Source organism: Streptomyces sp. NPDC002057, from assembly GCF_040296665.1.
Lineage (GTDB): Bacteria > Actinomycetota > Actinomycetes > Streptomycetales > Streptomycetaceae > Streptomyces.
Window position 1 is genome coordinate 1 of record NZ_JBEOXR010000043.1, and the last position, 56795, is coordinate 56795.

Genomic DNA, 56795 nt, shown 5'->3' on the forward strand with positions numbered 1-56795 from the left:
GCCCCCCCCCGGGGGCCCCGCCGCCCCCCCCCCCCCCCGGCCCCGGGGGGGGGGGGGGGGCCCCCCCCCCCCCCCCGCCCCCCCGGCCCGGCGTCGTCCGCGCGTACGGCACCGGGCCCGGCATCGCGGGCGGTCACCCTCTCCGCGTCCTGGCGGGCCGCTCGGGACGGGCTTCCCGGTTTTCCGCATGCTTGCGGGGAACGCGGGCAGGCGCGCTACATCCGACGGCTCGACCCCTGGACGGCGTCATGCGAAGCGTGGGCGTGGAAGAAGAACTGCTGCTGGTGGACGCGCGCAGCGGTGCCCCGCTCGCCGTCTCCGGAGCGGTCCTGGCGGCCGCGGACCGCCTGGCCTGGCGGCGACCCGGCAGCGGCGGTCCGGAGGAGCACGAGTTCGAGGAGGAACTGCAGAAGGAGCAACTGGAGTTCGCCACCAAGCCGGTGACGGAGATGGGCGAACTCCGGGAGGAGATCGTCCGCATCCGAGGAGAGGCCGCCCGCCACGCGGCCACCGCCGGCGCCGCGGTCGCGGCCATCGCGACCTCGCCGCTGCCCGTCCGGCCCTCACTGAGCGTGGGCCGCCGCTACGCGTGGCTGGGGAAGCAGTTCGGTCTGACCGCGCAGGAGCAGCTGACGTGCGGTTGCCACGTCCACGTCTCGGTCGCCTCGGACGAGGAGGGCGTCGAGGTGCTGGACCGCATCAGGCCCTGGCTGGCCGTCCTGCTGGCGATGAGCGCGAACTCGCCCTTCTGGCAGGGCGAGGACAGCGGGTACGGGAGCTACCGCAGCCGGGTCTGGAACCGGTGGCCGTCGGCCGGCCCGGTGGAGATCTTCGGCTCGGCCGACCGCTACCACGAGCAGGTCCGCGCGATGATCGACACCGGGGTGCTGCGCGACGAGGGAATGATGTACTTCGACGCCCGGCTCTCCGCCACGTACCCCACGGTCGAGGTCCGGGTGGCCGATGTCTGCCTCGACCCCTCGGACGCCGTTCTGATGGCCACGCTCGTGCGGGGCCTCGTCGAGACCGCCGCCCGCGAATGGCAGGAGGGCGTGCCACCGGCGAGGGTCGGCACGAGCCTGCTGCGGCTGGCCTCCTGGCGGGCGGGCCGGTCGGGCCTCGACGGCCCGCTCCTGCACCCCGGGACCCTGCGGGAGACGTCCGCGGAACACGCCGTCTCGGCCCTGTACGCGCACGTACGGGAGGCCCTGGCGGCCGCCGGCGAGGAGGACCGGGTCCGTGAGGGCATCGCCCACCTGCACGAACGCGGCACCGGCGCCCGCGTCCAACGGCAGCTGCTGGCCGGCGGGGGATCACTCGCCTCCGTCGTCGGCCGGTGCGCGGAGATGACGACGGCGACCTGAGGACCGGGTGCGGGAACGCTCCACCCCTGCCTGCGACGGTACGGCCCCCACTCCCACCGGCACCGACGCGGGCCGTCCCTCGGTCCAGCGCCCGGCCGCGTACCGGTACGGAGCCTGGTCCGGTCCCCGGCCATGCCCCGGTACGCGCTCAGCGCGGCCCGGCCGTGGGGCCGGCGGTCGCGTGCGTCCGGAGTTCCCGCTCCGCCACCGTGCGGAAGTCGTTCGGCGGGCGGCCGGTGAGGCGCCGGACGGTGTCGGTGGTGCGGTCCTCGGCCCCCCGGGCGATGGCCCGGTCCATGTCGGCCAGCAGGGTGGCGAACTCCGGCGGCATCACCGCGGCCAGCCGGTCGCGCAGCTCGTCGTGGGCGAGGCGGTGGTGGACCACGGGGCGGCCGGTGACCCGGGTGGCGATCGCGGCGACGGCGTCGTGGCTGAGCGCCTCGGGCCCGGTCAGGACCAGGTCGGTGTCGGGCGCGCGCTCGTCCGTCAGGGCGTGCGCGGCGACGGCGGCGATGTCGTCGGCGTCGACGAAGCCGACCCTGCCGTCGCCGGCCGCCGTCCGGATGGTCCCTTCCTCGCGGATGCTGTCGGCGTGCGCGTGCGCGCCGGTGAAGTTCTGCATGAACCAGGACGGCCGCAGCACCGCCCACTCGTCGAACAGGCCGGGCAGGGCACGGTGCACCGCCCCCACCGCGGGGCCGCCCTCGGGGATGGCCGAGGAGGAGAGCAGTACGGCACGGCGCACCCCGGCGGCGCGGGCCCGCCGCAGGAACGGCAGCATGACCGGGGCCGGTTCCGGGTCGCCCACCGGCGGGACGAGGTAGACGCGGTCGGCTCCGTCGAGGGCGCGGTCGAAGGTCTCCGGGTCGTACCAGTCGAAGCGGACCGGATCCGTGCCCGGCAGCGGTGTGGCCCGGCGCCCGGCGGCCCTGACGCGGTGGCCCGCGGCGGTCAGCCTGGCGGCCGTGCGGCGGCCGGTGGTCCCGGTGGCGCCGATGACCAGGATGGTTCCGGTGCGCCGGCGGTGCTCCGTCGGCGAGGCGGTCGCGGGCATGAGGGTCTCCGTCCCGTACGATACGGACCAGTGGTCCGCTTCTTCGGGGAACGATACGGACCGCCGGTCCGCATCGCAACCGGAGGACTCCATGACCGAGCGCAGCCCACGCAAGGACGCAGCCCGCAACCGGGCGGCCGTCTTCGCCGCCGCAGACGACCTCTTCTCCCGCTGCCGGAGCCCCGAGGACGTGACCATGGCCGACATCGCGGCCGAGGCCGGCGTCGGCAAGGGAACGCTCTTCCGCGCCTTCGGCGACCGAACCGGGCTGATCGGCGCCCTGTACGAGGCACGACTCGAACCCGTCAGGGCCGCCGTCGAAGAGGGCCCGCCGCCGCTGGGGCCCGCCGCCCCGCCCTCCCGGCGGGTGCCCGCCCTGCTGGACGCCGTGCTGTGCCTGAAGCTCGACAACCGCCACCTCGCGCTGGCCCTGGAGGGAACCGGCGCGGGCAGCAGCCCCTACGGCACCCCGCACTACGCGTGGTGGCACTCCCTGCTCCGTGACCTCCTCGGCCGGATCCCCGGTCAGTCCGACGCCGACTTCACCGCGCACGCCCTGCTCGCCGCCACCCGGGCCGACCTCGTCGCGTACCTGGCCGGCGACGAGGGCGTACCCCGTGAGGAACTGCGCGAGCGGCTGGCGGACTTCACCGCCCGGATCCTCGGCACCCCGTCCGGCTGAGGGCCGGGCGGCGCGGCGCGTCCGGGGCCGGGTCACCCTTCGGCGGGCACGGGGGAGAGGGGGCGCTCGAAGAAGGTCTCCAGGACCACCGTGGCCTGGGTCCCGCTCACCCCGTCGACGGCGTAGATCCGCCGCAGCACGTCCTGGAGCTGCTCGGTGGTCGCGGTCCTGACCTTCACCAGGACCGAGGCGCTGCCGGCGATGACGTGGGCCTCCAGGATCTCGGGGATCGCGGCGAAGTCCGCCGCGGAGTCGCCCATCCAGGACGTCGAGTCGACCATCACGTAGGCCAGGACGGCGCTGCCCACCGCCGCCGGGTCCACGTCGGCCATGGTCCGCCGGATGACCCCGCGCTCCCGCAGCTTCCGCACGCGCTCGTGCGCGGCGCCCGCCGACAGGCCGACGGCCTGGCCGAGGGCGGCGTAGGGCTGGGTGGCGTCCAGCTGGAGTTGAGCCAGCAGCAGCCGATCGATGTGATCCACAACTCTCCATTCGCCAAGACCTTGTATGGACCGTATCCCATTCTGCGATGATCGCCCCAGGCAGGATCGTGTTCGGCAGACGAGGGTTGCGGGAAGGGAAGCGCATGACGACCGACGAGGGCCCCGGGCTGTACGAGATGTTCGACGACCGGTTCCGTACCGGACGGTGCATGAACGGCGACGACGCGCTGGAGGTCCTGTACACCGGCTGCCGCTGGGCCGAGGGACCGATCTACCTCCCCGCCTGGCGGCAGCTGATCTGGAGCGACATCCCCAACGACCGGATGCTCCGCTGGGACGAGGAGACGGGCGCCGTCAGCGTCTTCCGCCGCTCCGCCGGTCACACCAACGGCAACACCCTCGACCGCCAGGGCCGGCTGATCACCTGTGAGCAGGGCAACCGACGGGTGACCCGCACCGAACACGACGGCACCGTCACCGTGCTGGCGGACCGGTGGAACGGCAGGCGGCTGAACAGCCCGAACGACGCGGCCGTGAAGTCCGACGGTTCGATCTGGTTCTCCGACCCGGACTTCGGCATCACCAGCGACTACGAGGGGTACCGCGCGGAGAGCGAGATCGGCTCGAACAACGTCTACCGCGTCGATCCCGTCACCGGCGAGGTGCGGCTGGTCGCCGACTGCTTCGCCGCGCCGAACGGGCTGGTCTTCTCCCAGGACGAGCGGCGGCTGTACGTCTCCGACACCAGGGCCGGTCACATCCGCGTCTTCGACGTGCGCGAGGACGGCACCCTGTCCGAGGGCAGGGTCTTCGCCGACGCGTCCGCCCGCGAGAAGGCCCGCTTCGACAACCTCCGCTTCGACGACGGCGGTCGGCTCTGGGCCGCCGCGATGAACGACGGGGTGCACTGTTACGACCCCGACGGCACCCTGATCGGACGGCTCCACGTCCCCGAGGCGGTGGCCAACATCTCCTGGGGCGGTGCCAAGCGCAACCGCCTCTTCATCACCGCGGAGACCAGCCTCTACTCGGTGGTGATGGGTGCCACCGGCACCCACCCGACGGGACCGGGCCACCGGCCCTGGCAGGCCGCGGCACCCCGCTGAACAGCGGTCTCAGGGCTTCCGGGCGCCGGAGGGTCAGCCCGTCGCGCGTGCGGCCGCCCTCGACGGCGGCGAGCCTTTTCAGGGTCATGGACAGCTCGCTTCCGTGGTGGTGACGGTGTTCCGGCGCGCTTCACGCGGGCCGGGCGGCCTTCCGCGTCCCCCCGCGCGCGCTCCACATCGCCACGGTGGTGGGGACGGCGAGGAGGGCTCCGGTCAGCAGCACGCCGCTCAGGGCGACGTGGTCGGCGACGATGCCGCCGAACAGGGCTCCGAGCGCGATCGCCAGGTTGAACACCGAGGTGTTCAGCGCGGTGGCCGCCTCGGCCGAGTCCGGCGCCGAGCGGAGGATCCAGGTCTGGACGCCGACCGGAACACCGCCGAAGGCCAGTCCCCACGCGATCAGCAGAACCGTCCCGCCGACCGGGGTGCCGCCGAGGAGCGGGAAGACCGCCAACACCGCCGCCAGCGCGACACCGAGGGCGACGAGGGTCGTGCGGGCATCGCGTGCGGCCGCCGCGCCGGCCAGGAAGTTGCCCGCGATGCCCGCGACGCCGAAGCCGAGCAGCAGCGGACCGACCATCGCCTCGCCGATCCCCGAGACGTCCCGGAGCACCGGGCTGACGAAGGTGAACGCGGCGAAGTGGCCGCTCACCAGCAGGAACGTGGCCAGGATGCCGGCCCGTACCGCCGGATTGCGGAACTGCCGCGACAGCGTCCGCAGGTGTACGGCCGCGCCGGCGGGCAGCGGCGGCAGCAGGACGGTCAGGGCCACCAGGACGACCAGGCCGAGCCCGGCGACCGCGAAGAACGCGATGCGCCAGTCGCCCAGTCCGCCGATCAGGGTCCCGGCCGGCACGCCGAGCACATTGGCCGCCGTGGCTCCGCCGAACACGATCGAGACCGCCCGGGGCACGTACCGCTCCGGGACCAGGCGTACCGCGAGGCCGGCCGCGAGGGCCCAGAACCTGCCGATGCTGATGCCGACGAGGAATCGCGAGGCGAGCAGCAGCGCGAAGGTGGGAGCCAGCGCCGACAGCACGTTCGCGGCCACCATGAGCACGATCAGGCCGAGCAGGACGATCCGCCGGTCCAGGCGACGTATCACCACCGGGAGCAGGGGCGCGGTGGCGGAGGCGACCAGGCCGGGAACGGTCACCATCAGCCCCGCCGTCCCCTCGGAGACGCCGAGCGTGCCGCCGATGAAGGGAAGCAGGCCGACGGGGAGGGACTCGACGGTGACGAGCACGAAGGTGCCGACCGCCATGGCCACGACGGCGAGCCATCTTCGGAGGGGTACCCGCTCGGCGTCGGGAGCGACGGACGCGGGTGTGTCGACGAGGGTCATGGGGGAGGCACTTCCGATCGGTAGGGGTCTCAACAGGCATGCAGGGCGGCGGAGTCAGGCGGAAGGACCGCCGGTACCTGGTGGTGAGGGCACCGGAGTCAGGCGGACGGCGATGCCGGCGAGGTGCGGTGTCATGCGGTGCCTTCCTGATGGTCGGGTGGACCTGCGGATGCGGTGACGAAGGGGACGGCGTCGTCATCGACTCGCCCGGCCCGGCCGGACGAGTGCGTCAGGACCCGGGGCACCCGGGACGGATGCCGTGTGCGGATCCGGGGGTCCGGTGCCAGGTCCTGGGGGTGGGGCGTGAGCGCTCGCGGACCACCCTGCTCCGCGCGGTCGGCACCGACAAGGTGCGATAGTGACCTGAGTGTTTAGCCGGATTCAACGACACGGGGTGGCGGGGGGCTTGCTCGAACGGGTGGAGCTGGAGGCGTTCCTGACGCTGGCCGAGGAACTGCACTTCGGCCGCACGGCCGAACGCATGCACCTCACGACGGGCCGCGTGAGCCAGACCATCCGGAAGCTGGAACGCCGCGTCGGTGCCCCGCTGTTCGAGCGCACCAGCCGCTACGTCCGTCTCACCGCGATCGGACGGCAGCTGCACGAGGACCTCCTGCCCGTCTACCGGGGACTGGAGGCCGGGCTGCAGAAGGCGATCAACGCCGCGCAGGGCGTCGAGAACGTGCTGAGGGTCGGATACGTCGGTCCCGCCGTGGCCCAACTCACGCTCCACGCCGCCCAGCTCTACGCCGAGCGCTTCCCCGGCAGCCGGATCCAGCCCCGCGAGGTGCAGATCGCCGACGGCTTCCCGCGGCTGCTCGGCGGCGACGTCGACGTGCTGATCGTGACCCTGCCGCACCAGGAGCCCGGCATGGTCAACGGGCCGGTCCTGTTCTCCGAGCACCGCATGCTCGCGGTGTCCTCACGCCATCCCCTGGCCCGCCGGGAGACGGTCTCCCTGGAGGACCTCGCGGCCGTCCGGCTCCTGCAGGTCTCCCGTACGCTCCCCGGCTACTGGCGGAGCGAGCGCACCCCCCTTCGGACGCCCTCGGGGGCTCCCATCGAGCGCGGGCAGGCCTTCGACACCCTGCAGGAGGCGCTGTCGCTGATCGGCGCCGACCACGGTGCCTTCGTGGTCGGCGCCCAGGTCACCCGCTACTTCGCCCGTCCCGACGTCGTCTACGTCCCCTTCTCGGACGCGCCGCCCCTCGAATGGGTCCCGACGTGGCTCTCCGCGACCCCGGAGAACGCCATCCGTCTCTTCAACAGGGCCGCCCTGGACGCCGCGGGTCTGCTCCAGCCGGCCACGATCAGCGCCGACTTCGGCGCCTGACGGAGATCCGCGCGCCCTGTGACCGGTCCCGGGGCCGGGACCGGTCACTCGTGGAGAGACGAAGGACTTTCGTTCCTCGCTCTTCCGATGTCGTTCGTCATCATGTCACCATGCAGTCGCGCGATTGACCTCCAAAGGGGCGTCAAGTGATGTCGCTTCGTCGTTCTGGCAGCGGCCCCCTCGCGAGATCGCGTGCTCCGACGATGCCGAGGAGACAAATGATCAAGCTTCGCAGGATGTCGACCTCCCTCTGTACGGGGGCGCTGCTGGTGGCCCCGCTCATCGGCCCGGGGGTCGCGCACGCCACCACCGAGGCGCTGCGGGTGGACTACGAGAGCGGAACCCCCGACTCGGGGGTGGCGGGCCTGACCACCACGCACGCGACGGCCGCGGACGCCTCCGGCGTCGTCCGGCCCGGGCACGGGGGCTCGTACGCCGTCCAGCACAAGGTGACGCTCGGCGACCCGGGGTACGAGTCGAACGGCGCCCCCCGCAGCGAGAGCGCGACGGACCTGCTCGCCTCCGGACGCTTCGACGTGGGTGACGAGCAGCGTTACGAGTTCAGCCTGCTGCTCAAGGACTGGCAGCCGTACGCGCCGGGGGACAGCACGTCGGGTGACATCGTCTTCCAGGGCAAGTACGCGGGCGGCAACGTGCCAGCGTTCTACCTCATGACGAAGCGCAACGAGATCGCCTTCCGCTCGCCCCACCTGAACCGCCAGTCGACGGTCGTGGCCGACCTCCGCCCGTACGTGAACAGGTGGATGGAGTTCCGCGTGGACGCGCGTTGGACCACCGACGGGACGGGCCACTTCCGGGTCTCCGTCCGGCTTCCCGGGCAGTCCACCCACCAGCCGGTCGTCTCGTACGAGAACGTGCGCACCTACCAGCCGGTGAACCCGGCGGACCACGGCTACCTCAAGTGGGGCCTCTACCGCCCCTCGCAGTCGCTCGGCAACGGCGACGTGCCCACGCGGATCGTCCAGCACGACGACATCCGCGTTCTCGACCTGACCTGACCTGACCTGACCTGACCTGGCGTCCGTCCGTCGGAGGGCGCGACCCACCCCACCCCTTCATGGAGCACAGATGACCGACTCCCCTTCCCCGAGCAGGCGCCGACTGCTCCAGGCCGGTGGCGCGCTCGGCCTCGCGACGGCCGCCGGAACTCTCCTCGCCCCGCGGGCGGGCGCGGCGCCCGGCGCGGCGCCCACGACGGTGGTCACCGACCTGGGCCCGGGCCTGGTCCAGTTCTCGCTGATGAGCGGGGTGCTCGTCGGCGACACCGTCTACATCGGGGCGCGCAACCTGAACCCGGCCCGGGTGATCGGGTTCCACCTCCCGAGCCGGAAGGTGGTCGCGTCCACCACCCTCGACGCGGGGCCCGAGCCCTCCGTCCAGGCGCTCGCGGCGGACCCCACCGGCCGCTACCTCTACATGGGCGTCCTGGTGAAGGCCGACCAGGGCCGCCCCAACCTCTACCGGTGGGACCTGCGGACGCCCGACCGGCCCGCCGTGGCCATCGGCAGGACGGGGGACCGCGACGTCCGTGATCTGTCGGTCGCCCCCGACGGCACGGTCTTCGCCGTGGGCGGCGTCCCGGGGAAGGCACCCGCCCTGTGGGAGTACGACCCGGCCACCGGCGCCGTCACCGACCGGGGCGTGCCCGACCCCGGGGCGACCCTCGCCCGGGCGGTCGCGGCCACGGACACCACCGTCTTCTTCGGGGCGGGCAGCGTCCTCGCCGGCGGGAGCGGCGCGAGCAGGGCGTCGCTGTTCGCCTTCGACCGGCGGACCCGCACGTTCACCTCGATCGTGCCCGAGGAGATGGAGAAGGACCCCAGCCTGCGGGAGCTCGCCGTCGTGGACGGGCACCTGGTCGTCGGCACCTCGGGCGGCGTCGAACCGGCGAAGCTCGCCGTGATGGACCTGGCGGACCTCTCCTCGTACACCGTGGTGCCCACCGGGGGCACGGTCGTCAAGACGTTCGCCGCCGACGAGGAGCGGATCTACTTCGCCTCCGAGTCGGGGGTGCACGCCTGCACGAAGGCGGACAGGACGATCTCCCCCGTGCGGTTCACCGGACCGGACCTCGGCGAGATCTGGGGCGTGGACCACGTCGACGGGAAGCTGGCGGTGGTCTCGGGGTACGGCTTCGTCGCCGAGATCGACGTGGCGGCCGGTACGTCGGTGATCACCGACCTGCACGACGCGGGTGCGGTCGCCGGCCCTCAGGCGGGCATGGGGATCGCCGCCGGCCGCGGATACGTCTACCTCGGCGGCAACGGTGCCATCTCCCGGCGCGACCTGAGGACCGGCGAGGTCGTCAACCTGCGGGCGCCCGGCGAGGCCAAGGACGCGGAGGTGATCGAGGGCGTCCTGTACACCGGCCAGTACAACGCGCAGGGCATCTGGCGGTACGACCCCTCCAGACGGCGGCAACCGCTGCAGGCGGCGCGCTTCCCCAGCGAGCAGAACCGGCCGCTGGACACCTCGTGGGACCCGGACAACGAGCTGCTCCTCGTCGGCGTGCAGTCGGACACCGAGGGCGGCGGCGCCCTGTGGACGTACTGCCCGAGGACGGGGAGGTCGGCCTCCTACGTCAATCCGATCGACGACGTCCAGCTCGTCCGGGCGGTGGCGAACCGGGACGGCCTCGCCTACCTGGGCGGCGACAACGCCTCCAGGACGGGACCGCGCGCGACCGTCGTCGCCGTCGACCCGGTCACCGGCGAGGAGCGGTGGCGCGTCGATCCGCAGCAGACGGCGGGCGTGGCGGCTCTGGCGGTGCAGGGCCGGAACCTCTACGGGCTCACGACGAAGGGCGGCCTGTTCGTCGTCGACCGCCGGACCCGGAAGGTGGTCCACACCGCCGACGTCAGCGCGGTCAGCAAGGGATTCGCCGCCCTGGTGACCAACCGGGGCGCGGTCTACGGCGTCTCGGACACCACGCTCTTCCGTTTCCACCCGAAGACGTTCGCCGTCAGCACGGTCGTCGCCGGGATCGACGGTGCCTGGTACAGCGGCCCGCACGTCAACGCCCACCGGGGCCTGCTCTACACGCTCCGGGGCCACAACCTCGTCGCGGTCGACGACAGGCCGTCGCACTGACCCGGTGACGTCCCGAGGCGGCCCCGAGATCCGCTGTTCCCGGCCGATGTTGACCTTTGATTGATATCTTTCGGTTGTCGAGTGAAAGATGACGGTTCACTCGTTACCGAGAGGGGACTGAAGGTGTTGGCTGACGAGCGGCGGGAAGCGATCCTGCGTGCCGTGGAGCGCCAGGGTTCGATCACCGTGAAGGCGCTGGCGGAGGAGATGGGCGTCTCCGCCGTCACCCTGCGCCAGGACGTGCGGGAGCTGGCCGGCCGGGGACTGCTGACCCGGGTGCACGGCGGAGCGAGGGCGCTGACCTCGGTCGATCCCGTTCTCGCCGCGGCCCCGGCCCCGGCCGCCGCCTCCGTCGAGGCCCCTGCCCCCGTCCCGTCGTCCGCGGGGGAGAGGTTCGCCGTCGGCCTGGTCGTGCCGCCGGGCGGCTACTACTACGCGGAGGTCATCCGCGGCGTCCAGAACGCGGCCCGCTCGCAGGGCGTCCGGGTCGTGCTCGCCGTCTCCGGCGAGTCGCTCGCGGAGAACCGCGAACAGGTCCGCCAGCTGGTCGCCGGCGGGATCGACGCCCTGTTGCTGATGCCGCACCCGGGTCTGCGTCCGCCGGAGGAGGCGGAGCGCTGGCTGGGCACCCTGGAGGTGCCGGCCGTGCTGGTGGAGCGCCGGGCCGGGATGAGGGCGGGACGGCTGGAGCAGGTGGCCTCCGACCACGCCTACGGCGCCGCCCTCGCGGTACGGCACCTCGCCGGGCTCGGGCACGACCGGGTGGCCCTGGTCGCGAGGGTCGAGAGTCCCAACACGGCGCTTCTCAGCGCCGGTTACGCCGAGGCCGTGGAGGCCATGGGGCTGCGGCCGGGGCCGGAGTACCGCATCGTCACCACCGGCGACGCGGCTCCGGCCGACACGCGTTTCGACGAGGTGGTCCGGGCCGTGGAGGCCGGTGAGGTCCGCGCGGCGCTCGTGCACAACGACATCGACGCCATCGCCCTCGTGGGCATCCTGCGCGCCCGGGGGCTGCGGGTGCCGGAGGACCTGGCCCTGGTCACCTACGACGACGAGGTCGCCGAGCTCAGCGAGGTACCGCTCACCGCGGTGGCTCCCCCCAAGCAGGCGGTGGGTTCGTGGGCCCTCGACCTGGCCGTACGGCGGCTGTCGGACCCCTCGACACCGCTGGCGGAGCTCCTGCTGCGCCCGGAACTCCGGGTCCGCGCGTCCTGTGGCGCCGAACGCCAGGCGGGCGTCTGAGCATGTGATGCCATATTGCTTCGTTCGGAAAAAAGCGAAAGCAAATGGATTGACGCGCTGTCGTACGTAACGAATGATTGCGGTGACACCCAAGCGAACGATCGGTGGCACATCATGTTTCGTAGACGACTGACAGCGCTGGTCTGCTCCGTGGCAGCACTCGGCCTCCTCGCCACGGGATGCGGAGACGCGGACGGCGGGACGTCCACGGCGGCGAAGGGCACCGGAACGGTCACCTTCTGGTCGTTCCTCAAGGGCTCCGACAAGGTGGCGGAGGCCTTCAACCGGAGCCACCCGGACATCAAGGTCACCTTCGAGGCGGTCCCCTCGGGCCAGGAGTACTACTCCAAGCTCACGAACGCGGTGAAGGCCGGAACCGTCCCGGACGTCGCCGTGGCCGAGTACGCGCACCTGCCCGAGTTCGCCACCCAGGGCAAACTGGAAGGGCTCCGCGGCACGCTCGGCCCCCTGGTCGAGAAGCACTTCCCGGCGTCGACACGGCAGTTGGTCGAGCTGGGCGGCGAGACCTGGGGCGTCCCCCGCGACGCCGCGCCGCTGATGCTGTTCTACCGGAACGACTTCTTCGAGACCCACGGGATCGACGTCCCCACCACCTGGGACCAGTACCGGACCATGGCCGGCCAGGTGAGGAAGGCGGACCCGAAGGCCCGCGGCGGCGTCCTCCACACCGACAACCCGGGCCTGCTCACCGCCCTCGCCCAGCAGGCCGGGGCACGGTGGTTCGCCACGGAGAAGGACGCCTGGAAGGTCTCGCTGACCGACGCCCCCTCCCGGAAGGTCGCCGACTACTGGGGCGACCTCGCCCGGCAGGACCTCGTCCACTCGCTCAGCTCGCTCGACCCGTTCTGGACGAGCGTCCAGCAGAACCGGACCGTCGCCTACGTCTGCGCGAGCTGGTGCGCCGGAGCCCAGCGGGCGACCGTCGCCGACCAGGCGGGCAAGTGGTCCGTCGCCCCCGTCCCGACCTGGGACGGCAAGCCGGCCTCCGCCATGTACGGCGGCTCCTCCTTCGTCATCCCCAAGGGGGCCGGGAACAGCGCGGCCGCCGCCGAGTTCATCGAGTGGATCACCACCGACCCCGAGGGCATGAAGGCGTGGGTCTCCTCCGGCACCAGCAGCATGTTCCCCGCCGACCCCCGTCTCGTACCGGTCACCAAGGCCGCCTTCCCCACCGACTACTTCGGCGACCAGGACGTGTACGCCGTGGGCAGCGCGTCCTACGAGGCCGTCCGGCCCGGCTGGACCTGGGGCCCCGTCACGGGAACCACCAACACGGCCATCGTCGACCGGCTCCCGAAGGTCGCCGAGGGCGGGACGAGGCTCTTCGACGTCCTCAGCGGCGCGCAGCGGGCCACCGTCGGGGACATGGAACGCCGCGGGATGAAGGTCGCCCCGTAGGACGCCCCCTGGTGAGCCGATACCCGCCCCGCCGTACGAGGGCGGCGTCGGCTCCCGCCCCGCACCTTCCCGCCCCCACCGAGAAAGGCCCGGTATGACAAGCCCGTCAGCCCGCGCCCAGCGCCGTACCGCCGTGCTCCTCCTGGCACCGTTCTTCCTCCTCTTCGCCGCCGTCACCCTCGCCCCGCTCCTCTACGCGGGCTGGATGAGCCTGTTCACCACCCGCACCTCCGGCCTCGGCTTCGGCGGCACCGAAGAGGTCTTCGCCGGGCTCGACAACTACGTCCACGCCCTGTCGGACCCGGCGTTCCGCGGCGGATTCGTCACCATCGCCGCGTACGTGGCCGTCTACATCCCGGTGATGATCGGCGGCGCCCTCGTCCTCGCCCTGCTCCTCGACACGGCACTGGCCAAGGCGCGGACCTTCTTCCAGCTGGCCCTGTTCCTCCCGCACGCGGTGCCCGGTCTCATCGCGGCGCTCATCTGGGTCTACCTGTACACGCCGGGTCTGAGCCCGGTGATCGACCTCCTGAGCGCCGGCGGCCTCGACATCGACTTCCTGTCGGCGGACAACGCGGTCTTCTCCGCGGCGAACATCGCCGTCTGGGAGTGGATCGGCTACAACATGGTCATCTTCTACGCCGCGCTCCAGGCGGTGCCGCGCGAGACCCTCGACGCGGCGGAGATCGACGGCGCGGGCGGCATCCGCACCGCCCTGTCCATCAAGGTCCCGATGATCCGCCCGGCCATCGCGCTGGCCGTCCTGTTCACCGTCATCGGATCGGTCCAGCTCTTCACCGAGCCGAAGGTCATCTACAGCGCCTCCAGCGCGATCGGCAGCAGCTGGACGCCCAACATGTTCGTCCAGACCGCCGCCTTCACCCACAACGACTTCGGCCTCGCGGCAGCCGCCTCGCTGCTCATCGCGGTGTTCGCCGCCGTGCTGTCGTTCCTCGTCACCCGTCTCTCGCGCAGCAGGAGCAAGCCGTGACCAAGAACCGTCCCTCGGTCCTGCTGTCCAAGGCCGGCGTGACCGCGATGCTCGGCCTCGCCGCCCTCTACACGCTCCTGCCCATGCTCTGGCTGGTCCTGTCCTCCACCAAGAGCCGCCAGGACCTCTTCGCCACGAACGGCTTCGCACCGGGCCACGAATTCGCGCTCGCCGACAACCTCCGGTACCTCTTCGACACCGACGACGGCATCTACCTCCGCTGGCTGCTCAACACCGTCCTGTACGCCGGTGTCGGCGCCCTCCTCGCCACGGTCTTCAGCGTCGCCGCCGGCTACGCGTTCGACAAACTCGCCTTCCCCGCCAAGGAGAAGCTCTTCTCCCTCGTCCTGCTCGGCGTCATGGTGCCGGGAACGGCCATGGCGATACCCCTGTACCTGATCGCCGCCAAGGCCGGTCTGGTGAACAACTTCTGGGGCGTGTTCGTCCCCGGCCTCGTCTTCCCGTTCGGGGTGTACCTGGCCCGGGTCTTCAGCGCCTCCTACGTCCCCGGAGAGGTCCTCGAAGCCGCCCGGATGGACGGGGCCGGCGAGTTCAGGACCTTCTGCCGGATCGCCCTGCCGATGATCGCCCCCGGTTTCGTGACCATCTTCCTCTTCCAGTTCACCCAGATCTGGAACAGCTTCTTCCTGCCCCTGGTGATGCTCTCCGACGAGGACCTCTTCCCGGTCAACCTCGGTCTGTACGTCTGGTACTCCTCCGCCCTCTCCCAGGGGCACCCGCAGGACTACCTCCTCGCGATCGTCGGATCGCTGGTGTCCGTGGTCCCCCTGGTCGTCCTCTTCCTGATGCTCCAGCGGTTCTGGAAGTCCGGCATGACCGCCGGCGCCGTCAAGTAGGCCACCGTCATGAGGATCCCCATGCCCTCCACACAGCCCCGCCCGCGCGCCCTGTTCGCCATGGGCCGCCGGCACCGCGACGCCCTGTTCCCGCCGGCCGCGGTCGAGCGGCTGACCCGGCACGTCGACATCGACCCCCTGGTCCTCGCCGAGGACTTCGACCGCGTCCCCGACCCGGCCGGCGTCGAGATCCTGATCACCTCCTGGGGATGCCCCCCGCTCGACGAGGCGGTACTGGCCCGCATGCCCGCGCTGAAGGCGGTCGTCCACGCGGCCGGCAGCGTCAAACACCACGTGACGGACGCGTGCTGGGACCGCGGAATCCTCGTCTCCACCGCGGCTGCCGCCAACGCCGTGCCCGTCGCCGAGTACACGGTCGCCGCCATCCTCTTCGCCAACAAGCGCGTCCTGGAGATCGGCGGCCTCTACCGCGCACACCGGACCGCCCTGGACTGGGCGGCGCACTACCCCGGCCTCGGCAACTACCGCAGGACGGTCGGCCTGGTCGGCGCCTCCCTCGTGGGTCGCAGGGTGCTGGAGCTGCTGCGCCCGCACGACTTCGACGTCCTGCTCGCCGACCCCCACCTCGACCCCGCCGAGGCCCGGTCGCTGGGCGCCCGGCTCGTCGCACTCGACGAGCTGCTGGCGGTCTCCGACGTCGTCTCGCTGCACGCCCCCGCCCTGCCCGAGACCCACCACCTGCTCGACGCCCGCCGGCTGGCGCTCCTGCGGGACGGCGCCACCCTCGTCAACACGGGGCGGGGCTCGCTCATCGACACCGAGGCCCTCACCGCCGAAGCCTCCTCGGGGCGCGTCCACGCCGTCCTCGACGTCACGGAGCCCGAAGTGCTGCCGGAGACGTCCCCGCTGTACTCGCTGCCGAACGTGCTCCTGACCCCGCACATCGCCGGCTCGCTCGGCGGCGAGCTCCAGCGCATCACCCGGAGCGCCCTGGACGAGGTGGAACGCTACTGCGCGGGGGTGGAGTTCGCGTACCCGGTGACCCGCGCGGCCCTGACGACCTCGGCCTGAGCGGAAAGGAGCGCACGTGACCACCCCCCGCGCCGACACCGCCCACGCCGACACCCCGCACCGCGACACCCCGCACGTCATCGCCCTCGACGTGGGCGGCACCGGTATGAAGGCCGCCCTGTTCGACAGCGCCCTGACCGCCGCCGTCGCGGTAGACCGGCCGACTCCCCGCCGGCTCGGCCCCGAGGCCGTCCTCGACGCCATCGTCTCGACGCTCGCCGACCTCGCCCGTACGGCCGCCCGGCAGGGCCTGCCCGTGGCGCACACCGGCGTCGTCGTCCCGGGCATCGTCGACGACCCGACCGGACGGGTCGTCTACGCGGCCAACCTCGGCTTCGCCGACCTGCCCCTGGCCGAGGTGCTCCGCGAACGCACCGGCCTCGCGGTCACCGTCGGCCACGACGTCCGCGCGGGCGCCGCCGCCGAGGCCGCCCGCGGAGCGGCCCGCGGCACACGGCACGCCCTCTTCGTTCCCATCGGCACCGGCATCGCCGGAGGGTTCGTCGTCGACGGCCGCCCGCTCACCGCCGACGGCTACGCCGGCGAGATCGGCCACATCGTCGTCGACCCCACCGGCCCCGCCTGCGGCTGCGGCGGACGCGGCTGCCTGGAGGCCCTCGCCTCGGGCCCCGCACTCGCCGCCGCGCTCGCCGCACGCACGGGGCGCGCGGTGCGGGACGCGGCACAGGTGGCCGACCTCGTCCGGGAGGGGGACGCCGACGCGCGGGAGGTGTGGGACCGGGCGGTCGACGCGCTCGGCGTCGTACTCGCCGCGCTGACCACCGCCCTCGCGCCGGAGGTCGTCGTGATCGGCGGCGGGGTCGGCGGGGCGGGCGACCTGCTGCTCACGCCGCTCCGCTCCTCGCTCGCCGCCCGGCTGACCTTCCAGCGCGTGCCCCGGGTCACCCGGGCGGCGCTCGGTGACCGCGCGGGCTGTCTGGGAGCGGGTCTCCTGGCCTGGCGGGCCGCCGGGACCGACGGCTGAAGGGGGCGGGCCCCTCGTCCAGTGTATTCGTTCATATGTTCGGTTCATGGTCTACGCTGGACCCATGACCGCAGCACGCCCCGCTCTGCCCGGACTGCAGGGCTCCCTGTTCGACCAGGGCGACGACATCCGCTTCGGTCCGCTGGACGGGGTCCGGCGGACGGTGCTGGACGGCGGCGCCTGGATCGACCACCTCCCGGGCTGGCTGCACGGAGCCGACGCGCTCTTCGAGGAGCTGGTCGACCGGGTGCCCTGGCGGGCCGAGGAGCGGCCGATGTACGACACCGTGGTCGCCGTCCCCCGGCTCCTGGCCCACTACGGCGAGGGCGTCCCCCTCCCGCACCCGGCTCTCACCGAGGCCCGGTCCGCCCTCGGCTCCCACTACGCCCCCGAGCTCGGCGAACCCTTCACCACCGCCGGCCTCTGCCTCTACCGCGACGGCCGCGACAGCGTCGCCTGGCACGGCGACCGGACCGGCCGTTCCGCCACCCACGACACGATGGTCGCCATCCTCTCCCTCGGCGACCCCCGCGACCTGGCCTTCCGTCCGCGCTCCGGCGGCCCGACGGCGCTCCGCCTGCCGCTCGGCCACGGAGACCTGGTCGTGATGGGCGGCTCCTGCCAGCGCACCTGGGAACACGCCGTGCCCAAGACGACCCGCGCGGTCGGCCCCCGCGTCAGTGTCCAGTTCCGCCCTCGCGGGGTGCTCTGAGACCTGACACGGGGGCCGGGGCGTGCGCCCCCTAGGGGGTCGCGGTCGGGCGGAAACTCTGCGACGGGGAACCGTCACAGGTGCGCTGCACGAGCTGCACACCGGTCGCGGCGGTGCCGCCCGCGGTGAGGCACTTGCCGCTGTGGCGGGCGACGAGGCGGTAGCGGCCGGAGGGTTCGCTCACCGGCAGCCACTGCTGGTTGGTGCCGCCGCCGTAGGCCCACAGCTGGAGCGGCGCGCCGTCGGCGGTGGACCGGTCGGCGACGTCGAGGGCCTGGTGCGGGGCGTTGCGGATCCCGATGCGGCTGTGGCCGTCGGTCGTCGGGGTGAAGCGGAACTGCTGGGCCTGGGTGCCGTTGCAGGTGTACTGCTGGACGGCCGTGCCGTTGGCCGTACCCGCCGCCCGGGCGTCGACGCACAGGCCGTTGGCCTCGGCCGCGAGGGTGTACCAGGAGTCCCCGGGGAAGGGGCCCGGCGGAGTGGTGGTGTCCGTGCCCGCGAGCCAGCGGAGGGCGTCGAGCAGGAACCGGTTCTGGGTGGGGCTGGCGAAGGTCGAGGAGAGCCGGGTGTTCGTGGAGTAGTTCATGGCGTTGTGGCCGAAGTTGGCGTACAGCATGCGGTACTGCGTGTTGGTCCAGACGAGGGGGTAGTCGCCGCTGTACCAGGACTGGTTCGGGTCGGTGCCGAGCGGGAAGCTGACCGGGTCGACCGAGGCGAGCACCTTGACGGACGGGTTGGACCGCAGGTTGTTCGACCAGCTGTACCACTCGCTGACGGCCGAGGTCCACGTCGCCGGCAGGCCGGCCGCGGCGGGGTGGGAGGCGTTCTCCGTACGGACGACGGCGGTGGTCGGCCCCCAGGTGTTGGAGCGGAAGTTCCCGCTGCCCAGGAACTGGTTGTAGTACCAGTTCCAGCCCGGGGCGTTCGTGGTGAACGCCGATACGTGGAAGCCGAGCCATCCGCCGCCGCCCCGCATGTACCGCTCGAAGCCGGCGCGCTGGGCGGCGCTCTGCGGGGCGTCGTCGAGGAAGAGCACGACGTCGTACGCGTCCACGCCGCCGTTGGCGAGCAGGTTCCAGTCGGTGGTCGCCGTGTAGGAGAAGTTCTGGGCGGCGGCGGTACGGGGGAACCAGTCGTTGGCCTCCTTGACGAAGTCGATGTGGGCCGCGTCCCAGGTGCCGCTGGAGAACGCGATCACCCGGAAGTCGGGGGCGGCGGGCACCGCCTGCGCGGGGGCGACGGCCCCGGCGCCGAGGACGAGCGCCATCAGGCCGAGGAGTCGGAGAAGGAGTCGTCTCACGGGTGGCTCACCAGGTTCGCGACGTTGGTGGAGGAGTTGGACGGGCCGCCGCGGTCGTTGACGACGTGCCGGATCGTGCCGGTGCCGCCGAGGGAGACGGTGACCATGTTCCGGAAGCGGACGTCGGGGCGGTGGGGTGCCTCGATGGCGTGCTCCGCGGTGACGCCGGGGTTGACGTTGAAGTAGCAGTAGCTGCCGAGCCCGTACGCCTGATGGCTGGTCACGGAGTCGGCGACCTTGTAGGCCGCGTAGCCCTGGGTGGAGCCGTTCATCCAGGCGGCCTGGTTGGGCGGGTCGTACGGCATCTCGTTCTGGTAGAAGTACGTGCGCCCGCGGTTGCCGTTCCAGATCGTCTGGTGCTTCTGGTAGTGCTCGACGAACAGGCCGTACATGGTGACGTCGTCGCCGTTGACGACCAGGCCGGTGTCGGCGGTGTTGACGGTCCAGCCCACGCCGGCGCCGTGGTCCGCGCGCCAGACCCACAGGTGGTCGCCGATGACGTGGTCGCTGTTGACGACCAGGCTGGTGGTGGCCTTTCCGACGGCCGCGCCGCCGACCCGGAAGTAGACGTCGTGGAGCGAGGTCGGGTTCGCCGCGTGGGAGGCGGACGATCCGGCGGGACCGAGCTCCAGCAGCGTCGGCGAGTTGACCGTACCGGCGTCGAAGAGGACGCCCGCGATCTTCACCCCGTCGACGTCGGCGACGGTCATCGCGGTGATGCCGTTGTCGGGGACGAAGGTCGCCAGGCCGAGGCCCAGGATCACGGTGTCGGGGCGGGTCACCCGGAGGGTCTGGTTCAGGTGGTACACCCCGGGGGTGACGAGGAGGTTCCTGCCCTGCGCGAGGGCCGTGTTGATCTGGGCGGCCGTGGTGCCCTGCCGGACGACGAAGAAGGTGTCGATGCCCAGGGAGGTCCCGGCCGGGTTCCCGCCGCTCCAGGTGGTGGCCGTGGAGTCGGTCCGCGTGGACGGGACGAACACCCGGTAGGCGCCCGCGTCGTCGACGTACAGGAAGGGCTTCTCGCGGACGACGGGGGTCTGCGCGATGGTGGTGTACGGAGGGCTGGGGAAGCTGGTGTTCGGGACGCCCTGGCTGCCGACGAAGACCATGTTCCAGTTCGAGCCCGTCCAGGAACCGAGCTGGGAGTTCCGGGTCAGCCACTGCTGCTGCGTGCCGGAGCGCACCTGGCCGTCGATCTTGGAGTCGGCCATGAACCCGCCGCTGGACCAGCCGCCGTCGCTCAGCTCCAGATTGCCGCGCACGTGCATGCGGCGGTACGCCGAAGCCTGCGAGACGGCCCAGCGGTCGGTGCCGCCGGTGGGGGTGACCGAGAGGTTCTCGGCGCCGCGCCAGAAGTTCTGCGTCGCGTTCTGCGGCGGGAACCAGTCGGCCTCGACGTGCACGGCGCCGTTGATCGTCACGGAGTCGGGCGACTGGCCGAGACCGAGCACCTGCGTGTAGAAGCCGACGTTGACATCGTTGTTGTACGTGCCCGGCTTGAACAGGACGGCGTACCGCTCCGGCCCGAACTGGTTGGTCTCCTGCCGCTGGAAGATCGTGTTCAGACGGCTCTGGACGGTTCCCGAGGGCATCGACGGGTCGAGGACCACGACGTGGGGGCCGAGGTCGACCTCGCCCGGCGCGGTGGAGACCGGGGAGACGCGGAACCGCTGCGCGGCCGTGCCGTTGCAGGTGTACTGGACGAGCTGGACGCCGTCGGCGGTGGACGCGGCGGGGACGTCGAGGCACTTCCCGCTGTTGCGGTTGACGAGGCGGAAGGTTCCGTCCCCCTCGTCCACCGCGCGCCACTGCTGGTTGAGGCCGCCGCCGTACGTCCACAGGTGGACGGGCGCGTTGTCGGCGGTGGAGACGTCGCTGACGTCCACCACCTGGGAGGGGTCGTTCCGGCTGCCGATCCTGACGTGGCCGTCGGAGGTCGCCGTCACGCTCCACTGCTGGGCGGTGGTGCCGTTGCACCCGTACTGCTGGACGGCGGTTCCGTTCGAGGTCGCGGCGGCCCTGGCGTCGAGGCACTTGCCGCTGCCGGAGTTCACGACGGTGACCGTTCCGGTGGGGATCTCCGCGGCGGCGGCCGAGGGCGCGGCCGAGGAGGCGGGGGAGAGCGCGACGAGCGCCGACGACAGGGCCGCGCCGGCGATCAGCACCGCCCGGAGGCGGCGGGGGCGCGGGCGGGCACGGGCGGGACGCCGGGATCCGGCGCTCGCTCGAAGGGTGGAGAGGGCGGGCATGGGGCTCCTTGAGGGGGGAGACGTACGGGAGGTGCCGCGGGTGCTCGGGGCGGGTCGCCCGGGCGTCAGCCGTTGTAGGCGGCGAGGATCCGGGTGAACTCCCACGGCTGCTGCCCGATGCCGGAGCAGGTGTCGGCGCCGCCGCCGGAGCACGGCCGGTCGCGGTTGACGGACCAGAAGGTCAGCCGGGCCAGGTGCCGCTGCTGGGCGTAGGCGAGGATGGTGCGGAAGTCGGCCTGGGTGATGGTCTCGCCCACGTCCGTGACGCCGTTCATCGAGGAGACGCCGGTGTGGCGGTAGGCCTGGTCGTCGCTGTAGCCGTACGCGTTCTTCACGGCGGTCTTGAGCCCCTCGGCCGCGCGGACGGTCAGGGTTCCCATGTTCTGGCCGTTGCCGCCGAAGTTGAACGGCATGATCGTCCAGCTGTCGACGGTGAGGCCGGCCGCGGCGGCGCGGTTGATGAGGCTGGTGTCGGGGCCGTTCTGGCCGGTGCCGAAGGTGACGTACACCTTCAGGCCGGGGTTGTTCGCCCGGACGGTCCTCAGGGCGTCCACCGTGCGCTGCTGGACGGTGGGGCTGTCGTACGCAGCCGCCTCGATGTCGATGTCGATGGCCTTCAGGCCGTACGCGTTGATGACCTTCTGGTACGCGGCGGCGAGCTCACCGGCGCTGGAGCAGGAGCTCTCCAGCTTGTTGCCGCTCCAGCCGCCGAAGGAGGGGATGACGTCGCCGCCGGCCGCCCGGACGGTGTTGACGGTCTGCTGGTCGACGCCGCCGAGGAGCGGTCGGCCGCCGTCCCACTGCGGGTTGCAGTAGCCGTTGCTGAGGACGAAGGCGAGCGTGAACCACTTGACGCCGGTGGCGTTCATGACGGTCGTCGGGCTCGGCGGGCTGCCCCAGCCGTTGTAGAGGTACGGGGCGACGGCCATGTTCCCGCCGGGGGCCGGGCCGGTACCGCCGGCCGGGGGAGCCGTCCACTTCTGGTTGGCCGCCCCGGTACACGTCCAGAGCTGCAGCCGGGTGCCGTTGGCCGAGCTGTTGCCGGTGGCGTCCAGGCACTTGTCCGCCTGCGGATTGACGAGGTCGCGGGCCGCGGTCACCGTCCAGCGCTGGGCGGCGGAGCCGTTGCACGCCCAGAGCTGCACCGTCGAGCCGTTGGCCGTACCGCCCGAGGTGACGTCCAGGCACTTGCCGAGGGCCTTGATCGTGCCGTCGGCGCCCACGTCCCAGGTCTGGGCGGCGGTGCCGTTGCAGTCGTAGAGCTGGACGGGGGTGCCGTCGGCCGTGCCGGCCCCGGCGACGTCGACGCATCTGCCGCCGATTCCGGTGATCCGGCCGGCGGCGGCCTCGGCGGGAGCGGTGGCGACGGTGAGACCACCGGCGGCGAGGGCGAGGGCCGCCAGGGTGACTGGCAGGCGGGTCCGGTGCATGGGAGTCCTCTCGGGTGGGGGCGGCACGTCGGTGGGACGTGGTGCCGGAGGAGCGGTGAACCGAAGGGGGAGTTCATGGACATGAACGACATCCCACTTTCTGATCGATGAAAGTAAAGGTCTGAACCAGACACGTCAAGACTCCGCGCGTTCGGGGCTTGAACGCACAACGCGGCTCCACAGGGCGGGAGTTGAGATGTGGTGAGTCTTGGCGTGAAGTCTTGACGGCATGTGTGCGAGCGGCGGCGCGAACGGGGGCGACTGCTGCAGGGACTAGCGGCGATCTGCGATCCGATCTGCGATCTGCGACCGGTGATCGGCGAACGTGATCGGCGGACTGCGGCTGGCGGCGGACTGCGGGAACGCCGCATGCCCCGGCGAAGGTCGCCGGGGCATGCGGACGGCGTGTCGCTCAGTCCTCCGGGACCTTCTCCGTGACCCGGGTCCCCGGGTGGGCCAGCGCGCACAGGAAGGCGACGGCCAGGGCGATCGACATGCCGTAGAAGACCCACTGGTTCGCCTCGGCGAAGTCCATGCGGATCGCGTCGCCCGCGCCCTGCAGCGCCTTGGCCACGGGCCCGTCGCCCGACGGGCCCTGGCCGTCCGGGTGGCCGGTGACCGCCTCCGCGACCTTCCCGGCCGTCGCCTCCGCCTCGGCCTGCGGCAGGCCGCGCGCCTGGAGGGTGGCGGTGATCTTGTCCGTGGAGACATGGGCGAGGACCGTGCTGAAGACGGCCATGCCGATGGCGGCCGCGTAGTTGCGGATCGTCTGGGTGATGCCGGTGACCTCGCCGTACGACGCGCCGATGGAGCGGTTGACGGCGTCGGTGGAGGCGGGGGCGAGGAGGAAGCCGATGCCGGCGCCCGCCATCGCCGCGTACGGCCACTGGTCGTGCATCGACAGGTCGGTCAGCTTCTGGGCCCAGAGGTAGAAGCCCACCGCGCCGAGCGCGCAGCCGATCTTCATGGCCGGGCGGGCGCCGCGCTTGTCGAGGATCTTGCCGCCCCACTGGGAGGCGATGGCGAAACCGATGAAGAAGTACAGCAGGAACAGCGCGGCCTGGTTCGGCGAGGCGCTCAACGACACCTGGGCGTACACGGACGAGAAGAAGAAGACCGGCACGAAAGCGAGCATCGCGAAGAACAGCACCAGGCTGTCGACCGTGAAGGCCCGGTCCCGGAAGACGTCGAAGTTGATCAGCGGGTGCGTGGTGCGCCGCTCGTAGCCGAAGAACAGCACCAGGACCACCAGACCGCCCACGATGCACGCCCAGGTCGCGACGGTGCCCCAGCCCCAGGACGACGCCTGCTGGAAGCCCAGCACGCTCAGCCCCATGCCGACGGCGACGAGCGCGGCGCCGACGACGTCCAGCCGCTCGTGGCGGCGGCTCTCGGGGATCCGGGCGAGCACGGTGAGCACGATCGCGACGATGGCGACCGGCACGTTGACCCAGAAGATCGCCCGCCAGGTCCACGCGGTCAGCCAGCCGCCCAGCAGGGGACCCACGGCGGTCAGCGCCCCGGACAGCCCGAAGAAGAGGGCGAGTGCCCGGCCGCGCCGCTCGACGGGGAAGACGGCGATGACCACGGCCAGCGCCGCCGGGAACATCAGCGCGGCGCCCAGACCCTGGGTGGAACGGAAGATGATCAGCCACGTCACGGCGAAGTCGCCCGAGGGCACGCAGCCGCACAGCACCGACGAGATGACGAAGACCAGCGTGCCGATCAGCATGATCCGCCGGTGTCCGAACAGGTCGGAGAGCCGCCCGCCGAGCGCGAAGAACGCGGCGAGCGAGAGCAGGTAGGCGTTGACGACCCACTGCATGCCGGAGGCGGAGAGGCCCAGTTCCTCCGTGATGCTCGGGGCGGCGATCGACACGATCGTCTGGTCGATGAACGTCATCGACACCGCGAAGAGCATGGCCGCGAGCGCCAGCTTCTGGCGGGGCGCCCGGGAGACGTCGGCGCCGGACGGCGTGGTCGGCCCGGACGGCGCGGGTGTGGGGTTACCTGCCATGTACGGATGATCGCCCCGCGCCCCCCGACGTGCATGCCGAGCCCGCCACCCGGGGGGCCGGTCCGCGCCGCGCGCACGCCGCCGCACCGGCCCCCGTACTCCTCAGACCTGCCCGGACGCCCGCAGGGTCGCCCGTGCCAGCTCCGCGCGCAGGGCGCCGAACGGAGCGGCGCCGCGCAGCGCCGCGACATCGACCCCCGAGCCCCGGGGCAGCGGTACGGCGACCTCGTCGACCACCCGTCCCGGGCCCGCCGCCATGACCAGGACGCGGGAGCCGAGGAGTACCGCCTCCTCGGCGGAATGGGTGACGAAGACGACGGTCGTACCGGTGACCGCCGCCAGAGTGCGGACCTCCTCCTGCAAGCGTTCGCGGGTCAGGGCGTCCAGTGCCGCGAACGGCTCGTCCATCAGCAGGATCTGCGGTTCGGTGGCCAGGGCGCGCGCGATGGCCACGCGCTGCTGCTGCCCGCCCGACAGCTCCCACGTGCGGCGGCGCGCCATGCCGGGCAGACCGACCAGCTCCAGGAGCTCCTCGGTGCGACCGGCCCGCTCGGCCCGCGGAACCCCGTGCCGGGCCAGGGCGAAGGCGAGGTTGCCGCCCACGGTGCGCCAGGGGAAGAGCCGGGGCTGCTGGAAGACGACACCGGTCTTCCGGCTCACGCGGACGGTTCCCGAGGCCGGCCGCTCGAAGCCCGCGACGAGGCGGAGCAGAGTCGTCTTGCCGCACCCCGAAGGGCCGACCAGGACGACGAACTCGCCGGGTGCGACGGTCAGCGACACGTCCTCGACGGCTGTTACCGGGGCCTTCGCGGTGCCGTACCGGACACTCACGCCGACGAGCTCGACATCCGGCTCCGGTGCGGTGCCGACCGCCACCGACGGCGCGGCCTCCTCACCGGGACGGGACGCGCCGTCGTCGGCTCGGGCATCGACGTCGGCCTCGGTCGTCTCGGAGGCCTCTGAAGCTTCGGCCGTCTCAGCTGTCTCAGCCGTCTCTGAGGTCTCTGAAGCCTCAGCCGTCTCGGAGGCCTCGGCGGTCTCCGCCGCTCCGGCGCCCGTGGTGCTGCCGCGCACGTCAGCCGGCGACACGGGACAGCTCCTCGACCGCGAGCGCCTTCTCGAACACCGTCAGATCGGGGACGGCGTCGACGGCCTTCTGGCCCTTCAGGAACTCCGCGGCGTCCCGCAGGTTCCCCGCCAGCGCCCCGGGCGCGCCCGGCGTGCCCAGGTAGGCCGGTGCCCGCTGCTCCTTCGCCGTCAGCAGGACCAGCTGCGCGAGCTGCTTCTGGGCCTCCTCGGGCTTCAGGTTGAGCTCCGCGCCGATGGAGGCGGCCGCCTTCGCCGGGTCGCTCTTGGCGAGCTTGACCGCCTGGTCCTCCGCCGACAGCCAGGCGTCGACGGCCTCCGGGTGCCGCTCGGCGAACGCGTTCGTCACGATGCCCAGGTCGGCGGTGGGCTTCCCCTGAGCACCGATCTGACGACTGGTGACCAGGACCTTCCCGTCCTTCTGGAGCTCGGTGAGGCTGGGCGTCCACACGTAGGCGGCGTCGATGTCGCCGCGCTGCCAGGCGGCCAGCGCGTCCTGGGGCTGGAGGTCGATCAGGTTCACGTCCGAGGCCTTCAGGCCGGCGGACTCCAGCGCGGCGAGGAGCGAGTAGTGCGCGGTGGACCCGAACGGCGCGGCGATCTTCCGCCCCTTCAGGTCCTGCACGGACCCGAACTCCTTCTTCGCGACCAGCGCCTCGTTGTCGCCGATCACATCGTGGATCCAGAGGACCTTGTACGGGATGTTCAGCGGCGCGGACAGGCCCTTGGTGACCGGGCTGGAGCCGATCAGGCCCAGATCCACCGACCCGGCGATCACGGCGGTGTTCACGTCGCCGCCCGAGTCGAACTTGACCCAGCGGATCTCGGCCTCGGGCAGCGCCTTCTCCAGCAGGCGCTGGTTCTTCACGACCAGGTCGGCGTTGGGGATGGCCTGGTAGGCGATGCGTATCCGGAGCTTGCCCTTGTCGTTCCCTTCGTCCGAGGCCCCGCCGCCGCAGGCGGTCACGGCCAGGGCGAGCAGTGCGGTGGCGGTCGCGGTGACGACGGTGCGGCGGGGGTGCAGGGGCATGGGACTTCTTCCTTGGCTGTGAGAACGGGGAACGCCTGGAACGGTGGAGCGGGCGGACAGGGGCCGGATGGACCGGGCCGGACGGGTGGCGCGGGCCGGAAGGGCGGACCGGGCCGGACGGGTGGCGCGGTGGGGAACGGCGGGGCCGTGGGCGTCGGAGGGGGACCGGATCGGCCGGCCGGTCAGACGCGCCCCCGCCACGGAACGGCGGCGCGCTCGACCCCCTTGAACAGTGCGTCGAGCACGATCCCCGAGAGCCCGATGGCCAGCAGACCGGCGATGACGAGATCGGTCTGGTTGTAGCGCTGCGCGTCGCGGATCATGCCGCCGATGCCGGGCACGCCGTTGATCGTCTCGGCTGCGACGACCGAGGTGTACGCGATGCCGACCGCGATCCGTACGCCCGTGAGAATCTCCGGCAGCGAGGCCGGCAACCGGATCGAGAGCAGGACGGAGACCGGCCCGGCCCCGAGGGCGTGGGCCGCCTCGACGAGATCGCCCGGCACTCCCCGTACCGCCGCCGCGGTGGCCGCGGTGATCGGGGGCAGCGCGGCGATGACGAGCAGCCAGATCTTGGGGGCCTCGTCGATCCCGAACCAGATGACGAGGAGCGAGAGGTACGCCAGCGGGGGCAGCGTCCGCAGGAAGGTGACGGCCGGCTCCAGGACGACCGCGAGCGGTCGGACCACGCCGATCAGCAGTCCGAGCGGGACGCCGACGAGCGTCGCGTACCCGGTGCCGATGCCGATCCGGCGCAGGGAGACGCCCAGGTGCTCCACGAGCAGATGGCCGCTGACGCCCCGTACGCCGTCGTGGACGGTGGACGCGCGGAGGAAGGCCTGCCAGACGTCGCCGGGGGCCGGGACCAGGACACGGGGCCACACCCCGGCCGCGACCACGGCCTGCCAGGCCGCGAGCAGGACGGCGAGGGCGAGGAGCCGCAGCGCCGTCCAGCGCAGCACGTCCGCGCCCCGCCGCGACGGCGACGGGTGGGCGTCGGAGCGGGACCTCCGGGCGGTGGCGTCCGCGGCCACCCCGTCGGGGCCCGCCGTCTTCTTCGCGGTGTCGTCGATGACGGTCACGCCGCCTCCCCGGCCGCGCCCGTACCCGCGTCGGCCGAGGCGGACGCGGCGGCGAGGGCGCGCAGTCGGGGCGCGACCTCCTCGCCGACCCGGTAGGCCTCCTCCAGGTGCGGATAGCCCGAGAGGACGAACTCCTCGACGCCCAGCCGCCAGTACTCCCACAGACGTGCGGCGACCTCGTCGTGCGAGCCGACCAGCGCGGTTCCCGCGCCCTCGCGGACGAGCCCGATCCCCGCCCACAGGTTCGGCGCGACGGTCAGGTGGTCGGCCGAACCGCCGTGCAGCGCGGTCATCCGGGCCTGCCCGGTGGAGTCCATCCGGGCGAAGCGCTCCTGCGAGGCGCGTACCGCCTCCGGGTCGAGACCGGCGAGGATGCGGTCCGCCTCGCCCCACGCCTCCGCCGCGGTGTCGCGGCTGATGACGTGCAGCCGCAGGCCGAAGCGCGGGGCGCGGCCGAGCAGTGCCGCCTTCTCGCGCAGCCGGCCGATCCGTTCGGCGACGGCGGCCGGCGGTTCGCCCCACAGGAGCTGGACGTCCGCGTGACGGGCGGCGACCTCCTCCGCGGCCGGTGACGCACCGCCGAAGTACAGGGGTACGGGTGCGGTGAGCGCCGGATCGTGCAGACGGGCGGCCTCCACGTGCACATGTCGACCCGTCAGATCGACCTGACGTCCGTCCAGCAACTCACGCACCACATGCATCAGTTCACCGCTGCGCGCGTACCGCTCGTCCTTGGCGAGGTGGTCGCCGTACGCGCGCTGCTCGGTCGGGTCGCCGCCGGTGACGACGTTGAGCGCGATCCGGTCGCCGAACAGGCGCCGGAAGGTGTCGGCCTGCTGGGCGATCAGGGTCGGCTGGGAGAGCCCGGCGCGGAAGGCGACGAGGAAGCCGATGCGTTCGGTGAGCGCCGCGAGCGCCGGAGTCAGGACCCACGGATCGACGCAGCCGAGCCCGACGGGGGTCAGCAGCTTGGCGAATCCGGCCCGTTCGGCGGCGCGTGCGACCTGGGCCAGGTAGTCGACGTCCGCCAGGCGGCGGGTCGCGGCGGCGGTGCGTCCCTGAACGGCGGTGACACCGCCGGGGTCACGGCCGTCCCCGCCGGTGGGCAGGAACCAGTGCAGTACGGGCGCGGCGGACAGGGACATGCTGAAGGCACCTCGAAGGGGTAAGGGCGCGGACGTGTGCTGCCGCCGCACGGCGTGCGGCGGCGCGGGGCGGCGACGGTGGAGAAGGCCCGCCCGGCGTGCGGGGACCGACCGGCGGGGCGGTTCGGAACCTGGTCGTACCGGTCCCGGACCGCGCCGGTACGGCGCACCGACGTGCGGGTGGAGCAGCGTGAAGGGGAGTCAGGAGCCGGTGCCGACACCGAGGGAGACGGTCGCCGCCGCCCCTGCGCCGCCGCGCTCACGGCCGGTCCGCCGGAGTCCGGGCCCGACGAAGGGACACCGGCCCCGGAGAGCCGAGCGGCGGAGCGGTGGAGTGCCTCAGGGCGAGAAGGGAGAACGCGGACCGATGAGGGTCAGCGGCAGGCGGCGCGACAGCGGCCCGGCCGACACAGCATCCCGGCGACACGCATGAGGTCCACGTGTCGGCGGCGGACGAGGTCGGAGTACATGCCCCGCATCCTGACGGCGGTGCCGTCCCACCGACAACTTCGTTCCATCATATGGACATACCGGTTTCGGATCCTGGACCGCGGTCGCGGAGTCCACCGATATCCACTGGACGGGTTCGGACGCGGAAGGACAGTGTGGGGAGCATGCAGGAGAAGCTCTGGGACACCGAGACCGCTCAGCGTTACGACACGCCCGGGACCGGCATGTTCGCGCCGGCGATCCTCGGACCGACCGTCGACCGCCTCGCACGGCTCGCGGGGGAGGGGGCCGCTCTCGAGTTCGCCGTCGGGACCGGCCGGGTCGCGGTCCCGCTCGCCGAACGAGGTGTGTCCGTCACCGGCATCGAGCTGTCGCGTCCCATGGTGCGGCAACTGCGCACCAAGGCCGACGAGGCGAGGATCCCGGTGATCCTCGGCGACATGGCGACGGCCACCGCCCCCGGGACGTACAGCCTCGTCTACCTCGTCTACAACACGATCTCCAATCTCCTGACCCAGGCCGAGCAGGTCGCCTGCTTCCGCAACGCGGCCCGCCATCTCGAACCCGGCGGCCGGTTCGTGGTCGAGCTGTGGGTGCCCGAGCTGCGCAGCCTCCCGCCGGGGCGGACGGCCACCGTCTGGCAGTCCGATCCCGGGTACATCGGCATGGACACGTACGACGTCCTGGACCAGCAGGTCGTGTCGCACCACTTCCACTTCGACGACGAGACCACCGAGGCCCGTCTCTTCCGCAGCCCGCACCGCTACATCTGGCCCGCGGAACTCGACCTCATGGCCCAACTGGCCGGGTTCGAGCGGGAGACGAGGCACGCCGACTGGGAGGGCACCCCCTTCACGGCCGAAGCGAGGTCCCACGTCTCCGTGTACCGGCTGCCGGTCGCCTCGTAGGGGTGTCGGTGTATCTGCGTATCGGTGTATCGGGGGTTCGCGAAGCTCAGGGGGTTCAGGGGGTTCGGATGAAGGATGGTCCTACCATGGGGTCATGTCCATGAAGCCGTCACGGGTCGAACTGAGCCCGCTCACCCTCGCCGACCAGGACGAGTTCTGCTCGCTCGTCAGGGCCAGCGCCGAGCTCCACACGCCGTGGATGCAGCTGCCCACGACCGCCGAGGAGTTCCGGCGCTGGATGACCCGTTTCGAGGACGGCACCAACCAGGGCTTCCTGATCCGCGTCCGGGAGACCGGTGAGGCCGCCGGCGCGGTCAACATCAACTCGATCATCCGGGGCCGCTACCAGGGCGCGTCCCTCGGCTACGCGGCCTTCGCCCCGTCGGCGGGCCGGGGATACATGGTGGAGGGGCTCACCGCCGTCCTGCGGTACGCCTTCGACGACCTCCGGCTCCACCGGCTGGAGGCGAACATCCAGCCGGGGAACAAGGCGTCCTTGGCCGTGGCCCAGCGCCTGGGCTTCCGATACGAAGGCCTGTCGCCCGCCTATCTCTTCATCGACGGAGCCTGGCGCGACCACGAACGGTGGGCCGTCACGGCACCCGCTCCCTGGACGCCCGACCCCTCGCTTCCCGAGGTCTAGGCAGGTCTCCCCGGCCCGTGTGCGGGCACGGGGTGCTCGGCGCGCGTCGGGGCCCGACGGGGTGCGGAACCCGGCCGGGCCACGGCGCCTCCTACTCGGCGACGGTGATCGCCCGTACGGGGCAGGCGCGGGCCGCCTCCCGTACCAGCGGCCCTCCGAACCCGTCCGGGCGTCCGGGCGCGACCGTGCCGAAGCCGTCGTCGTCCTGGGTGAAGTCCTCGGGGGAGACCAGGGCGCACTGCCCGGCCCCGATGCAGACGTCCGTGTCGATCGAGATGCGCACCGGCGCGGTTCCCTTCGTCAACTGACCAGCCCTTCCGCTCCGCAGGACCGCTCGCTCACCAGGTGACCGGCAGTTCGAGCATGCCCTGGATCGTGTCGCCCGGTGTGAAGGGGATCTCCTCCGCGGGCTTCGCCAGCCGCAGTCCGGGCAGTCGGCGCAGCAGCGTGCCGAGCGCGATCTCCAGCTCCGCCCGGGCCAGGTTCTGTCCCAGGCACTGGTGGACGCCGAAACCGAACGCCACGTGGTGCCGGGCCGGCCGGGCCCAGTCCAGGGTGTCCGGATCGGCGTACACCTCACCGTCGCGATTGATCAGCGAGGTCGAGAACACGACCCCGTCGCCGGCCCGGACCACGACGCCGCCGATCTCGACGTCCTCACGCGCGACCCGCAGCATCCCGTCCGCGATCGACAGGAACCGCAGCAGCTCCTCCACCGCGGTGGGAATCAGCTCGGGCGCGTCCCGCAGCTCCGTGAGCCGCTCGGGGTGGCGCAGCAGGGTGTACATCCCCAGCGAGATCATGTTCGCGGTGGTCTCGTGGCCCGCGACGAGCAGGATGGTCGCCAGCTGCACCAGCTCCTCGCGGTCGGGGCGGCCGTCCTGCCGCTGCCGGGCCAGCAGGTCGTCGAGCACGCCCTCGCCCGGTTCGGCGCGCTTGCCGTCGAGAAGACCGCCGAGGTACTCCTCCAGTCGGGCCAGGGCGTCCTCGGTGTCGGCGGCCGTGGGGCCGCGCAGCAGCCGGCGGGACTGCTCCTCGAAGAACTCGTGGTCCTCGTACGGGACGCCCAGCAGGTCGCAGATGACGATCGACGGCACCGGCAGCGCGAACGCGCTCACCAGCTCCGCCGACGGCCCCGCCGCCTCCATCGCGTCGAGCAGTCGGTCCACCGTCGCCTGGATGCGCGGGCGCATGCCCTCGGTGCGCTTGAGGGAGAAGCTCGGGATCAGCATCCGGCGCTGTGCGTTGTGCTCGGGATCGTCCCAGCCGAGCAGCGCGGCCCGCCTCCGCCGGCGCACGGACGCGGCCCGCTCGGTCGGGAGCGGGAAGTCGTGCCGGGTGGAGTCGGTGGACAGCCGCCGGTCGGCGAGCAGGGTCCGGGCGGCCTCGTGTCCGGTGACGACCCACACCTCCCGCCCGTCCCAGAGGGTGACCCGCGACAGCGGGCGTTCGTCGCGGAGGGGGTCGTAGGCGGCCGGCGGGTGGTAGGGGCAGGTGCGGTTCTGAGGGAAGGCCACGGCTTCGGTGGTCATGTGAGGACCTCTCAGGCTGCGGATCGTCGGCTCCGGGTGGGGCGGCGCCACCTCCACTACATGCCTCAGGCATCTATTTGGTCTACACGTAGTTCGGCCATTCCGTCGGATGGCGTAGGGGAGGACGGAGGGGGAGCGGGGAGAGGGAGGCGGAGGAGGGCCGGGGACGGCGGCCGTGGTGGTGAGCGGCGTCGATGTCAGTGGTGGGCGATAGCTTCGAGGGTGTTCGGAAGAGTGTGCGAAGGGGTGGATTCGTGGGTGTCGAGCATGCGTTGAAGGTCGTCCTCGTCGATGTCAACGACGAGGTGGTGGCGGCCTGGCGGTCCGCGTTCGCGGACACGCCCGAGGTCGAGATCCGGCAGGGCTCCCTTCTGGACGTGGACGTCGACGCGTGGGTCTCCCCGACCAACGCGCGGGGCCGGATGGACGGTGGAGTGGACGCCGTCGTCAAGCGGCACCTCGGCGCCGGGATCCAGGTGCGGGTGCAGCGGGCGATACGCGAGCGGTTCGGCGGGAGCCTGCCGGTGGGCAGCGCGGTGTGCGTCCCGTCGGGCGCGGCCGTGCCGCGGTACCTGATCTCGACGCCGACCATGCGCCGGTCCTCGCAGAACATCAGCGAGACCATGAACGTGGCGCTGGCGTGCGCGGCCGCGTTCCAGGCGGTGCATCTGCAGAACAGGGCGAAGCCCGGCAGCATCCGGTCGGTGGCGCTCGTCGGGATGGGGGCGCGGACGGGGCAGGTGCCCGCGCAGGTGTGCGCGAACCTCATGTGGACCGGATACGCCCTGTTCCACGACCACGGGTTCGCGGGCTACGACGAGTTGCGGTCCGCGGTGTGGGCACAGCTCGCCGACATCGAGGGCGCGGGGGCGACGCAGCGGGTGCGGATCAACGTACCGAAGCCGCCTGCTCCGGCCGCCGAGGCCGAGGCCGAGGCGAAGCCCGCGCAGGCCGCGGCGGCGGGAAGCGGTGGTGACGTTCCGGCCGCGGGCGGCGCGGACTCCCCGGCCGGGGATCCGCTGGGCCTGGCCGAGCTGTTCACCGGTGGCGGGGAGCCGTGGCTCCCCCTGCTGGGCCCCGTGATCGAGGCGCAGCCGGGGGCGGGTGACTTCATCGGTCCGAAGCGCAGCCCGGAGGTCGTGCCGGTCCGCGAGTTGACGTTCCAGGCGTTGAAGCCGCATCCGCCGCACAAGTGGAAGGTGGTCGCCTTCGGGCAGAACCCGTATCCCCGGGCGGAGAGCGCGACCGGCATCGCGATGTTCGACAACACCTTCCACGACTGGAAGGACAGCCAGTTCGGACGGGTCGTCAGCGTGCGCTGCATCGTCAAGGCCGCCGCGATGTGGAAGTACGGCATCGCCAAGAAGACCCCGATCGCCGACGTCCGCGCCCTCCTGAAGAAGGAGGACACGGTGCAGCCGCCGGAGTGGTTCCAGGCGATGCTCACCCAGGGCGTACTGCTGCTGAACGCCTCGCTCACCGCGAGCGCCGACGGGGCGATGCCGACCGACCGGCACACGTCGTTCTGGCGCCCCGTGGCCGAGCAGATCGTCGAGGAGATCCTCCGCGCGAAGCAGGACGCCGACGAGGAGGACCGGGGTGTCGTGTTCGCCTGGTGGGGCGCGCACGCCCGGAGCCTGAAGCGCGTCGTGCAGCGGCTGGAGAAGAAGTACCCGGGTGTCGAGGTCCGGCACCTCGACCATGTGAATCCGGCGGCGCAGGGGGACGTCTTCTGCGAGGGGGACCACTTCGCCCAGGTGAACGACGCCCTGGCGGCGGTGGGTGCCGAGCCGATCGACTGGTTGCCGCGCAGGGGCTGGGACGCGCAGGCGGCCGGAGCGGGCGGTTCGGACGGCGGGGTCGCGCAGCGGATGGGGGCGTTCATCGCGTCCACGATGGAACTGCACCAGCTGTATCTGGAGCGCCTCACCAGCGTCAAGGACGAGGGGCTCGTCCTTCCCCCCATCACCGGGGTGTTCGACATGCCGCTGATGGACTTCCGCAAGGCCGTCGAGCCGGTGTCGAGGGTCCTCGCGCGGCTGGACCGGCACATCGAGCGGTCGAGCCGGTTCGGCGAGACCAAGGTCGCCGACGCGGAGGCCGCGGGCGGGACGACCGGGACGGGGGAGGTGGCGTACGGGGCGGGGCTGTCCGCCGACGCGATCGCGGCCCTGTACCTGTACACGTGCGAGTCGGCGTTCTACCGCGAGATCAACGCCGCGCTGCGCCACCCTGACCGTGAGCGGGTCGTGCCCTACCTGCCGTATCTGCGGCTGCTGTTCTCGGCCGTGGAGGCCCTTCCGGCGCAGACGCGTCCGCTGTGGCGTGGCGTCGCGCTGGACCTGCGCTCCCAGTACCCGGTGGGGCGGACCGTGGCGTGGTGGGGCGTGTCGTCGTGCACGTCCGAGCTGAGCGTGGCCAGGGCGTTCCTCGGAAGCCGTGGCAAGCGGACCCTGTTCGAGGTGACGCCGGCGCGGGCGGTGGGGATCCGCCGGTTCTCCGCGTTCACGGGCGAGGAGGAGTACATCCTGACCCCCGGCACCCAGCTGAAGGTGACGGAGGTGAAGGCCGAGCGCGGAGGCCTGTGCACCGTGCGGCTGACGGAGCTGGAGGGGCAGGGCCTGGTCTCCTAGCGACCGCCCGCCGAGCCGGGGTGGGGGTGCCGGTGTGAAGCCACCGGCACCCCCACCCCGCACGCGCGGGGCGTCCGGAATCCGGCCCCGGCCTCCTAGTTGAACGGGTCGAGCGTCACGTACGCCTGCTGGGGGTTGCCGTCGTGGACCAGTGACTCGTGGGCGCCGACGTCGTCGAAGGCGAAGCCGTACGCCTTGCCGTCGGCCATCTGGGCGTGGATCTTGCGGGAGTAGTGGTTGGTCACCGCGTCCTGGTAGAAGCCGGCCGACGAGGTGTCCGGCTGGTTCGGGTTGGTGAGGAGGGTGGAGCGGTTGTAACCCGCGCAGAGGGTGCGGGAGATGGGGCCGCGCACCTGGTCGTTCGGGGCGTCGAGGAGCTTGTAGCAGCCGAAGACGCTGTCGGAGTCGGGCTTCTGGAAGGAGGTGACGACGGCGCCGGACCCGTTGGTGAAGTTCATGACGTTGCCCGAGACCCGGCCGAAGTACTTCACGTTGGGCTGGTTCGCGAACGGCGTCACGGTCAGGGTCGACGTGGAGTACTTGCTCCAGACGCGGTTGATGTAGTCGTTCATCACCCCCGGCGACAGCGCGCCGGCCTCGATGCCGTGGCCCGGGGCCAGGGCGCGCAGCACCGTGCCGTCGGAGCGGGTCTGGATGAGGTTGGCCCAGCCGCCGGGCTGGCCGCGCAGCGCGTCGAAGAAGCCCCGGTAGCCGCCGGGCTTGAGGCGGCCCGTGTTCGCGACGGTGCCGTTGGGGCGCTTCACGCCGACGGCGTACGGCGCCGAGACCATGTCGACCTGGGTGCTGTTGAGCCAGAGGCCCGAGTCGTTGAGGGTGTACTCGGACCAGTTGAAGAGGATGTTCCTGTTCGGGTCGCTCGGGTTCTGGACGGCGGGCTGCACGAGGCCGCCCGTGGCCACCTTGAAGACGAGCTTCTGACCGTAGCTGAAGTAGATCCGGCCCGAGAACTTCGGCATCCGGATCGTCATGGACTGACCGTTGGCGGGTCCGGCGATGGAGGCGTCCGGCGCGGGGGAGGGGACGGAGCCCCCGGCCGGCCAGGGGTGGAAGGTGCCGTTCGCGTCGGCCCATCCCTGCCGGCCGGTCGAGAGCTCGGTGCCGAGGTTGTAGACGTAGACCTGCTCGCCGCGGCCGGAGTTGTTCGCGAAGGTGAGCGGGATGGTCGTGGGGACGGCGGCCTGGACCGGGTCCGACGGGACGGCGACGGTGACGGCGGTGCCGATCAACGCGGCGGCGGCCAGTGGAACGAGACGGGCGCGTGTGCGCCTGCGGCGTGCGGACACGTGAGAGCTCCTCGGGGGTGGGGGGAGTCCGTGGGGGGAATCCGTTGGGAGGCGTGCTTGAGAGCGCTCTCAAGAATGGTGAGGCTGGTATGAACCTGTCAATGGTTGCGGGCGATTCGGGTGGGCGGTCACGCCGGTGACTCCGGGCTCAGGCGTACGTGACCGTGACCTGTTGGAAGCCCAGCGCGCGCAGCAGTCCCTGGAGCATCGACGTGGTGTTCCGCTCGGCCCGCAGGGTCAGGTCGCTCTCCTTGGCCGCGTCGCCGATGTGGTCGGCGGCCAGCTCGTGTACGGCGCGTTCGTCGGCCGGGTTGTCCGAGAACAGGTCACCGAGCCGGTCGAGCAGGCCGCGTTGCTTGGAGACCGCGTAGGAGCGCTTGGGGTCCAGCGCGGGTTCGGCCAGCCGCGCGTGCGGCAGGCGGATGGTGGCCGTGGTGCGGTCCTCGTTCACGCGCACGGAGTCCTGGCCGATGCCGCCCAGATCCACGTACGCCCGCACGTTCCCGCTCGCCACGTACAGGGTGCGGGTCCCCCGGATCGAACTGGGCAGGAACCGGGCGTCCTTCTCCAGGTCGACGACGACCTGGAAGGTGCCGACGGCCCCCTCGTACCGGTGCATGTCCTGGATCGACTGCAGCAGCGCCGGTCCGGAGCGGTCCTTGGTGTCGGTCCCGAACACGTCCCCCAGCCCGGGTATCTGGACGAACCGTCCCAGCAGCACCAGGACCACGGCCAGGAGGAGGAGCACGGCGGCGCAGCCGGGCACCCCGCGAAGGCGCCCGCCGAGCCGCGTCGTCCGGCGTGCGGGTCTCTGTTCCGTCTCTTCTTCTCGCATGGCCATCTGGTGCCCGGCGCGGGACGGCTCATTCTCAACCATGCTTCTCCGGGGATCAGTTGTGGCGCATGGGGGAGCTGTGGCTGTCGCGGCCCCGCTCCGGTCGTCCTCCCCCGCCCGCCCCGCCTGCCCTGCCGTCATGGTCGGCTCCGTCGCCCCGGGCGACAACGGCTCGGGGAGGGGCGGTGTGCCCGGGCCCTTCCCGGGTACCCGCACCCCAACGGAGAGCGGCCTCGGACAGTGGGGGACGGATCATGAAGACATTCCAACGCGGACGGGACGCGAGAGCGGCCCGGAAGGCGGAGCGTGAGACCCTCGCGGAGCCCGTTCCGGTGACCGAGGAGGAGGGACCACGCAGACCCGCGCGGGTCGTGCGGGTGCTGGTGGCGCTGATCGCGATGGTCGGCATGGTGGCGTTCGCGTTCGTCCTGGCGCGGCTGACCCTCGACGCCTCACCGGCATCGGTGCCGCTGACGCACACCAACCTGGAGCCGGGCAGCTCCATCCGCGCCTACCTGGAGCAGCCGGCGTTCATCGAGACGGTCAAGCAGCTGGGTGGCAACGTGGCGCTCGGCGTACCGTTCGGCGTCCTGTTGCCGCTGCTTTCCCGGCGGACCCGCGGCACGATCCGGGTGGCCCTGGTCACCATCGGCACGATGTTCCTCGTGGAGCTGATCCAGGGAGCCCTGATCACCGGGCGTGCCTTCGACGTCGACGACGTCCTGCTCAACACGACCGGAGCGCTCCTCGGATACCTGCTCATCGGCCGGCGGCTCGGCCGGGCGGTGCACCCGCGCACCCGCCGGCGGTGGTTCCGGAGGCGCGTCCGCAGCACGGCGGCCACACAGCCCGAGGGCAACGTGTAGCAGCTCCGCCCGGGGCCGATCGGCCCCGGGCGGCCCTGCCGTCAGAGGCGTGGCCCCGTCGGCAGGTAGTACGGCCGGTTGTGCGCCGCCACCGGGGGCGACTGGTACGTCCAGGCGCCGACCGCCGGTGTGTCGTCGGCGAGGAGGGCGCGGATGTCGCGGCCGAGGTCGCCGTCCGGGGCGTGGACCTCCAGCCGCGTCCGCCCGGAGTGCTCGGGGGCTCCCAGGTCGTACCAGCGGTAGGGCTGGTAGACGTTCATGGGACCGGCGAGCAGGCGCCCCTCGCGGTCGGTCCCGTAGCCCGTGATCGGGGCGGAGTTGGCGGCGGTGCCCGTGAGGCCGTCCAGCTTCGCCGTGACGTCGAGCAGGGGCCCGAGCCCCTTCTCCAGGGCGTCGTCCGGTCCGATCGCGGCCGCCTTGCAGCGTACGGTCCAGGTCTCGCCCGCGGGTCCGTTGAGGGACGGCAGGCCGACCTCGAACCAGCCGGGGGACTTGGGTTCCGCGTACAGCTCGCGCCCGGCGCTGATCGCGAACGGGTTGTCGCACACGACGTGGAGACGGGCGATGCCGAGCAGCTTCGTCTGGTCCCAGCCCTGCGCGTACTGGGCGTACGTGAGGCGTGGCAGGCGGTCGGCCTCGGCCGTCGGGAACGCGATGACGCTGAACTCGATCTCCTGCGTGACGCCGCCGCCGAACGCGTACTGCGCGAAGTACAGCTGGTAGTTGAGCGAGACCAGCGCCCGACCGTCCTCGAAGGTTGCGGCGGTCAGATCCGGGTGGTGCTTGGCGAGCAGCTCGTGGGCAGGTGCCGCGTCGACCAGCCAGTCGATGCCGACCTGATGCAAGGCTCCGTAGTGGAAGGGCAGTTGGAAGGGGTCGGGTACGGGCGGCAGCGGCAGGGGGCCGGTCATGCGGAGACTCCTCGGGTCGGTGACGTCTCGGTGGGCTCGATGGGTTCGGGCAGCTCGGGCCCATCGGGCAGCTCGGTGGGCTCGGTGTGTTCGGTGTGTTCGATGGGCTCGGTCGGCCGTGGGCCTGTCGGTGGTGTCCGGTGCACCGGGGGTGCCGGGGGTGCCGGGGGCGCCGGAGGCGCGGGGACTCCCGGTGGCGAACCGAGGGTCGCCGGGCGGTCGCGGAGTTCCAGGTCGGCCTCGACGCGCTCGGCGCTGCGCAGCGCGAGCGCGGCCATCGTCAGCGTCGGGTTGGAGGTGGCCACCGAGGGCATGCTGCCGCAGCCGACCGCGTAGAGCCCGGGATGGTCCCAGCACCGCTGCCAGGCGTCCACCACCGACGTGGCCGGGGAGTCGCCCATGATGTGGGTGCCGGCGGCATGGCCCGCCCCGCGGTAACCGTACGTACGGCCGCGGTGATCGAACCGGCCCGGCCAGGCCTCCACCGGCGCGTAGTCCGTGTGGTCCTCGGCGCCGAGCAGCGCGAAGATCTGGTCCGAGACCGCGCGGGCCGCCACCATCCCCTCCTTCACGTGCTCGTCGAGGTCGTACGTGACGAGCGGGCGCGGCAGACCCAGGGCGTCGCGCTCGCGCGGATGGAGGGTGACCCGGTTCGAGGGGTCGGCGCCCTGCTCCATCTCGAACTGGAGGGTGAACTGACGGCGGACCCGGTCCCCTACAGCCCGTCGCAACTCCGCCCCGAACAGGCCGCGTTCCCTGAGGAAGTGCCGCACGTCCGTGTCCACGGGCCCCTTGGCCCAGATCCATCCCCAGGTCCCGAACTCGACGCGGAACGGGGCCCGGAGCCGCCGCGCCGGGCCGGCGCGGAAGCCCTCGAAGCCCGACACCGAGCCGGGTCCCCGGTACGGCCCGGTGTCCTCGGGCAGCAGGCCCCAGGTCAGCAGGACCGGATGGTCCATCAGATTGCGGCCGAGCTGGCCGCTGCGGTCGGCGAGCCCGGAGAGGAGCAGCAGCCGGGCGTTCTCCACGGCGTGCGCGGCCAGCACGACGGCGTCGGCGTGCGCCACGGACACCGCCCCGTCGTACGAGCGGTACTCCACTCCCGTGGCACGCCTCCGCCCGTCGACGAGGACGCGGCTCACCACGGACCGGTCCCGGAGCGTGACGGTGGTGCTCCAGCGGCCCTGCGTCTTGAGCGGGGTGTACTTCGCGTACGAGGGGCAGTGCGGGATGCAGCTCGCGTTGCCCACGCAGCGGCTGTGCGGGTCCGGCCGTCCGTCGCGCCCACGCGGTACGTAGCCGCGGCCGCCGTCGTAGTGCGGGTCCGGGACGCCGTTGCGCGCGTGCGGGGTGCCGACCACCCTCAGTTCGACCTCGTGGAGGGCGACGGGGTCCTTGACGCGGCGCCCGTCGACGCGGGCCGCGAGGATCCGGTCCAGACGCGCGGCGGGCAGCGGCCGCATGGGGAAGACGTAGTCGTCGGGGAAGGGCAGACCGACGTGCGCGCGCTGTTCGTCGGCGTCGGCCGCCACACCCAACTCCTCCTCCGCCGCGCGGTAGTGGGGTTCGAGCTCGTCGTACGTGAGCGGCCACCGCCGCCCGTACCCGAAGGGCTCCGTGTCGAAGTCCTCCGGGAGCATGCGGGGCGCGAGGCCGGTCCAGACGTTGCCGGTGCCGCCGTTGACGCGGACGTACCCGCTGGCGTACGGGAGCGGGCCGTCCTGCCGCAGATGGCCGGCCGCGAGGAAGCCGGGGGGCCCGCCCGTGCCGACGAGGTCCGTCACCTCGGGCCAGGGCGCGGCCGGATGGGGCCGGTAGGGAGGGCCGGGCCCGACATCGGCCGGTTCGTGTGCCTCGGGGACCGCCGCGCCCGCCTCCAGGACCAGGACCCGCCGGCCGTTCAGACCGAGCCGGTGAGCGACGAGCGAGCCCGCGACACCGGCGCCGACGACGATCACGTCGTACCGCGTCACCGGCGGTCCCCCTCGCTCCCGCCGCCGGAGGCCGACGGGGAGGACGCTCCGGACGGGCCGCCCGCGCCGGATGAGGCGGACCCTCCGGACGCGCCGGACCCTCCGCCCGCGCCGGACTCTCCGCCCGCGCCGGACTCTCCGCCCGGGCCGGGCTCTCCGGACTCTCCGGACTCTCCGGACCCTCCGGACGCACCGACCGCGTCGACCGACCCGAAGGCTTCGGGGCCCGACGATCCGCCCGCCTCGGCCCAGCTCCCGTACCCTCCGGGTGCCGTGGCCGGGGGTCTCACCCCGGCCGCCTTCCACACCAGGCCCTCGGCGGAGGCGCGCGAGGACACGACGATCGGCGGCGGCCCCGGCCAACTGCCCGTGTACCAGAGGTACGTGACCGACCGCGCCGCCTCCCGCAGCTCGCCGTCCATGGTGTCGTCCGGCTCCCGCAGTTCGCGCAGCAGCCGCGCGTACCGCTCCTCGCCGAGCTGTTCCGCGGCGACCGTCCGGTACACCTCGGCGAGCCCGGTGGACTCGAGGGCCACCGTGTCGAAGCCGGTCAGCCGTTCCGACAGGGAGGTGAAGCGCTGTGTCTCGTCTGTGATGGGCACCCGGGCATCGGTGCCCCGCCGTCCGGCGGCCCATGCGGCGCGCCCCCGGAACGGCTCGATCGCGACGCCGGGCACTCCCTCACACGGATGGCGGCGTGCGACCTGCAGTTCGACACGCGTTCATGTGACGACCGGTCCGAAGCCGACCGCCGTTCGGCGTCGGACGTGAGTCTCAGGTCGCCCCGCCACCACTCTCCTCAGGACGGACAACACCGTGCCCGAAGTACGCGCTCCCCGTGGGCGTCGTCGCCTCGCCCCTCTCGGCCTCACCCCTCTCCGCCTGGCGGTCGTCGGCTCCGCCCTGGCCGCCGCCGCGACGCTGCTCGCGCCCGTGGCGCTCGCCGCTCCGGCCGACGACATCCGTATCAACGAGGTGGTGACGACCGGCAGCGTCGACGACTCGATCGAGCTGTTCAACAAGGGCACGGCCACGGTCGACGTCTCGGGGTGGATCCTCAAGGACGACAACAACAGCTCGAAGTTCACGGTGCCGGCCGGGACGACGCTGGCCCCGGGGGCGGTCCGCGCGTTCGACGTGGACGCGGCGTTCGGCCTCGGTTCCAGCGACAAGGCCCGCCTCTACCTGCCCGGCGGCAGCACCCTGGTCGACAGCTTCGGCTGGACCGGCCACTCCGCCCCGTCCTGGTCGCGGTGCCCGGACGGAACCGGCGCCTTCGGCAAGGCGGCCCTGACGCTCGGCGCGCCGAACGACTGCGGCACCGGCGGGGGCGGCGGGACGAGCCCGGTCGCCTGGCCCGGCGGCGGCTCCGTGGCGACGGCCGACGGATCCGACGTCTTCGGCGAGGACCTCAGCGGCCTGTACCAGGAGGGCTCCGTGCTGTGGGGCGCCCAGAACTCCGGCAAGCTGTGGCGGCTGGTCCGGGACGGCGCCGGCGGCTGGCGGCCCGACACCACCAACGGCTGGACCTCCGGAAAGACCCTGCGCTACCCCGGTGGCTCCGGCAGCCCCGACGGCGAGGCCGTCACCCTGACGGCCGCCGGTGCGGCGGGCGGCGCGTACGTCGCGACGGAGCGCAACGGTGACGCCTCCGGCACCAGCCGCCTGTCCGTCCTGCGCTACGAGGTCGGCACCGGCACGGGCAGCGGCCTGACCGCCACGAAGGAGTGGAACCTGACCGCCGGCCTGCCGGCCGTGGGCTCCAACCTCGGCTTCGAGGCGATCACCTGGATCCCCGACGCGACCCTCGTCGCGGCCGGCTTCAAGGACGAGTCGACCGGCCTGGCCTACGACCCGAGCCGGTACGCCGCCCACACCGGCGGCGTCTTCTTCCTCGGGGTCGAAGGCACCGGAACGGTCTACGGATACGTCCTCCAGGACAGTGGCGCCGCCACCCGTGTCGCCACGATCGCCAGTGGCCTGTCCGGCGTGATGGAGCTCCAGTGGGAGCCGCAGGCCGCCCGGCTCTGGGTGGTCTGCGACGACACCTGCGGCGGCCGCCACCGGACCATGAGGATCGGCGCCACCGGCGTCTTCGCCCTCGCCGCCGTGTACGAGCGTCCCAGCGGCATGGCCGACCTCAACAACGAGGGCTTCGCGCCGGCCGGGGCCGACGAGTGCGTCGGCGGGACCAAGCCCGTGTACTGGGCCGACGACAGCAACACCGGCGGGCACGCGATCCGCAGGGGCACCATCAGCTGCTGATCCCGACCGCGTACGGAAAGGGGTGCGGGCCCGGACATCGGATGTCCGGGCCCGCACCCCTGCCGGTACGCGCGCGTCAGGCGAGCGGGCCGCCGGGGCCGTAGTAGAGACCGAGGTGCTGGCGGTAGGTGGCGTCGCCCAGGTGCGGCTCCCGGTGGAACTCGGGGGACTTCTTCACCTGCTCCCGGGAGGCGTCGACGTAGATCTTCCGCTCCTCCGCGTCGATGCGGGACACGAGGCCGGCGGGCAGGAGGACCTCCTTGCCGAAGATCCAGACGCCGGTGTCGACCACCAGATAGGCGTCGTCCACGACGTCGGAGTGCTTGTCGACCTTGCCGATGCTGCCGTCCGTCGCCTCGACCTTGTACCCGGCCAGCACGGCTCCGGCGAGGTGGCCGGAGGTCGAGCGGTAGCTCCACGGCTGCTCAGTCACGCGGGAACAACTCCTTCGGTTGGGGGAGGACGAGCCGTTCACCGCCGTCCACCCGTCCTTGTGTGTTCGTCCTCCGCCTGCCCCACCTCCTCGCCTTCATTCGCCCCGTCTTCCGTGCCCCCGGCACGGCCGCTGCTCCGTGCCCCGCCGGACGCTCCCGGCTGTCAATCAAGGTTGACACGCCGGGAGGTGTCAACGTAGGTTGACGTCATGACCGATGCGACCGATCTCGCCGCGCGAGCGGGCGACCGCGACCCCCGGGTCGGACTGCGGGCCGTCTCCGCGCTGCGGCGACTGCTGGAACAGCTGGAAGCCGTCCAGGTGCGCAGCGCGCGCAACCAGGGCTGGTCGTGGCAGGAGATCGCGACCGAGCTCGGAGTCAGCCGACAGGCCGTCCACAAGAAGTACGGGAGGCAGTGATGTTCGAACGGTTCACGAAAGCCGCACGTGCCGTGGTGAAGGGGGCGGTCGAGCACGCGGAACGGAGCGGCTCGACCGTCGTCACCAAGGAGCACCTGCTGCTGGCCCTGCTCGACCGGGAGGACACCCGGGCCGCGGTCGCCCTGCGCACCTTGTGCCCGCCCGCGAGCCGCCCGTCCCTGGTGGCCGCCCTGGCGGACGCCCGCCGCCGGGCCGGACTGTCACGGGCCGACGCGAGCGCCCTCGCCGACCTCGGCATCGACGTCGGCGCGATCGTGGCGCGCGTGGAGGAGACCCACGGCGAGGGCGCGCTGGCCGGTGACCGCAAGGACTCCGGATGGTGGAAGGGCCGCCCGTCCTTCTCGCGGGAGGCCAAGACCGTCCTGGAGCAGTCCCTCCGGGTGGCGTTGGCCCGCAAGGACCGGGAGATCGGCGACGAGCACCTCCTGCTGGCGCTCACCATGACCGGCGGGGTCGTCGCGGAGGCGCTGGCCGACCACGGCGTGACGTACGCCTCCGTCGACGCGGCGGTCTCCGGCGCGACGGCTCCCTGACCGCCCGGGGGCCGGGCGGCCGCCCTCGCGGGCGCGGGAACGCGTCGACGGTCGGACGCGGTGCACCGTGTGGACGCCCACCGACCGGGCCGGGCCCACGTACGCGAGCCCGGCCGGCCGCGAACTACCGAGCCCTCACTCGGCGGGCGGCTTCCACACGGTCAGCAGTCCCGTGTAGCTCGGCGGGTGGAACGTCTCGCCCGAGGCGATGACGTCGGTGAGGCGGAGCATGGCCAGGTTGCCGTCGGAGGTGACCGTGCACAGCAGGTCGCCCTTCTTGAGGGCCTTCCCCTCGGCCAGATCGCTGTTCGGCAGCTCGGCGGGGAGCGGGACGCTGTCCACCGACTGGCGGCAGACCTCCGGCGTGCTTCCGGGACTCTTCGCGGTGGGCGTGCGGAAGGTCAGGTACTGGTAGATGTACTGGATCTCGTCGGCCTTCGCGCCGATCTTGCCCCGGGGATTCACCTTGGGCACGTCCATGTCGACGGTGACGGCCACGTTGCCCGGGGAGCTGATCGACAACGGACGTTCCTTGAAGACGAGTTCGTACGTCTTCGGCGCCGGGGTGGGGGACTTCGGCTGGTCCTGCGCCCCCGGCGTGCCCTGGCTTCCGGGCGGGGTGTCGGCCGGCGGTGCGGAGGTCGCGGTCCGCGAGGGCTTCTGGGCCTCCTTGCCGGAGCCGTACTCCGTGTCGCCGTACAGCGACCAGGCCGTGCCGGCCGCGACGACGAGGGCCACGGCGGTGACGGCGAGCGGCACCAGGCGCCGCTTCCCGCCCGCCCTCGGCGGGACCGATCCGGTGGGCGGCCCGGCGGGAGGGGCGGGCGGCGGCGGGGTGCCGGGGCGCGGCGGGGCCGTCCGGGTGGGCGCCTGGTGGGGCGCGTCGCCGGTCTGCGTCGGTACGTAGGTGGCGGCGGGCCGATGGGGCGGCGGGGGAGTGGTGTCCTCGGCGAGGAGGTGGCGCACGGTGGCCCCCCGCGCGTCGACGGCGGCCGTGACGGCGGCGGGCAGCCAGCCGTCGAAGTCGCGGGTGGAGCGGCCGGAGGCCCGCTCGCACAGCTGCGCCAGCTCCGCCGGGGCGGGGCGGGCCGCCGGATCGGCGGCGAGGCAGCGTTCGAGGAGCGTCCGCAGGACGTCCGGGTAGCCGGAGAGTTCCGGCGGGCGCAGCGCGGTGTTGGCGATCTGGGTGGCGACGGTGAGCGCGCCGCCGGAGCCGTACGGGTGTCGGCCGGTGGCCGTCACGGCGGCGATCAGACCGAGCGAGAAGACGTCGGTGGCGGGGGTGAGCGGCTCACCCATGCCGTGCTCCGGCGACATGAACTGCGGTGTGCCGATGAAGCCGCCGCTGCGCGTGAGGCGGGTGGACTCGGCGGCCCGGGCGATGCCGAAGTCGATGACCCAGGGCCCGTCGGTGCCGAGCAGGATGTTGCCGGGCTTGAGGTCGCGGTGCACGACTCCGGCCGCGTGGACGGCTTCCAGGCCACGGGCGACGCAGCCGACGAGCTGGAGCGTGGTGATCAGGGGCAGCGGCCCGTGGGCGTCCAGCGCCTCGTCGAGCGGAACCCCCGGTACGTAGGCGGAGGCGAGCCAGGGCTGTTCACCTTCGCTGTCGTGGTCGACGACGGGCACCAGGTGGTAGCCCCGCACCTGCTGAGCGGCCGCGACCTCCTGCTGGAACCTGCGCCGGAACTCGGCGTCGCCCGCGTACTCGCGCCGGATCATCTTCAGCGCGACGGGCTGGTTGCCCCGGGTGCGGGAGAGGTAGACGGTTCCCATCCCACCCTCGCCGAGCCCGGCCAGCAGCCGGTAGCCGGCCAGTTCGCGCGGTTCCGCCGCCGTCAGTGGGCGCAGTGCGCCTCCGGTGTCCGTGATGGGACCCACCCCCGTGATGTCTCGATGAGGCCATGCGGCCTACTCAAGATCAACATAGTGGGAGCCCCCGGACGGCGCGCCACGGGGTCGCCGGAGTCCGACCTTCCGGGAGAGCGCGGTGAGGGGTGCCGCGCGGTGGCGCCAACAGGCCGCGGACGCGGCGCCGTCCGGAAGGCGGCCGATCGGGCTCGCCCGCCACCCCGCACGCTCCGCCGGGCTTGGTTGCGGACCCGGGGGGCAGACGGAAGGCATGACCGTTCCCAAGACGTGCGTCCTCGTGCTCGACTCCACCGATCCGGAACCCCTCGCGCGGTTCTACGCGACCCTGCTCGGCGCCACCGTGGATCCCGCTCCCGGCGACCACGACCTGCTGCTCGTCTCCGGCCATTCCGGCGTGGTGCTGGGAATCCGCCGCGACCTCGGCCAGGCGCCGCCGAGCTGGCCCCGCCCCGAGGACTCCCAGCAGGCGCACCTGCAGATCCTCGTGGCCCCGGACGGACTCGACGAGGCGGAGCGCGAGGCGGTGTCGCTCGGAGCGCGGCCCGTTGCGGCCGAGCAGGACGGGACCCGGACCGACCGGCGCACGGACCTGCGCCGCTACACCGACCCGGGCGGCCACTCCTTCGTCCTGATCTCGAGCGCCCCGCCCGTCTGGTCCCCGCACCGCGAATGAGAGCATGACGGCCGGAATTCGTCGCCGTCGGGCGACGCGGGGGAAGGACCGAGCGTGGCCCAGGGGCGGACGACGTACAACGTGCGGTACGGGACGTCCTGGCCGGTCGTCGTCCGCCACGACGACGGCGCGGGACGGGACGGGGACACCGCCGTCGGGCTCCTCTGCCGCGTGCCCGACGCTCACGCGGGCGCCGCGCACCCCTCCGCCCGCACCTTCGACGTCGTCGGCGAGGGGCGGACCGCGATCGCCCGGGTGTCGACCGAGCAGACCGGCTCGGGCGTCGGCGGGCGCCCCGCCGTCTACCGCGTCGACGACCCGTACGGCGCCCCGCTGGGCCGGATCACGTACCGGCGCGGACGCGCCCTGCGCGGTGCCCGGGCGCGCTGGACCGTCGAGTCGGTGACCGGACACGCCGTGCGCGGCTTCCGAGGCCGTCTGTTCTGGTGGGCGGTGTGGTGGCCCGTCGGCCTGCCCGTGAGCCTGGTGTGGCTGATCCTGTCCCTGCTCGGTGAGGGTGACGACGCCTTCGGCAAGCCGCGCAGGGTGATCTGGCGGGACTCGTCGCGCCGGGCGCACCTCGTCTTCCGGGGGGTCGCGGACGAGTACCGGGTCCGCGACGGAAGCTGGGACCCGCGGCTGGTGGCCGCGCTGCTCGGACTGCACCAGTCGTACGACCCGTCGGAGGGCGGCGGCGCGGACGGCTGGTACGCCCGGACCTGAGGCGGGCGGAGGGGCGGGGCGAGCGGGCCCGGACGGGCGGGCACCGGCCGGCAGGCCCGGGAGCCTGCCGACCGGTGCGCGCACCCTTCCTCCGGCTCTCCGGCTATCCGGCGGCCGGACCCCGTCCCGGAGTCTCCCTACGGCCGTCGTGCCCGGCGGAACGCGGTCAGCGCGTAGCAGGCGAGCAGGACGACGGTGAAGGCGAGACCGATGCCGGCCGCCTGCCGCATGTCCGGAACCTCGACCGCGGTGGCGGCGACGGCCAGCACCCCGAGCCCGGCCACGACCGCGAGCTTGCTGCCTCCCGGGATGCTGAAGCCCGTGAACTCGGCGGGATGCGCGTCCCGGTGGCGGCGGAAGGCCACGTACGAGGCGAGGATCAGCAGCCAGACGAGCAGCACCGCGAAGAGCGCGATCGACATCAGGATGCCGAAGATGCCGCCGACGTCGTAGAAGGCGAGCAGCGCGGCGGCCGCGATGCCGAGGGTGGAGGCGGCCAGGGCCGTGGCCGGGACGCCGCGCGAGGTGAGGCGGGCCAGGGGGGCCGGGGCCAGCCCGTCGTCGCCGAGGGAGTGCAGGAGCCGGGAGGCGCCGTACAGGTGGGCGTTGGCGGCGGAGACGGCCGCGATGAGCACCACGAGGTTGGTGAGCGTCGCCGCGGCGGGCACACCGACGTCGGAGAAGACCCGCACGAACGGACTCGCCTCGACGCTGCCGTCCCCCGCCGCCAGGCGCCGCCACGGGATCAGCGCCACGACCAGGGTGATCGCCAGGACGTAGAAGACGCTGAGCCGCCAGGCCAGTTGGCGCATCGCGGTGCGGATGCTGCGCTGCGGGTCGGTGGCCTCGGCCGACGCGATGGCGACGACCTCGAAGCCGGCGTACGCGAACATCACGACGGACATGGCGATCCAGACGGACTTCGCTCCGTGCGGCACGAACCCGCCGTCGTCGGTGAGATGGGCGAAGCCGGTCGCCCCGGTGTCCGGGAGGCCGAAGAGGACGAGGAGCGCCGCGCACAGGATGAACGCGCACAGCGCGGTCACCTTGATGGTGGAGAGCCAGAACTCGGTGGTGCCGAAGGACTTCACGTTGATGATGTTGACCGCGAGCACCACCACCGCGATCGCGAGGATGGCCGCCGACATGGGCACGCCGGGCCACCACCAGCGGATGTAGAGCGCGGAGGCGACGACCTCCGTACCGATGACGACGACCGCGCTGAACCAGTACATCCAGCGCGTCACGAAGCCGGCCCACGGGCCGAGGTAGGTGTGCGCGACGGCGCCGAACGAGCCCTGCACCGGGTGTGCGGCGGACATCTCGCCGAGCAGCACCGCGATGATCGCGACGAGTACGGCCCCGATCGCGTACGAGACGATCACCGCGGGGCCCGCGGCGGATATCGCCGACCCGGAGCCGAGGAACAGGCCGGTGCCGAGCGCGGAGCCCAGGCCGATCATGGTGGTCTGGCGGGGGGTGAGGGAGCGGACGAGGCCCGAGCCCTTCGCCGGTTCACCGGTCGGGGCGGGAGGGGAGACGGGAGCCTGGGCGGGTCTTTCCGGAGCGGCCATGGCGGTGTCCTTCTGTACGGATGCGGGCGTGGCGGTGGGCGTCGGCGCGGCGGCGCGAGGGCGCGGGCGAGCGCGCGGGCGGGGGAGGGGGCGCGGCTGCGCGCCGAGGGCGTGCACGCGCGTGCACGGGGGTGTGCGGAAGAGGGGCGGCGGCTCGTGTCGCCGCCCCTGCCGGCTCGGAGCACCGGGCTCCGGCGGGTCGGCTCAGCGCACGCGGACTCAGAACTCGCTGGTGCGGAAGGGCTTCTCGGGCCGGTTCAGGTCGGGCCTGCCCAGCACCTTCGGGGAGGACAGCGCGTAGATGCCGTGGTTGGTCAGCACCCAGGCGATGTTGCGGTCCCACTCCACGTACACGCCGTGGGTCTGGTTGCCGTACGCGTAGTCCGGGGTCCCGGCGCCGTACGCCTTCGGGACGAAGTAGGCGTCGATCTTCGGGGCGGCGGGGTCGGAGACGTCGAAGAACTGCACGCCCGCGTTGTAGAAGCCGTAGCCGAGCACGCCCGGGGTGTGCCGGCCCGGGTTGGTGTAGGAGCCGGTGCGCTTGGGGCCGAAGCTGCCGCGGCGCTGGCAGTAGTCGGTGATGCCGGCGGACGGGGGCGGGGTCGGACGGGGCAGGACGCCGACGACGCGGGGGTTCTTCGGGTCCTTGGCGTCGATCTGGTAGACGTCCTTGTACGGCTCGTAACAGTCCTCGGTGAGCGGGTAGCCGGAGTAGTAGATCATCCCCGTCCGCTCGTACTGCGAGACGTCGATGTTGTCGCCCTCGGTGCCCGCGACGGACGGCGGCAGGTCCAGGTGGCCGACCGTCCTCAGGTCGGCCGGGTTCGAGATGTCGAGGACCGTCAGTCCGTAGCCGCCCATGGCGGCGAAGGCGTAACGCCCGCCCTTCTCCACCGGCTTGGGGACGAACAGCGGCATGCGCGCGCCCATCCAGCTGGTGCGGTTGCCGCAGCGCGGGTTCTTCCGGTAGGCCGCGTCCTCGCCGGTGCGCTGGCCCGGCAGGTGCCAGGTGTCGAGGAGCTTCGGGTGGGCCGGGTCGGCCATGTCCCACGACTGGTAGCCGGCCGAGTGGAGGTTGGTGGGGTACTCGGTGCGGGAGTACGTGTCGTCGGGCGCCGTCGCGACGAACATGTACCGCTCGCCGGTCCAGTACGGCGTGTCGAGGGAACCGGAGCCCTGCTGCGCCGAGTCGGGGTCGCTCCTGAGGGGGTCCTTCTGGGTGGCGTCGGTGGAGACGGTCGCGAGGAGCTTCCAGTCCTTCTTGCGCGGGCCGTCCAGGCGGAAGACCTTGAAGCCCTTGAGCCCGGGCTTCTCGCGCAGCTTCCTGACGCCCTCCGGGTTGTTGTACTTGTCGTGCGCCGGGTCGTCGGTGAGTTCCGAGATCTGCCGCTTGTCCTCGAAGCTCTGGACCATGACGTACGCGCCGAGCCTCCTGTTCCACTGGATGGTGGAGGCGCCCCAGTAGTCGTTGGCCGCCCAGGTGCCGTTCGCCCTCCTCTCGTCGCCTCCCACGTCCTGGCGGCTCATCCTCTCGACGACCTTCACCTTCTTCACGTCGGTGATGTCGTAGACGCGGCCCTCGGAACGGTCGTACTGGAACATGTAGCGCCGGCCGTCGAAGTCGACGATGTTCTGCCAGGTGTGGAACGGGTCGGGGGTGAAGTCCGCCCCCTCGTAGGCGGCTTCGACCTTCATGTTCCTGATGTACGAGCGGGTGTCGTACTCCTTGTTGCGGCCCGGGAAGGAGTGCTCGTCCCCTTCGTCGACCGGCGTGAGGAAGGGGTGACGGAAGGTCCCGTCCAGCTGCATGCCGTACGCGCCGGGGTCGGCGGGTTCGGGGCGCCGTTCGGCGCAGACCTCGGGGATGTCCGGGTCGGCCGCGGCCGCGGGGGTGGTGGCGCCGGAGCTGCCCGGCACGAGGAGGGTCGCGGCGGTGGCGGCGGCGACCGCCGCGGCCAGGGTCGCTCTTGTACGGAGGGATCGCATGGACGGTCCTAGGGGTCTCGGCGGAGGAGAGCGGACGTGCGAAGCGGTGGTGCGGACCCGGGCGCGCGGCGGTCCGGCGGCTGCCGTGACCTCGGGGATCGCGCGCCGGGAGACGGTGGGGTCCGGTCAGGTGACCGTCGGGCGCTGCTGGAACACGTCGGCCCGATGGGCGCCCGTGGACGTGATGTCCCGCAACTCAGCCACGGCGTGCAGCACGTCCGCGTACGTGAGGTACAGGGCGTTGAAGCCGAAGCGCAGCAGGTCCGGCGCGCGCATGTCGCCGATGACGCCGCGTGCCGTGAGCGCGGCGACCAGCGGGTACGCCTCCGCGTGGCGCAGGGCGACCTGACTGCCGCGGCGGGCGGGCTCGCGCGGGGTGGCCATGGTGAAGCCCAGACCGTCGAGGAGCGAGTCGGCGCACTCCTGGAAGAACCCGGTCAGGGCGAGGCTCTTGGCCCGCACGGACTCCATGTCCACACCGTCGTACGCCGTCAGCGCCGCCTCCAGGGCGATCAGCGAGAGCAGCGGCGGGGTGCCCACACGAGCCCGGGTGATGCCGGGGGCGGGGGTGTACGTACCGGACATGGCGAACGGTTCCGCGTGGCCGTGCCAGCCGGTCACGGGGTGGTCGAAGCCCTGCTGGTGGCGGCGGGCGACGTAGGCGAACGCCGGGGCGCCGGGACCGCCCGAGAGGTACTTGTAGCCGCAGCCCACGGCGAAGTCCGCCTCGACGGCGTCGAGTTCGACGGGCAGCGCGCCCGCCGCGTGGCACAGGTCCCAGTGGACCAGCGCCCCCGCTCCGTGCGCGGCGGCGGTGAGCGCGGCCATGTCGTACAGCTCGCCCGTGCGGTAGTCCACCGGGGCGTAGGCCGCGACCGCGACGTCCGCCCCCTCGGCGGCGAGGACCTCCGCGGCGTCACGCGCGGGCACCCGGCGGACGTCGAGGCCGAGGAGCCGGCCCACCGAGTCCGCGATGTACTGGTCGGTGGGGAAGTGGTCGGGGTCCGTCAGGAGCAGCCGGCGGCCCGGGCGCAGCCGGGCGGCGGCGAGCAGCGTGTTGAACAGCTGGACGCTGGTGGAGTCGCCGGCCACCACCTGGCCGGGGGCCGCGCCGATCAGCCGGCCGATGGCGTCGCCCGTCCGCACCGGCGCCTCCCACCAGCCGTTGCCGTTCCAGGAACGGATCAGGTCGGTGCCCCACTGGCGGTGCACCGCGTCCTCGACCGCCGGGGGGACGGCGGCGGGAAGGGCGCCGAGGGAGTTGCCGTCGAGGTAGACGACACCCTCGGGGAGGAGGAAGCGGTCCCGGACGTGCGCGAGGGGGTCGGCGGCGTCCAGCGCGGCGGCGCGGGCGGTGAGCGGTGCGATGGACTTCTCGGTCAACATGAGGTCACTCCGTCGTTGCGTGAGGGGGCGGAAGACCGGGCGGGCCCGGCGGCCCGTGAACCGCTGGTGTCGGGCACGGCCGCGCGCTCTCGCGCGACATCGAGCGCGATGTCCGTGAGCAGGTCCTCCTGCCCGCCGACGAGCCGCCGCCGCCCCGCCTCGACGAGCAGGTCCCGCGTGTCGAGACCGTGGCGCAGGGCCGTGGCCTCCGCGTGCCGCAGGAAGCTGGAGTACACCCCGGCGTACCCCAGGGTCAGGGTCTCCCGGTCCACCCGCACCGGCCGGTCCTGCGTCGGCCGTACGAGCTCCTCCGCCGCGTCCATCAGCGGGAACAGCGCGCAGCCGTGCTCCCAGCCCATCAGGTCGAACACCGCCACCGTCGGCTCCAGCGGCGCGTTCCCCGCTCCGGCGCCCTGGCCGGCGAGCGAGGCGTCCACGCGGTGGGCGCCCGCCTCCACCGCCGTGACGCTGTTGGCCACGCCCAGACCGAGGTTGTGGTGGGCGTGGATGCCGATCTCCGTCGCGGGGTCGAGCACGTCGCGGTAGGCGCGGACCCGTTCCCGTACGCCGTCCATGGTCAGCCGGCCGCCGGAGTCCGTGACGTAGACGCAGTGCGCGCCGTACGACTCCATCAGGCGCGCCTGGGCGGCGAGTTCGGCCGGCGGGGCCATGTGGGACATCATCAGGAAGCCCGCCACGTCCATCCCCAGCTCGCGGGCGAGGCCGATGTGCTGGGCGGCGATGTCCGCCTCCGTGCAGTGGGTGGCGACGCGGACGGACGTGACACCGAGCGCGTGCGCCCGGCGCAGGTCCTGCGCCGTGCCGACCCCGGGCAGCAACAGGGTGGTCAGCCTGGCCCTTTCGAGGACCTCGGCCGCCGCCTCCAGCCACTCCCAGTCGGTGTGCGCGCCGGGGCCGTAGGTCACGGAGGAGCCGGAGAGGCCGTCGCCGTGGGCGACCTCGACGGCGTCGACGCCCGCGGCGTCGAGCGCGGCCGCGACGGCCCGCACCTGGTCGAGGGTGTAGCGGTGCGAGACGGCGTGCATGCCGTCGCGAAGGGTGACGTCCTGGACGTAGACCCTGGTCATCGGGCCGGACTCCGTTCGGCCAGGCGCTCGGCGGTGCGCAGCGCGGCGGAGGTCATGATGTCGAGGTTTCCGGCGTAGGCCGGGAGGTAGTGGGCCGCGCCCTCGACCTCCAGGTAGACGGAGACGAGGAGCCGGCCGCCCCCGGCGAGCCGGGACAGCGGGTCGCCTTCGGGCAGCGCGCGGAACTGCGGTTCCTGCTTGAGCCGGTACCCCGGGACGTACGCGGCGACGGAGTCGGCCATGGCGCGCACGGAGGCGGCCACCCGTTCCGTGTCGCAGTCGTCGACGACGCAGTGCACGGTGTCGCGCATCAGCAGCGCCGGCTCCGCCGGGTTGAGGACGATGATCGCCTTGCCCCGGGCCGCGCCGCCCACCCGTTCGAGGGCGCGGGCGGTGGTCTCGGTGAACTCGTCGATGTTCGCCCGGGTGCCGGGGCCCGCCGACCGCGAGGCGATCGAGGCGACGATCTCCGCGTAGTGCACCGGGGCCACGGCCGAGACGGCGGCGACGATCGGGACGGTGGCCTGTCCGCCGCAGGTGACCATGTTGAGGTTCGGGGCGTCGAGGTGTTCGTCGAGGTTGACCGGCGGGACGACGTACGGGCCGATGGCCGCCGGGGTCAGGTCGACGATCCGCTTGCCGTACGGCGCGAGCGCGGCCGCGTTGCGGTGGTGGGCGCTCGCGGAGGTCGCGTCGAAGACGATGTCGACGGAGTCGAAGTCGTCCAGGGCGAGCAGCCCCGCCACCCCGTCCGCATTGGTCCGCACCCCGAGCCGACGGGCCCGGGCGAGCCCCTCGGACTCCGGGTCGATGCCGATCATCGCGGCGGCGGTGACCTGCCCCGAACCACGGACGATCTTGATGAGGAGATCGGTGCCGATGTTGCCCGATCCGATCACGGCTGCCCTCATCGGACGGCCTCCTTCAGCAGCGGGGTCAGACCGAAGAACCGGACGGCGTTGCCGCCGAGGACGGCCTCGCGCTCCGCCGGCGTGAGGGCGCTCTCCCGCACCAGCCGGCCGATGTCCTCCTCGCCGAGCGGGAAGGGATGGTCGGAGCCGAGCAGCACCCGCTCCGCGCCCATCACGTCCACGAGGAGGCGCAGCGCGCCGGGGTCGAAGACCGCGGAGTCGACGGAGAAGCGGTCGGTGTAGTGCGAGGGCGGGTGCGGGCTGTCGGCGCGGACGAGGTCGCGGCGGTGCCAGGCGTTGTCGGCGCGGCCCAGGAGGTACGGGAAGCTGCCGCCGCCGTGGGCGAACAGCAGCCGCAGCGACGCCGGCAGCCGCTCGAAGGCACCGGAGAGGATCAGCGACAGGATGGTCAGATGGGTCTCGCCCGCCATGCCCGCCAGCCAGGCCAGCATGTAGCGGGAGAAGCGCGGGCCGGACGGCAGGTCCCAGGGATGGACCAGGACGGCCGCGTCCTCCTCGGCGCAGTGCGTGAGGAACTCCAGGAGCGCCCCGTGGTCGAGGTCGCGGTCGCCGAGATGGTTGCCGATGTGGACGCCGTGGAACCCCTGGCGCATCGCCTCGCTGAGCGCGGCGCAGGCCGCCTCGGTGTCCTGCAGCGGCACCTGGCACAGCGGGGCCAGCCGGTGCGGGGCGTACGAGCCGTACTCCAGGAGACGGGAGTTGACCGTACGGCACCAGTCGGCGGCGCGCGCGGACTCCAGGCCGTAGCCGAACAGCAGCGGCGTGCTGGACAGCACCTGGACGTCCACGCCGAGCCGGTCCAGGTCGGCGACGCGCTCCGCGGGATCCCACAGGGTGCGCCGCACCGGCCGGTACTCGGCGGCGCCGGCCATCATCATCCCGGCGTCCGGGCCGTCGGTGGTCCGCAGCCAGGGCCCGTCGTCGGAGCCGGTGAGCCGCCGGGACTCGGCGCGGCCGATCTCGGGGAAGACGTGCGCGTGGATGTCGACGACGGTCATGCGCCGCCCGCCCCGTCACGACGGGTGCGCGGACGCAGCCCCTCCGGCCAGTCCTTGCCCGGGTGCACGGCCCCGCAGTTCCCGCAGGTACGGGCGGCCTCGTCGTCGTAGAACGCGGCGAACACCGGCGGCAGGTCGTCGACGATGGAGGTGAGCTGCACCTCGCTGCGGTGCACCAGGTGGTGGCACTCCACGCAGTACCACTCGAAGGCGTCCCGCTGCCCGCTCGGCCGGGCGAACTCGACGACCAGGCCGACGCTGTCCTCCTCCGGGCGCTGCGGGGAGTGCCGGACGTGCGGCGGGAGGAGGAAGACATCGCCCTCACGGATGTGGATGTCGCGCGGGGGTTGTCCCTCCTCGTCCATGACGCGCAGCACCATGTCGCCCTTGAGCTGGTAGAAGAACTCCTCGATCGGGTCGTCGTGGAAGTCGGTGCGGCGGTTCGGGCCGCCCACGACCGTCACCATCAGATCGGCGTCCTGCCAGATCTGGACGTTGCCGACCGGCGGCTTGAGCAGATGGCGGTGTTCCTCGATCCAGGCCTGGAGGTTGAACGGCTGCATGGTCATCGGCGCGGTTCCTTGTTCGGCGGGACGGGGGTGGCGGCGGTCAGGGGATCGGGGGCGGAGCCCCGGGGGATGTGGGCGACGGCGCTGATCTCGATCAGCAGGTGCGGGTGGGGGAGCTGGTGGACGGCGACGGTCGTGCGGGTCGGACCGCTCTCGTCGAAGTACTCGGCGTAGACCTCGTTGTAGCCGCCGAAGTCGTTCATGCTCACCAGGTACGTGGTCACGGACACCAGGTCGTCCAGACCCCCGCCG

General features: G+C 72.6%; 50 protein-coding genes and 1 pseudogene (1 of these 51 running past the window's edge). 23 read left to right on the forward strand and 28 right to left on the reverse strand.

What is annotated here, in order from left to right:
- The first annotated feature begins 248 nt into the window (after positions 1-248).
- Complete coding sequence (locus ABT129_RS27375) at positions 249-1364, forward strand: glutamate--cysteine ligase (RefSeq protein WP_351906920.1); 1116 nt, start codon at positions 249-251, stop codon at positions 1362-1364.
- A 148-nt stretch (positions 1365-1512) separates the two neighbouring features.
- On the opposite strand, the gene ABT129_RS27380 is transcribed toward ABT129_RS27375, so the two are convergent.
- Positions 1513-2418, reverse strand: coding sequence for an NmrA family NAD(P)-binding protein (locus tag ABT129_RS27380; protein WP_351906922.1), 906 nt, complete (start codon positions 2416-2418; stop codon positions 1513-1515).
- Positions 2419-2509: 91 nt separating this feature from the next.
- Between ABT129_RS27380 and ABT129_RS27385 the strand changes: the two genes are divergently transcribed.
- Positions 2510-3100 carry a TetR/AcrR family transcriptional regulator gene (locus ABT129_RS27385; RefSeq protein WP_351906924.1) on the forward strand — a complete coding sequence of 197 codons (591 nt, stop codon included), beginning with the start codon at positions 2510-2512 and terminating at the stop codon, positions 3098-3100.
- 32 nt (positions 3101-3132) lie between these two features.
- On the opposite strand, the gene ABT129_RS27390 is transcribed toward ABT129_RS27385, so the two are convergent.
- Positions 3133-3582: an Lrp/AsnC family transcriptional regulator gene (locus ABT129_RS27390; protein ID WP_351906926.1), complete on the reverse strand. Its 450-nt coding sequence runs from the start codon at positions 3580-3582 to the stop codon at positions 3133-3135.
- A 104-nt stretch (positions 3583-3686) separates the two neighbouring features.
- Here ABT129_RS27390 and ABT129_RS27395 point away from each other — a divergent pair, with 104 nt between their 5' ends.
- On the forward strand, positions 3687-4649 hold the full coding sequence (locus tag ABT129_RS27395; protein ID WP_351906928.1) for an SMP-30/gluconolactonase/LRE family protein: 963 nt from the start codon (positions 3687-3689) through the stop codon (positions 4647-4649).
- A gap of 130 nt (positions 4650-4779) precedes the next feature.
- Here the strand turns inward: ABT129_RS27395 and ABT129_RS27400 are convergent, their stop codons facing one another.
- Positions 4780-5994, reverse strand: a complete 1215-nt coding sequence (locus ABT129_RS27400) for an MFS transporter (RefSeq protein WP_351906930.1) — start codon at positions 5992-5994, stop codon at positions 4780-4782.
- 406 nt (positions 5995-6400) lie between these two features.
- Here ABT129_RS27400 and ABT129_RS27405 point away from each other — a divergent pair, with 406 nt between their 5' ends.
- From ABT129_RS27405 to ABT129_RS27450, 10 genes are all read left to right on the forward strand, one after another.
- A complete protein-coding gene (locus ABT129_RS27405) occupies positions 6401-7327 on the forward strand; it encodes a LysR family transcriptional regulator (RefSeq protein ID WP_351906932.1) in 927 nt (308 codons plus the stop codon).
- Positions 7328-7545: 218 nt separating this feature from the next.
- Positions 7546-8346: a heparin lyase I family protein gene (locus tag ABT129_RS27410; RefSeq protein ID WP_351906934.1), complete on the forward strand. Its 801-nt coding sequence runs from the start codon at positions 7546-7548 to the stop codon at positions 8344-8346.
- Between the two features lie 70 nt (positions 8347-8416).
- Positions 8417-10438 carry an outer membrane protein assembly factor BamB family protein gene (locus tag ABT129_RS27415; protein ID WP_351906936.1) on the forward strand — a complete coding sequence of 674 codons (2022 nt, stop codon included), beginning with the start codon at positions 8417-8419 and terminating at the stop codon, positions 10436-10438.
- Between the two features lie 123 nt (positions 10439-10561).
- Positions 10562-11680, forward strand: coding sequence for a substrate-binding domain-containing protein (locus tag ABT129_RS27420; protein ID WP_351906938.1), 1119 nt, complete (start codon positions 10562-10564; stop codon positions 11678-11680).
- Between the two features lie 150 nt (positions 11681-11830).
- The gene (locus tag ABT129_RS27425) at positions 11831-13099 is read left to right on the forward strand and encodes an ABC transporter substrate-binding protein (RefSeq protein WP_351906940.1); all 1269 of its coding nucleotides are present in this window, start codon (positions 11831-11833) and stop codon (positions 13097-13099) included.
- Positions 13100-13193: 94 nt separating this feature from the next.
- A complete protein-coding gene (locus ABT129_RS27430; RefSeq protein WP_351906942.1) occupies positions 13194-14090 on the forward strand; it encodes a carbohydrate ABC transporter permease in 897 nt (298 codons plus the stop codon).
- A complete protein-coding gene (locus ABT129_RS27435; RefSeq protein ID WP_502981926.1) occupies positions 14087-14947 on the forward strand; it encodes a carbohydrate ABC transporter permease in 861 nt (286 codons plus the stop codon). The genes ABT129_RS27430 and ABT129_RS27435 overlap by 4 nt, the downstream gene beginning before the upstream one ends.
- Before the next feature lie 60 nt (positions 14948-15007).
- Entirely contained in the window at positions 15008-15979 is a 972-nt protein-coding gene (locus ABT129_RS27440) for a hydroxyacid dehydrogenase (RefSeq protein ID WP_351907040.1), read from the forward strand.
- Between the two features lie 16 nt (positions 15980-15995).
- A complete protein-coding gene (locus ABT129_RS27445) occupies positions 15996-16964 on the forward strand; it encodes an ROK family protein (RefSeq protein WP_351906944.1) in 969 nt (322 codons plus the stop codon).
- A gap of 64 nt (positions 16965-17028) precedes the next feature.
- On the forward strand, positions 17029-17676 hold the full coding sequence (locus tag ABT129_RS27450; RefSeq protein WP_351906946.1) for an alpha-ketoglutarate-dependent dioxygenase AlkB family protein: 648 nt from the start codon (positions 17029-17031) through the stop codon (positions 17674-17676).
- Between the two features lie 31 nt (positions 17677-17707).
- Here the strand turns inward: ABT129_RS27450 and ABT129_RS27455 are convergent, their stop codons facing one another.
- The 8 genes from ABT129_RS27455 to ABT129_RS27490 all read right to left on the reverse strand — a co-directional run bounded on the left by ABT129_RS27455 (position 17708) and on the right by ABT129_RS27490 (position 29015).
- Positions 17708-18943: a ThuA domain-containing protein gene (locus tag ABT129_RS27455; RefSeq protein WP_351907042.1), complete on the reverse strand. Its 1236-nt coding sequence runs from the start codon at positions 18941-18943 to the stop codon at positions 17708-17710.
- 29 nt (positions 18944-18972) lie between these two features.
- A complete protein-coding gene (locus ABT129_RS27460; protein WP_351906948.1) occupies positions 18973-21225 on the reverse strand; it encodes a pectate lyase-like domain-containing protein in 2253 nt (750 codons plus the stop codon).
- Between the two features lie 65 nt (positions 21226-21290).
- Positions 21291-22655, reverse strand: coding sequence for a ricin-type beta-trefoil lectin domain protein (locus tag ABT129_RS27465; RefSeq protein WP_351906950.1), 1365 nt, complete (start codon positions 22653-22655; stop codon positions 21291-21293).
- 412 nt (positions 22656-23067) lie between these two features.
- Positions 23068-24672, reverse strand: a complete 1605-nt coding sequence (locus tag ABT129_RS27470; protein WP_502981928.1) for an MFS transporter — start codon at positions 24670-24672, stop codon at positions 23068-23070.
- 102 nt (positions 24673-24774) lie between these two features.
- Positions 24775-25548 carry an ABC transporter ATP-binding protein gene (locus tag ABT129_RS27475; RefSeq protein WP_351907046.1) on the reverse strand — a complete coding sequence of 258 codons (774 nt, stop codon included), beginning with the start codon at positions 25546-25548 and terminating at the stop codon, positions 24775-24777.
- A gap of 199 nt (positions 25549-25747) precedes the next feature.
- A complete protein-coding gene (locus tag ABT129_RS27480) occupies positions 25748-26788 on the reverse strand; it encodes a taurine ABC transporter substrate-binding protein (RefSeq protein WP_351906952.1) in 1041 nt (346 codons plus the stop codon).
- Positions 26789-26970: 182 nt separating this feature from the next.
- Positions 26971-27822, reverse strand: coding sequence for an ABC transporter permease (locus ABT129_RS27485; RefSeq protein WP_502981933.1), 852 nt, complete (start codon positions 27820-27822; stop codon positions 26971-26973).
- Positions 27823-27866: 44 nt separating this feature from the next.
- The gene (locus ABT129_RS27490) at positions 27867-29015 is read right to left on the reverse strand and encodes an LLM class flavin-dependent oxidoreductase (protein WP_351906956.1); all 1149 of its coding nucleotides are present in this window, start codon (positions 29013-29015) and stop codon (positions 27867-27869) included.
- A 614-nt stretch (positions 29016-29629) separates the two neighbouring features.
- Between ABT129_RS27490 and ABT129_RS27495 the strand changes: the two genes are divergently transcribed.
- The gene (locus tag ABT129_RS27495; protein WP_351906958.1) at positions 29630-30373 is read left to right on the forward strand and encodes a class I SAM-dependent methyltransferase; all 744 of its coding nucleotides are present in this window, start codon (positions 29630-29632) and stop codon (positions 30371-30373) included.
- 94 nt (positions 30374-30467) lie between these two features.
- Positions 30468-31016, forward strand: a complete 549-nt coding sequence (locus tag ABT129_RS27500; RefSeq protein WP_351906960.1) for a GNAT family N-acetyltransferase — start codon at positions 30468-30470, stop codon at positions 31014-31016.
- Positions 31017-31107: 91 nt separating this feature from the next.
- Here ABT129_RS27500 and ABT129_RS27505 read toward each other — a convergent pair whose 3' ends face one another.
- Positions 31108-31299 carry a ferredoxin gene (locus ABT129_RS27505; protein WP_351906962.1) on the reverse strand — a complete coding sequence of 64 codons (192 nt, stop codon included), beginning with the start codon at positions 31297-31299 and terminating at the stop codon, positions 31108-31110.
- A 55-nt stretch (positions 31300-31354) separates the two neighbouring features.
- The gene (locus tag ABT129_RS27510; protein ID WP_351906964.1) at positions 31355-32548 is read right to left on the reverse strand and encodes a cytochrome P450; all 1194 of its coding nucleotides are present in this window, start codon (positions 32546-32548) and stop codon (positions 31355-31357) included.
- Between the two features lie 194 nt (positions 32549-32742).
- Between ABT129_RS27510 and ABT129_RS38095 the strand changes: the two are divergent.
- Positions 32743-33306, forward strand: a pseudogene (locus tag ABT129_RS38095) (macro domain-containing protein); the annotation flags it as partial.
- 261 nt (positions 33307-33567) lie between these two features.
- Positions 33568-35181, forward strand: a complete 1614-nt coding sequence (locus ABT129_RS27515; RefSeq protein WP_502981934.1) for an ADP-ribosyltransferase domain-containing protein — start codon at positions 33568-33570, stop codon at positions 35179-35181.
- A gap of 95 nt (positions 35182-35276) precedes the next feature.
- Here ABT129_RS27515 and ABT129_RS27520 read toward each other — a convergent pair whose 3' ends face one another.
- Positions 35277-36485: a glycoside hydrolase family 64 protein gene (locus ABT129_RS27520; RefSeq protein WP_502981929.1), complete on the reverse strand. Its 1209-nt coding sequence runs from the start codon at positions 36483-36485 to the stop codon at positions 35277-35279.
- A 148-nt stretch (positions 36486-36633) separates the two neighbouring features.
- Complete coding sequence (locus ABT129_RS27525; protein ID WP_351906968.1) at positions 36634-37320, reverse strand: DUF4230 domain-containing protein; 687 nt, start codon at positions 37318-37320, stop codon at positions 36634-36636.
- 254 nt (positions 37321-37574) lie between these two features.
- Here ABT129_RS27525 and ABT129_RS27530 point away from each other — a divergent pair, with 254 nt between their 5' ends.
- A complete protein-coding gene (locus ABT129_RS27530; protein ID WP_351906970.1) occupies positions 37575-38186 on the forward strand; it encodes a VanZ family protein in 612 nt (203 codons plus the stop codon).
- A gap of 41 nt (positions 38187-38227) precedes the next feature.
- Here the strand turns inward: ABT129_RS27530 and ABT129_RS27535 are convergent, their stop codons facing one another.
- From ABT129_RS27535 to ABT129_RS27545, 3 genes are read right to left on the reverse strand one after another with little or no spacing between them, the layout of a single operon-like run.
- The gene (locus ABT129_RS27535; RefSeq protein WP_351906972.1) at positions 38228-39097 is read right to left on the reverse strand and encodes a hypothetical protein; all 870 of its coding nucleotides are present in this window, start codon (positions 39095-39097) and stop codon (positions 38228-38230) included.
- Positions 39094-41070, reverse strand: a complete 1977-nt coding sequence (locus ABT129_RS27540; RefSeq protein WP_351906974.1) for a GMC family oxidoreductase — start codon at positions 41068-41070, stop codon at positions 39094-39096. The genes ABT129_RS27535 and ABT129_RS27540 overlap by 4 nt, the downstream gene beginning before the upstream one ends.
- Positions 41067-41672 (reverse strand): hypothetical protein, encoded by a 606-nt coding sequence (locus ABT129_RS27545; RefSeq protein ID WP_351906976.1) that lies wholly within the window; start codon positions 41670-41672, stop codon positions 41067-41069. Before ABT129_RS27545 ends, ABT129_RS27540 begins: the two co-directional genes overlap by 4 nt.
- Before the next feature lie 214 nt (positions 41673-41886).
- On the opposite strand from ABT129_RS27545, the gene ABT129_RS27550 reads away from it, so the two are divergent.
- Positions 41887-43335 carry a lamin tail domain-containing protein gene (locus tag ABT129_RS27550; RefSeq protein ID WP_502981930.1) on the forward strand — a complete coding sequence of 483 codons (1449 nt, stop codon included), beginning with the start codon at positions 41887-41889 and terminating at the stop codon, positions 43333-43335.
- Positions 43336-43411: 76 nt separating this feature from the next.
- Here the strand turns inward: ABT129_RS27550 and ABT129_RS27555 are convergent, their stop codons facing one another.
- The gene (locus tag ABT129_RS27555) at positions 43412-43768 is read right to left on the reverse strand and encodes a PRC-barrel domain-containing protein (protein WP_351906978.1); all 357 of its coding nucleotides are present in this window, start codon (positions 43766-43768) and stop codon (positions 43412-43414) included.
- Positions 43769-43978: 210 nt separating this feature from the next.
- On the opposite strand from ABT129_RS27555, the gene ABT129_RS27560 reads away from it, so the two are divergent.
- Together ABT129_RS27560 and ABT129_RS27565 are read left to right on the forward strand one after the other, a co-directional pair.
- On the forward strand, positions 43979-44188 hold the full coding sequence (locus ABT129_RS27560; protein ID WP_030315760.1) for a helix-turn-helix domain-containing protein: 210 nt from the start codon (positions 43979-43981) through the stop codon (positions 44186-44188).
- Positions 44188-44742, forward strand: coding sequence for a Clp protease N-terminal domain-containing protein (locus tag ABT129_RS27565; protein WP_351906980.1), 555 nt, complete (start codon positions 44188-44190; stop codon positions 44740-44742). The genes ABT129_RS27560 and ABT129_RS27565 overlap by 1 nt, the downstream gene beginning before the upstream one ends.
- Before the next feature lie 135 nt (positions 44743-44877).
- On the opposite strand, the gene ABT129_RS27570 is transcribed toward ABT129_RS27565, so the two are convergent.
- The gene (locus tag ABT129_RS27570) at positions 44878-46623 is read right to left on the reverse strand and encodes a serine/threonine-protein kinase (protein ID WP_351906982.1); all 1746 of its coding nucleotides are present in this window, start codon (positions 46621-46623) and stop codon (positions 44878-44880) included.
- Positions 46624-46864: 241 nt separating this feature from the next.
- On the opposite strand from ABT129_RS27570, the gene ABT129_RS27575 reads away from it, so the two are divergent.
- Positions 46865-47287, forward strand: coding sequence for a VOC family protein (locus tag ABT129_RS27575; RefSeq protein WP_351906984.1), 423 nt, complete (start codon positions 46865-46867; stop codon positions 47285-47287).
- A 54-nt stretch (positions 47288-47341) separates the two neighbouring features.
- Complete coding sequence (locus ABT129_RS27580; RefSeq protein WP_351906986.1) at positions 47342-48010, forward strand: hypothetical protein; 669 nt, start codon at positions 47342-47344, stop codon at positions 48008-48010.
- 137 nt (positions 48011-48147) lie between these two features.
- Here ABT129_RS27580 and ABT129_RS27585 read toward each other — a convergent pair whose 3' ends face one another.
- The 8 genes from ABT129_RS27585 to ABT129_RS27620 all read right to left on the reverse strand — a co-directional run.
- The gene (locus ABT129_RS27585) at positions 48148-49584 is read right to left on the reverse strand and encodes an amino acid permease (RefSeq protein WP_351906988.1); all 1437 of its coding nucleotides are present in this window, start codon (positions 49582-49584) and stop codon (positions 48148-48150) included.
- A 219-nt stretch (positions 49585-49803) separates the two neighbouring features.
- On the reverse strand, positions 49804-51570 hold the full coding sequence (locus ABT129_RS27590) for an LVIVD repeat-containing protein (protein ID WP_351906990.1): 1767 nt from the start codon (positions 51568-51570) through the stop codon (positions 49804-49806).
- Positions 51571-51696: 126 nt separating this feature from the next.
- A complete protein-coding gene (gene kynU, locus ABT129_RS27595) occupies positions 51697-52956 on the reverse strand; it encodes a kynureninase (RefSeq protein WP_351906992.1) in 1260 nt (419 codons plus the stop codon).
- Positions 52950-54044 (reverse strand): 4-hydroxy-2-oxovalerate aldolase, encoded by a 1095-nt coding sequence (gene dmpG, locus ABT129_RS27600; protein ID WP_351906994.1) that lies wholly within the window; start codon positions 54042-54044, stop codon positions 52950-52952. The genes kynU and dmpG overlap by 7 nt, the downstream gene beginning before the upstream one ends.
- Positions 54041-54955, reverse strand: coding sequence for an acetaldehyde dehydrogenase (acetylating) (locus ABT129_RS27605; protein WP_351906996.1), 915 nt, complete (start codon positions 54953-54955; stop codon positions 54041-54043). The genes dmpG and ABT129_RS27605 overlap by 4 nt, the downstream gene beginning before the upstream one ends.
- Positions 54952-55974, reverse strand: coding sequence for an amidohydrolase family protein (locus ABT129_RS27610; protein ID WP_351906998.1), 1023 nt, complete (start codon positions 55972-55974; stop codon positions 54952-54954). Before ABT129_RS27610 ends, ABT129_RS27605 begins: the two co-directional genes overlap by 4 nt.
- Entirely contained in the window at positions 55971-56543 is a 573-nt protein-coding gene (locus ABT129_RS27615; RefSeq protein WP_351907000.1) for a 3-hydroxyanthranilate 3,4-dioxygenase, read from the reverse strand. The genes ABT129_RS27610 and ABT129_RS27615 overlap by 4 nt, the downstream gene beginning before the upstream one ends.
- Positions 56540-56795, reverse strand: partial view of a RidA family protein gene (locus tag ABT129_RS27620; protein WP_351907002.1) — the 3' portion only. The gene runs 209 nt beyond the window's last position; 256 of the gene's 465 nt are visible here — the last part of the coding sequence; the start codon falls outside the window, past its right edge; it ends in the stop codon at positions 56540-56542. Before ABT129_RS27620 ends, ABT129_RS27615 begins: the two co-directional genes overlap by 4 nt.

Excerpts from the sequence above, each read along its gene's own strand:
- ABT129_RS27375 (WP_351906920.1), top strand. The coding sequence starts at position 249 with ATGCGAAGCGTGGGCGTGGAAGAAGAACTGCTGCTGGTGGACGCGCGC.
- ABT129_RS27380 (WP_351906922.1), bottom strand. The coding sequence starts at position 2,418 with ATGCCCGCGACCGCCTCGCCGACGGAGCACCGCCGGCGCACCGGAACC.
- ABT129_RS27385 (WP_351906924.1), top strand. The coding sequence starts at position 2,510 with ATGACCGAGCGCAGCCCACGCAAGGACGCAGCCCGCAACCGGGCGGCC.
- ABT129_RS27395 (WP_351906928.1), top strand. The coding sequence starts at position 3,687 with ATGACGACCGACGAGGGCCCCGGGCTGTACGAGATGTTCGACGACCGG.
- ABT129_RS27400 (WP_351906930.1), bottom strand. The coding sequence starts at position 5,994 with ATGACCCTCGTCGACACACCCGCGTCCGTCGCTCCCGACGCCGAGCGG.
- ABT129_RS27410 (WP_351906934.1), top strand. The coding sequence starts at position 7,546 with ATGATCAAGCTTCGCAGGATGTCGACCTCCCTCTGTACGGGGGCGCTG.
- ABT129_RS27415 (WP_351906936.1), top strand. The coding sequence starts at position 8,417 with ATGACCGACTCCCCTTCCCCGAGCAGGCGCCGACTGCTCCAGGCCGGT.
- ABT129_RS27430 (WP_351906942.1), top strand. The coding sequence starts at position 13,194 with ATGACAAGCCCGTCAGCCCGCGCCCAGCGCCGTACCGCCGTGCTCCTC.
- ABT129_RS27440 (WP_351907040.1), top strand. The coding sequence starts at position 15,008 with ATGGGCCGCCGGCACCGCGACGCCCTGTTCCCGCCGGCCGCGGTCGAG.
- ABT129_RS27450 (WP_351906946.1), top strand. The coding sequence starts at position 17,029 with ATGACCGCAGCACGCCCCGCTCTGCCCGGACTGCAGGGCTCCCTGTTC.
- ABT129_RS27455 (WP_351907042.1), bottom strand. The coding sequence starts at position 18,943 with ATGGCGCTCGTCCTCGGCGCCGGGGCCGTCGCCCCCGCGCAGGCGGTG.
- ABT129_RS27460 (WP_351906948.1), bottom strand. The coding sequence starts at position 21,225 with ATGCCCGCCCTCTCCACCCTTCGAGCGAGCGCCGGATCCCGGCGTCCC.
- ABT129_RS27465 (WP_351906950.1), bottom strand. The coding sequence starts at position 22,655 with ATGCACCGGACCCGCCTGCCAGTCACCCTGGCGGCCCTCGCCCTCGCC.
- ABT129_RS27470 (WP_502981928.1), bottom strand. The coding sequence starts at position 24,672 with ATGGCAGGTAACCCCACACCCGCGCCGTCCGGGCCGACCACGCCGTCC.
- ABT129_RS27480 (WP_351906952.1), bottom strand. The coding sequence starts at position 26,788 with ATGCCCCTGCACCCCCGCCGCACCGTCGTCACCGCGACCGCCACCGCA.
- ABT129_RS27490 (WP_351906956.1), bottom strand. The coding sequence starts at position 29,015 with ATGTCCCTGTCCGCCGCGCCCGTACTGCACTGGTTCCTGCCCACCGGC.
- ABT129_RS27495 (WP_351906958.1), top strand. The coding sequence starts at position 29,630 with ATGCAGGAGAAGCTCTGGGACACCGAGACCGCTCAGCGTTACGACACG.
- ABT129_RS27500 (WP_351906960.1), top strand. The coding sequence starts at position 30,468 with ATGTCCATGAAGCCGTCACGGGTCGAACTGAGCCCGCTCACCCTCGCC.
- ABT129_RS27510 (WP_351906964.1), bottom strand. The coding sequence starts at position 32,548 with ATGACCACCGAAGCCGTGGCCTTCCCTCAGAACCGCACCTGCCCCTAC.
- ABT129_RS27525 (WP_351906968.1), bottom strand. The coding sequence starts at position 37,320 with ATGCGAGAAGAAGAGACGGAACAGAGACCCGCACGCCGGACGACGCGG.
- ABT129_RS27530 (WP_351906970.1), top strand. The coding sequence starts at position 37,575 with ATGAAGACATTCCAACGCGGACGGGACGCGAGAGCGGCCCGGAAGGCG.
- ABT129_RS27535 (WP_351906972.1), bottom strand. The coding sequence starts at position 39,097 with ATGACCGGCCCCCTGCCGCTGCCGCCCGTACCCGACCCCTTCCAACTG.
- ABT129_RS27560 (WP_030315760.1), top strand. The coding sequence starts at position 43,979 with ATGACCGATGCGACCGATCTCGCCGCGCGAGCGGGCGACCGCGACCCC.
- ABT129_RS27565 (WP_351906980.1), top strand. The coding sequence starts at position 44,188 with ATGTTCGAACGGTTCACGAAAGCCGCACGTGCCGTGGTGAAGGGGGCG.
- ABT129_RS27575 (WP_351906984.1), top strand. The coding sequence starts at position 46,865 with ATGACCGTTCCCAAGACGTGCGTCCTCGTGCTCGACTCCACCGATCCG.
- ABT129_RS27585 (WP_351906988.1), bottom strand. The coding sequence starts at position 49,584 with ATGGCCGCTCCGGAAAGACCCGCCCAGGCTCCCGTCTCCCCTCCCGCC.
- ABT129_RS27590 (WP_351906990.1), bottom strand. The coding sequence starts at position 51,570 with ATGCGATCCCTCCGTACAAGAGCGACCCTGGCCGCGGCGGTCGCCGCC.
- kynU (WP_351906992.1), bottom strand. The coding sequence starts at position 52,956 with ATGTTGACCGAGAAGTCCATCGCACCGCTCACCGCCCGCGCCGCCGCG.
- dmpG (WP_351906994.1), bottom strand. The coding sequence starts at position 54,044 with ATGACCAGGGTCTACGTCCAGGACGTCACCCTTCGCGACGGCATGCAC.
- ABT129_RS27605 (WP_351906996.1), bottom strand. The coding sequence starts at position 54,955 with ATGAGGGCAGCCGTGATCGGATCGGGCAACATCGGCACCGATCTCCTC.
- ABT129_RS27610 (WP_351906998.1), bottom strand. The coding sequence starts at position 55,974 with ATGACCGTCGTCGACATCCACGCGCACGTCTTCCCCGAGATCGGCCGC.
- ABT129_RS27615 (WP_351907000.1), bottom strand. The coding sequence starts at position 56,543 with ATGACCATGCAGCCGTTCAACCTCCAGGCCTGGATCGAGGAACACCGC.